We start from the raw sequence: 57671 nt of genomic DNA, 5'->3' as shown, positions 1-57671 counted from the left end.
AGTCGAACAGCGGCAGGACCTCGGCCCCCCGCTTGAGGACCTCGGCGGACTCCTCCGCGGTGCTCGGGGTGAGCGCCAGCGGCAGCAGCCGGTTCTCGATCGGGGTCTGCGTCATCATCGAGATGAACTCGGTGAAGACGATGTGGATCTCGTCCACCCCGCCGTGCGTCGTGTCCTTGGTGATCGCCTCGATGAGCGGGGCGGCCACCGCCTTCGCGTCGGCGTAGGTGGGGTTGTCCGTGAAGCCCGTCCACGAGTCCGCGACCGGACGCTCACGGAAGCCGTAGTACGCGACTCCCTTGCGACCCACGATGTAGGTCTCGACGTCCTTGCGCTCATTGATGAGCCGGCTCGTCAGACGCTCGGCCGCCTTGATCGCGTTCGAGGAGTAGCCGCCGGCCAGACCGCGGTCGCTCGTGATGAGCAGGACCGCGGCCCGGGTCGGACGCTCGACCTCGGTCGTCAGGGGGTGCTTGGTCGTGGAGCCGGTCGCCACCGCGGTCACCGCGCGGGTGAGCTCGGTCGCGTACGGCGTCGATGCCGCCACCTGGCGCTGCGCCTTGACGATGCGCGAGGCGGCGATCATCTCCATCGCCTTGGTGATCTTCTTGGTCGCGGTGACGGATTTGATGCGACGCTTGTAGACCCGGAGCTGGGCTCCCATGAGTCAGGTCCCTTCCGTCGTCACTTGGAGGCGTTGACGGCCGGCGCGTCGTCCCCGAGGAGCTGCCCGTCCGACGTCTCGAACTGCCGCTTGAAGGCGGCGATGGCGTCCCCGACGGACTGCAGCGTGTCGTCGGACATCTTGCCGCCCTCGGCGATGCTGGTCAGCAGCTCCTTGCGCTCACGGCGCAGGTGCTCCAGCAGCTCGCTCTCGAAGCGGCGGATGTCCTCGACCGGTACGTCGTCCATCCGACCGGTGGTGCCGGCCCAGACGGAGACGACCTGCTCCTCCATCGGGTACGGCGCGTACTGGGGCTGCTTCAGCAGCTCGACCATGCGCTTGCCGCGCTCCAGCGACGCCTTCGAGGCCGCGTCCAGGTCGGAACCGAAGGACGCGAACGCCTCCAGCTCGCGGTACTGGGCGAGGTCCACGCGGAGCCGGCCTGAGACCTGCTTCATGGCCTTGTGCTGGGCGGAGCCACCGACACGGGAGACCGAGATACCGACGTTCAGCGCGGGCCGCTGGCCGGCGTTGAAGAGGTCGGACTCCAGGAAGCACTGGCCGTCGGTGATGGAGATGACGTTGGTCGGGATGAACGCGGAGACGTCGTTGGCCTTCGTCTCGACGATCGGCAGACCCGTCATCGAACCGGCGCCCAGCTCGTCGGAGAGCTTGGCGCAGCGCTCCAGCAGACGCGAGTGCAGGTAGAAGACGTCGCCCGGGTACGCCTCACGGCCCGGCGGGCGGCGCAGCAGCAGGGAGACGGCGCGGTAGGCGTCGGCCTGCTTCGAGAGGTCGTCGAAGATGATGAGGACGTGCTTGCCCTCGTACATCCAGTGCTGGCCGATGGCCGAACCGGTGTACGGCGCCAGGTACTTGAAGCCGGCCGGGTCGGACGCGGGGGCGGCGACGATGGTCGTGTACTCCAGCGCGCCGGCCTCCTCCAGGGCACCGCGCACGGACGCGATGGTGGAGCCCTTCTGGCCGATGGCGACGTAGATGCAGCGGACCTGCTTCTTCGTGTCGCCGGAGCGCCAGTTGTCACGCTGGTTGATGATCGTGTCGACGGCCAGGGCGGTCTTGCCGGTCTGGCGGTCGCCGATGATGAGCTGGCGCTGGCCGCGGCCGATCGGCACCATGGCGTCGACGGCCTTGTAGCCGGTCTGCATCGGCTCGTGGACCGACTTGCGGACCATGACGCCGGGGGCCTGCAGTTCGAGGGCGCGGCGGCCCTCGGTCGCGATCTCGCCGAGGCCGTCGATCGGGTTGCCGAGGGGGTCGACGACGCGACCGAGGTATCCCTCGCCGACCGCCACGGAGAGGACCTCGCCGGTACGGGTGACCGGCTGCCCCTCCTCGATACCGCTGAACTCACCGAGGACGATCGCACCGATCTCGCGCTCCTCGAGGTTGAGGGCGAGACCGAGGGTGCCGTCCTCGAACTTCAGCAGCTCGTTCGCCATGGCCGAGGGAAGTCCCTCGACCTTGGCGATACCGTCGCCGGCCACGCTGACCGTACCGACCTCCTCGCGCGAGGCCGCGTCCGGCTTGTACGACTGGACAAAGTTCTCCAGCGCGTCCCGGATCTCCTCCGGCCGGATCGTGAGCTCCGCCATCTGGGTTCCCTGCTCTCCTTGTTGGGCCCGAAGTTTCTTGGGGGTCTGCGTTCTTGCCTCTGGGGGCGACCCCCAGGAATCTTCTGCAATTCTCTGCACGGCCCAACCGGGCCGCTGTCCTGCTCTGTCGCTCTGTAACTCTGAAAACCTGCCGGCGTCAGCCGGCCAGCCGCCGGGTCGCCTCGTCGAGACGCTCCGCGACCGTGCCGTTGACGACCTCGTCACCGACGCGGACCGACACCCCGCCGAGGACCTCGGGGTCCACGTCGAGGTTGAGGTGCATCGGGTGGCCGTACAGCTTGGCCAGTGCCGCGCCGAGGCGCCGCTTCTGCCCCTCGGTGAGCGGTACCGCCGAGGTCACGACGGCGACCATCCGGTCCCGGCGCGCCGCGGCGAGCCGGGAGAGGGTCTGGAGACCCGCTTCCAGGCTACGTCCCCGGGGCAGCGTCACAAGACGCACTACCAGGCGTTCCGTGGCCGGATTGGCCCGGCCGCCGAGCAGGCTGCGCAGCAGCCCGGTCTTGGCGGTGGCCGTCGCCGACTGGTCGGTGAGCGCGGCGCGCAGCGCGGGGCTGGACTCGACGATCCGGCCGAACCGGAACAGCTCGTCCTCGACGTCGTCCAGACCGCCGGCCCGCTGCGCGTCGGTCAGCTCGGCGATGGAGGCGAGCTCCTCGATCGAGTCGACCAGGTCGCGCGGCTGCGACCAGCGGCTGCGGACCATGCCGGTGACCAGGTCGGCGGTGGAACCGCCCACCTGGCCGCGCAGCAGCGACCCGGCCAGCTCGGCCTTGGACTCGCCGGTCCGTGCCGGGTCGGTCAGGACCCGGCGCAGCGACACCTCACGGTGGAGCAGCGCGGTGACGGCGGCCAGCTCGTCCGCGAGCTTCGCGGCGTCGACCGACGTGGAGTCGGTCAGCGCGTCGAGACGCTCACGTGCGGCGGACTGCGCCTCGCGGCTCGCCCCGCGCACCGTCATCGGGTGGCCTCGGCCTTCGAAGCGCCGTCCTCGAGCTCGTCGAGGAAGCGGTCGATGGTGCGGCTCTGCCGGGCGGAGTCCTCAAGGGACTCGCCGACGAGCTTGCCGGCCAGGTCGGTGGCGAGCTTGCCCACGTCCTGACGGAGCGCGCTGGCCGCGGCCTTGCGGTCCGCCTCGATCTGGGCGTGCCCGGCGGCGATGATCTCTTCCCGCTGCCGCTGCCCTTCCGCCTTCATCTCCTGGATGATGGCGGTGCCCTGCTCGGTCGCCTCCTGACGGAGCCGGGCGGCCTCGTGCCGGGCCTCGGCGAGCTGGGCCTTGTACTGCTCCAGGACGCTCTGGGCCTCGGTCTTGGCGGCCTCCGCCTGCTCGATCCCGCCCTCGATGGCCTCGCGCCGCTCGTCCAGAACCTTGTTGATGTTCGGGAGGAGCTTCTTGGCGAGGAAGCCGAGGACGATGACAAAGGCGATCAGGCCGATGACGAGCTCGGGGATCGGCGGGATCAGCGGGTTCTGCGCTTCCTCCGCCGCGAGCTGAACCATGGGGTTCACATCAGTGCCTTTCGTCTAAAAAGCTGGTGGTCGCGGTTCGTCTTACGGGTAGACGAAGGGCATGACCAGGCCGATGAGGGCCAGCGCCTCACAGAACGCGAAACCGAGGATCTGGTTGGCGCGGATGAGGCCGGCGGCCTCGGGCTGACGGGCCAGGGCCTGCGTACCGTTACCGAAGATGATGCCGACGCCGACGCCGGGGCCGATGGCGGCAAGACCGTAACCGACGGAGCTGAGGGAGCCGGTGACGGCGGCAAGGGTCTCAGTGGCAGCCATGCTGATTCTTCCTTCTCTTTCACGGACCGGTGGGGGTTGGCCACCGGACGTCTGCGGGATCTGAAGTAGTGGGCGTTCAGTGGCTCTCGGCGAGCGCGCCCTGGATGAAGCTGCACGTCAGGAGGACGAACACATAGGCCTGGACGGCCTGGATGAACAGCTCGAAGGCGGTCATCACGATGACCATCACGAACGAGACACCGGCGTAGGCGATGCCGATCCCGTTCAGCAGGTACCAACTGGCGATCGTGAAGAGCAGCAGCAGCGTGTGGCCCGCGAACATGTTGGCGAACAGTCGCACCGCGTGGGTGAACGGCCGGACGAGCAGGTTCGAGAAGAGCTCGATGGGCATGGACAGCGCCAGGACCGGGCCGAGCGACTTGTCGTAGCCGGTGAAGTTCTTGAAGGCACCGACGAAGCCGTGCCGCTTGAAGGTCAGCGAGACCCACGTGATGTAGACGATGGCGGCCAGGCCGACCGGGTACGCGATGATCGAGGTCACGGGGAACTGGGCGACCGGGATGACGGACCAGAGGTTCATCATCCAGACGAAGAAGAACAGCGAGACGACGAGCGGAACGTACTTCTCGCCTTCCTTCTTGCCGATCGTCTCGTAGACGACGCCGCGCCGGATGAAGTCGTAGCCGGCCTCACCGATCATCTGGAGCTTGCCGGGCACCACCTTGGGCTTACCGAAAGCAGCCCAGAAGAAGCCGACGATGATGATCGAGCCGAGCAGCGCCAGCAGCATCGTCTTGTTGAAGTACACGTTGCTGTCCGCGTTGCCGAAGATCGGCTCGAACAGGAACGAGTGCAGGCCGGGTGCCGGAAAGCCACAACCGTCGAAGATGTGGCAGTCGGTCTCGAAGGCGAGCACCTGCGTCGGGTCAGCACTCACCGCGGGCTCCTTCAGCATGGCGCATAGGTACGGCAACCTCGTTGTGTCGGCGCGGCGCGCGGCCGCGGTTCGGCACTGGACTGGTGTGACGGATGTGGGAACAGCGGTCGGGCGTTGAGCCTCGCGCAGGAACAGGCGTCAGCTCGGATGCCCGCGCCCGCAATGCCGCAGTTGGCACCGGACGATAGCAGTTTCCCGAACGGGCACTTATCCCGGCCCTACCCCTCACGCCGATGACCCTGACTTCTCGGCCTTTCCGGCCGTCGAGGACTCGGGTTCGACGTAGAGGATCTTGGCCTTCATGTGGGCACGCGCCTGTGCGGCGATCCAGACGAGGGTCGCCACGACGAGCGTGAAGGCGAACGCCTTCGGTTCGAACAGTGTCGTGTTCTTGAACAGGCCGACAAAGATGACCAGCAACAGGAGCTGAGCCGTGTAGAGCATCAGACCCATCGCCTGGAAAAGGTGCGGAAGTGACTTGGCCGTGCGTTCGAGCACCACGAGCCCGATACCCATGAAAACGATCACCACCAGTGTGCCGACCGCGGCTCCCAGCGCCCCCTTGCCGCCCGCGACCACACCACTGACGGCCGCGGCGATGACGCCGACGGCAGCGGTGGGCACGGCGGTGTGAAGGAGGTTCCGGACGTCGTTGGACGGCATGGCGGCAGCTCCGCTGAATGGGTGGGGCAGGTGGTGTCGTCACAGACGAGCGTATGCCCGGTCCGAGAGAGAGTTTCTCGGGCCAACGGACCGTCGCACTACGGTCCTTCGGCTCTGTCGCCGGGTCTCGTGAACAGTATCACAAACTATTTGATGAGGTCTTTACCATGGGGGTGTGCGGACCGTCACACATGAGAGTGAGCCCGCGCGTGTGTGCAGGACAAGGGTTCATCTTGTCTGGTATTGGGGCCCAGCGGGGGAAATGAGGGGCAGGTCACTGCCGTGAGCCGGCCTTCCTTCGGTCGGGTAGACGCGAACGAGCGCCGATGGCGGTCGCCCCGTTGACGCCGGCCGGAACGGGCGTACGAACTTCAGCGGCCGGCTCGTGCTCCTGTGCGTGGGCACAGGCGGCTCCGACCGCCGCACCGTCCGCTCCCCCCTCCGTGCCTTCCAGGGCCTCGGGCGCCTCCACGGCCGCGGCCGTACGCCTGCGACGCCGGTAGCGCGGCGGTACGTACGCCTGCGCCCACAGCGGCGCCCGCGGGGTGAAGCGCGGCAGCAGCAGCAGGACCAGGCCCACCGCGCTCAGCGCCACCACGACCAGCAGGATCCACATCGACGCCGAGTGCACCGAGTACGCGACCACACCGAACGCGATCAGCGCCGACCAGAAGTACATGATCAGCACCGACCTGCTGTGCGAGTGGCCGATCTCCAGCAGCCGGTGGTGCAGATGGCCGCGGTCGGCGGCGAACGGCGACTTGCCGTTCCAGGTGCGGCGTACGACCGCCAGCACGAGGTCGGCGAACGGGATCGCGATGATCGTCAGCGGCAGCAGCAGCGGGATGAAGACCGGCAGCGCCGCGTGGGTGGCCTGGCGGGTCGACCCCTCGAAGATCTTCAGCGCGTCCGGGTCGACCTGGCCGGTCACCGAGATCGCGCCCGCCGCGAGCACCAGGCCGATCAGCATCGACCCGGAGTCGCCCATGAAGATCCGCGCCGGATGCATGTTGTGCGGCAGGAAGCCCACGCACATGCCGATCAGGATCGCCGCGAAGAGCGTCGCGGGGGCCGCCGCCTCGATGCCGTACCCGTACCAGATCCGGTACGTGTACAGGAAGAACGCCGCGGCGGCGATGCAGACCATGCCGGCCGCGAGACCGTCGAGACCGTCCACGAAGTTGACCGCGTTGATGGTGATCACCACCAGCGCCACGGTCAGCAGGGTGCCCTGCCACGAGGTCAGCGCGACCGTGCCGATACCGGGCACCGGGATCCACAGGATCGTCAGCCCCTGCATGACCATCACACCGGCCGCGATCATCTGCGCGCCGAGCTTGATCAGGGCGTCGATCTCGAACTTGTCGTCCAGGACACCGATCAGCCAGATCAGCGCGGCGCCGGAGAGCAGCGCGCGCGGTTCGTTCGACAGCTCGAAGACCCCGTTGAGGTTCTGCAGGTTGTCCGCGACGAGCAGTCCGGCGCACAGGCCGAAGAACATGGCGATACCGCCGAGCCTCGGCGTCGGTTCGCGGTGCACGTCGCGGGCGCGGATCTCCGGCATCGCTCCGGTCGCGATGGCGAACTTCCGCACCGGACCGGTCAGCAAATAGGTCACCGCGGCCGTCACGCAGAGCGTCAGCAGGTAATCACGCACGGGCTGCCCCACAGGAATCGCTGGCCATCTCAGCCCCACACATTAGCCCGCGCCGGACCTCGGGACGGAAATCCGGTCGCCTATGAGCCAGGACACGGAGGGGAGCGGAACGGTTGCACGGGTTCCCCGTACGGAAAGTTCCATTCAGGAAACGGTCGGATACGGCGGGAAACGGCCCACCAATTCCCTGACCGTGTCACGGAGCGCACCGCGAGCCGTAGAGGCCCCAGCGGCCCCCTGAGCGTCCTCCCGCACCGCCGAGGCGATGAGGGCCCCCGCCCGCCCCATCTCGCCCTCACGCATGCCCTGAGTGGTCACGGCGGCCGTACCCAGCCGTACGCCACGCCCGTCGGCGGCCGGCAGCGCGCAGGTGTCCACCACCACGCCCGCCGCCGCGAGCCGGCCGCGGGCGGTTCTGCCGTCCACACCGAGCGGCGCGGGATCGACGGTGAGCAGATGGGTGTCCGTGCCGTCCGTGGTGATCCCGAACCCCTCCTCGGCCAGCGCCTCGGCCAGCGCCCGCGCGTTGGCGACGACCTGGTGCGCGTATGTGGCGTACGCCGGAGTGGCCGCCTCCCCGAAGGCCACCGCCTTCGCGGCGATGGTGTGCATCTGCGCGCCGCCCTGCGTGAACGGGAACACGGCGCGGTCGACGCGCTCCGCGTACTCCGCGCCGCACAGGATCATCCCGCCGCGCGGACCGCGCAGCACCTTGTGCGTCGTCGCGCACACGACGTCCGCGTACGGCACGGGGCTGGGCGCAGCGCCCCCGGCGACCAGCCCGATGGGGTGCGCCGCGTCGGCGATCAGATAGGCGCCCACGTCGTCGGCGATCTCCCTGAAGGCCGCGTAGTCGATATGGCGCGGATAGGAGATCGAGCCGCACACCAGCGCCTTGGGGCGGTGCGTCCGCGCCAGGTGACGCACCTGCGCGTAGTCGATGAGCCCGGTCCGCGCGTCGACCCCGTACCCCACGAAGTCGAACCAGCGCCCCGAGAAGTTGACGGGTGAGCCGTGCGTGAGGTGCCCGCCGTACGTCAGCCCCATGGCGAGGACGGTGTCCCCGGGCCGCAGCAGCGCGGCGTACGCCGCGAGCACGGCGGACGACCCGGAGTGCGGCTGTACGTTGGCGTGCTCGGCCCCGAACAGCGCCCGGGCCCGCGCGACGGCGACCCGCTCGGCGGCGTCCACCAGCTCGCAGCCGCCGTGGTGGCGGGCGCCGGGGTAGCCCTCGGCGTACTTGTTGGCGAGCGGGGAGCCGAGCGCCGCGAGCACGGCGGGCGAGGTGAAGTTCTCGGCGGCGATGAGCTGCAGGCTGTCGGCCTGGCGCCGCGCCTCGCCGAGCATGATCTCGGCCATCTCGGGGTCCTGGCGCCGCAGGACCTCCAGCGCCGCCTCCGGCGCGCTGCGGGCCGGGCGGGGGCCCGCGTGAGGCTCCGCGTGGGGTTCGATGACGACCGGCATGACGGGCTCCGGGCCTCGGCGGTGCGTGACGCCTTCCAATGTAGGCCGCGGGGACCCGGTGCGCCCGGCGGTGCGGGGAGGCAGACCCGGCCCGCCCGGCGGTGCGGGGACGGATCAGGTGTGGCTACGGCTTCGCGGGTACGCCGGTGAGCGCCGTGACCACCGGGTCCAGGGCCTGGTGGATCTCCTCGCCGATCGAGCGGAAGAACGTGATCGGCGCCCCGTACGGGTCGTACACCTCGTCCGCCTCCGCCGTCGGCGCCAGCAGCCAGCCGCGGAGCGCCGCCGCGGCGCGCACCAGGGCGCGGGCGCGCTCCACGACGCCCTCGTCCAGGGGGTCGGGCAGCGTCGCCGGGTCTATGGCCCGCACCAGGCGGGTGAACTCCTTCAGCGTGAACGTGCGCAGCCCCGCCGAGTGGCCCATCGAGATGACCTGGGCGCGGTGGTCGCGGGTCGCGGTGAGGACGAGGTCCGCGCGGATGACGTGCTCGTCGAGCAGTTCGCGGCCGACGAAGCCGGAGGCGTCCGCCCCGAAGTCGGCGAGGACGGCCTCCGCGTTGGCCTCCATGGCGGCGCCCTCGTGGCCCCAGGTGCCCGCGCTCTCCACGATCAGGCCACCGGTCAGCCGCTCCCCCAGGCGGGCGCTCAGGGCGTGCCGGTTGAGCCGCTCGGTGATGGGCGAGCGGCACACGTTGCCGGTACTGACGTGGAGGATGCGGAAGGTGGTGCCGGTGATCGAGGTCTCCGCTATGCCACGCCCCTCAGGGGCGGTCAATTGGCCACCTCGAGGTCGGGTACCACCTTGCGGAGTTCCTCCGCGTCGAGGGCGCCGGCCCGCAGCAGCACCGGGACCTTGCCGGTGACGTCCACGATCGAGGACGGCACGTTCCCCGGCGTCGGGCCGCCGTCGAGGTAGACGGAGACGGAGTCCCCGAGCATCTCCTGGGCCGCGTCGCAGTCCTCGGGGGCCGGGTGTCCCGTGAGGTTGGCGCTGGAGACGGCCATCGGGCCGACCTCGGTGAGCAGCTCGATCGCCACCGGGTGCAGCGGCATCCGGATCGCGACCGTGCCCCGGGTGTCCCCCAGGTCCCACTGGAGGGACGGCTGGTGCTTGGCGACCAGGGTCAGGGCGCCCGGCCAGAACGCGTCGACCAGTTCCCACGCCTGCTCGGAGAAGTCCGTGACGAGGCCGTGCAGGGTGTTCGGGGAGCCGATCAGGACGGGCGTGGGCATGTTGCGGCCCCGGCCCTTGGCCTCCAGCAGATCGGCGACGGCCTCGGAGCCGAAGGCGTCCGCGCCGATCCCGTACACGGTGTCGGTGGGCAGCACGACCAGCTCACCGCGGCGCACGGCGGACGCGGCCTCCCGCAGACCCGTGGTGCGGTCGGTCGCGTCGTTGCAGTCGTATCGCCGAGCCATTTTAGGAAGCCTCCTCGTGCGCGAACACGGTCTGGGTCATCGCGGTCTGGGTCATCGAAGCGGAAGGATCGTGAGGTACCGAGAGGGTCACGGCAGCGCCTTGCGTGCCGTGGCGAAGCGCGGGCGCTTGTTCAGGTCCGGGTGGTCCGCGGCGTCCGCCCAGCCGGACTCCTCGCTGAAGATCCACGGGACCTGGCCGCCCTGCGTGTCCGCGTGCTCGACGACGACGAGGCCGCCGGGCCGCAGCAGCCGGTGCGCGGTGCGTTCGATGCCGCGAATGGTGTCGAGGCCGTCCTCGCCGGAGAAGAGGGCCATCTCCGGGTCGTGGTCACGGGCCTCGGGGGCCACGTACTCCCACTCGGTGAGCGGGATGTACGGCGGGTTGGAGATGACCAGATCGACCTGGCCGTCCAGTTCGGGCAGGGCGCTCAAGGCGTCCCCCTGGTGGACGGTGACCCTGGATCCCTCGGCGTTCTTCCGCGTCCAGGTCAGGGCCTCCTCGGACAGCTCCACGGCGTGCACGCGCGAGCGGGGCACCTCCTGTGCCATGGCGAGCGCGATCGCGCCGGAGCCCGAGCACAGGTCGACCACGACGGGCTCGACGACGTCCATCGCCCGTACGGCGTCTATGGCCCAGCCGACGACCGACTCGGTCTCCGGGCGGGGCACGAAGACACCGGGGCCCACCTGGAGCTCCAGATAGCGGAAGAAGGCGCGTCCGGTGATGTGCTGGAGCGGTTCGCGGGCCTCACGGCGCGCCACGGCCTCCCAGTAGCGGGCGTCGAAGTCCGCGTCCTTGACGCGGTGCAGCTCTCCCCGCTTGACGGCGTGCACGTACGCGGCGAGCTCCTCCGCGTCGAAACGCGGCGAGGGCACGCCCGCGTCGGCCAGCCGCTGGGTGGCCTGGGCCACCTCCGCGAGCAGCAGGCTGCGCCGCTGGGAGTCGCTGGGCCCCCCAGAATGTGGCTGCACGCTGGTTCCTCCGGACTGCGAGTGCGGTCACCGGGGGCGGTGACCGCGGATCCTGTTACTGGGCGGCTGCTAGCTTCGCGGCGGAGTCGGCGTCGACACAGGCCTGGATGACCGCGTCCAGGTCCCCGTCGAGCACCTGGTCCAAGTTGTACGCCTTGAAACCGACGCGGTGGTCCGAGATCCGGTTCTCCGGGAAGTTGTACGTACGGATCTTCTCGGACCGGTCGACGGTACGGACCTGGCTGCGCCGGGCGTCCGCCGCGTTCTTCTCCGCCTCCTCCTGGGCCGCGGCGAGCAGCCGCGAGCGCAGGATACGCAGGGCCTGCTCCTTGTTCTGGAGCTGGCTCTTCTCGTTCTGGCAGGAGGCGACGACTCCGGTCGGCAGGTGGGTGATGCGTACGGCGGAGTCGGTGGTGTTGACGGACTGGCCGCCGGGTCCCGAGGAGCGGTAGACGTCGATACGGAGATCGTTGGCGTGGATCTCGACGTCGACCTCCTCGGCCTCGGGCGTGACCAGCACACCGGCGGCCGAGGTGTGGATACGGCCCTGCGACTCGGTGGAGGGCACGCGCTGCACACGGTGCACGCCGCCCTCGTACTTCAGCCGTGCCCAGACGCCCTGTCCGGGCTCGGTGGCGCCGTTGCCGCCCTTGGTCTTGACGGCGACCTGGACGTCCTTGTAGCCGCCCAGCTCGGACTCGGTGGCGTCGATGATCTCGGTCTTCCAGCCGACGCGCTCCGCGTACCTCAGGTACATGCGCAGCAGGTCGCCGGCGAAGAGGGCGGACTCGTCGCCGCCCGCGCCGGCCTTGACCTCAAGGATGACGTCCTTGTCGTCGCTGGGGTCGCGCGGGACGAGGAGCAGGCGCAGCTTCTCCGTCAGTTCCTCGCGCTGCTTCTCCAGGGCCTTGGCCTCGGTGGCGAAGTCCCCAGCGGAAGGATCACTCGTGTCGGCCGCGAACTCACGGGCCGTGGTGATGTCCTCGCCGGTCTGCTTCCAGGAGCGGTACGTGGCGACGATCGGGGTCAGCTCGGCGTAACGCTTGTTGAGCTTGCGCGCGTTGGCCTGATCGGCGTGGACCGACGGGTCGGCGAGCTGCTTCTCCAGACCGGCGTGCTCGCCGATCAGTTCCTCGACCGCCTCGAACATTCGGGGGCTCCTGTGTTTCTTGCGTGACTCGCGTGACTCGCGTAGCCCACGTGTCTCGCGTGGCTCGCGTTAAGAAGATGCTGCGGCAGGTGCTTCGGCAGTGCTGCGGGACGCCAAAGCGCCGGTCCCGGTGCCCCGCACATACGGGGCGCCGAGGACCGGCGCAGGTGGCTCGCTACTTCTTGGCGGAGCCGGCGGCCTTGCCGAAGCGGGCCTCGAAGCGGGCCACGCGGCCACCGGTGTCGAGGATCTTCTGCTTGCCCGTGTAGAACGGGTGGCACTCGGAGCACAGGTCGGCACGGATGGTGCCGGACTCGATCGTGCTGCGGGTGGTGAACGACGCACCGCAGGTGCAGCTGACCTGGGTCTCGACGTACGCGGGGTGGATGTCGCGCTTCAAGGGGTTCTCCTAGTTCCGGGAGGGCACCGGGTCGTACGCGCTGATTGCGCGGACGTGAACCGGGGCCGACGTACCAGTCTGCCAGGACCGGCCGCATCTCCCAAAACCGGGGGGCGCTCGCACGTATTCCCGGGCTTCCGGGGCTTTGCGCCGCGTCAGCCGGTGTTGACGACACTGTGGGCCGAGCCCTTGTCGCCCGCCGAGTCCCGGGTGGCGGAGGCGGGGACCGGCCTGTCCTGCTTCAGGGCCGTCCAGACCTGCTGAGCGGCGGCCGGGAGGGGCAGGACGCGGTTCGGGTCCGCCGGGTCGTAGCGGACCGGGAGGGTGACCATGTGGACGTCCTGGGCGCCGAGCTCCTTGAGCCCGCCGGCGAACCCGACCAGTTTGTCGACCGAGTCGAGCTGGGAGTCGGGAGTGATCGCACGGGTGGCGGTGTCGGCGAGGTCGTAGAGCTTCTTCGGGTCGCTGAACACGCCGACGCTCTTGACCTGCTCGATCAGCGCCTTGATGAAGGACTGCTGGAGCTGGATCCGGCCGAGGTCACTGCCGTCCCCGACGCTGTGGCGGGTCCGTACGAGACCGAGGGACTGCTCCCCGTTCAGGGTGTGGGTGCCGGGGGCGAGCTTGAGGTGGCTCTTGGGGTCGTCGATCGGCCGCGTGGTGGTGATCTTCACGCCGCCGAGTGTGTCGACGAGCTTCTTGAAGCCGGTGAAGTCGACCTCGATGTAGTGGTCCATGCGCAGTCCGGACATCTGCTCGACGGTCTTGACCGCGCAGGCCGGGCCGCCCACCTCGTACGCCGTGTTGAACATGGCGAGCCGCTGCCCGGCCACGGCGGCGCCGTCGGAGTCGGTGCAGGCGGGGCGGTCGATCAGGGTGTCGCGCGGTACGGAGACGACGCTGGCCCGCCGGTGGCCCTTGTAGACGTGGACGACCATCGCGGTGTCCGAGCGGGCGCCGCCGCCGTCCTGGCCGTACTTCGCGTTGGCGCCGGAGCGGGAGTCCGAGCCGAGGACGAGGATGTTCTCGGAGCCGTTGCCGGAGCCGGCGGGGCGGTCGCGGCCGAGCTGGGCGTTGATGTCGACACCGTTCAGGTTGCCGTTGAGCTTGAAGTAGACGTAGCCGAGCCCGGAGCCGCCGACGAGGACGAGGGCCGCCGCGGACCACGCGGCGATGACGGTGGCGCGGCGGCGCCTGCCCGGCTTCCCGCGGCGTCCGCCGCGGCCTCGTATTCGGCTGCTGATCCCGTCGCCCATGGTCTCCCTCTGTCCGTCGTGCGGGTCCCGCTACCTCCTGCCGTGTGATGAGGCGCACTATGTCGCCACTTGTACAGACAGTGAAGCATCAAGATGGGTTGCACAGCATGCGGTGGGGATGTCCGGAAAAGCAACGCGGCCGGACGGCGGCCCGGCGCCCGCCCCGCCGCCGGGACCCTGCCCCGCGTACCGCCGCCCACCTGGGCATTCGGGCCCTGGGACGGGCCCGGGGCCGCCCAGAGGGCGTCCAGGGGCCCGCGCGGGGCGTGTGGGATTACTCTCCGGCCGGGCTCTCCGGCCGCTACCTCTCCGGGCACCCGACGAGGGGCACGGGCGGGACCCCTGCGAAGGGGGCCGCACGAACGGGAACCGCCCCGTCACGGGGGTGACGGGGCGGTTCTCGCCGTACGGCGTACGGGACGCTGCGGGTCCGGTCAGTCGTTGCCGTTGGAGCCCGGGGTCGTCTTCTGGATCTGGAGCAGGAACTCCGCGTTGGACTTGGTCTTCTTCATCTTGTCCAGGAGGAGTTCGATGGCCTGCTGCTGGTCGAGCGCGTGCAGCACCCGGCGCAGCTTCCAGACGACGGCCAGCTCCTCGCCGCCGAGCAGGATCTCCTCCTTGCGGGTGGAGGACGCGTCCACGTCGACCGCCGGGAAGATGCGCTTGTCCGAGAGCTTCCGGTCGAGCTTGAGCTCCATGTTGCCGGTGCCCTTGAACTCCTCGAAGATCACCTCGTCCATGCGCGAGCCGGTCTCGACGAGCGCGGTGGCCAGGATGGTCAGCGAGCCGCCGTCCTCGATGTTGCGCGCGGCACCGAAGAAGCGCTTCGGCGGGTAGAGCGCGGTCGAGTCGACACCACCGGACAGGATGCGTCCGGAGGCGGGCGCCGCGAGGTTGTACGCGCGGCCCAGCCGGGTGATGGAGTCCAGCAGGACGACCACGTCGTGGCCCAGCTCCACGAGGCGCTTGGCGCGCTCGATGGCGAGTTCCGCGACGGTGGTGTGGTCCTCGGCCGGGCGGTCGAAGGTCGAGGAGATGACCTCGCCCTTGACCGACCGCTGCATGTCGGTGACCTCTTCGGGACGCTCGTCGACGAGGACGACCATCAGGTGGCACTCGGGGCTGTTGACCGTGATCGCGTTGGCGATGGCCTGGAGGATCATGGTCTTGCCGGTCTTCGGCGGGGCCACGATCAGACCGCGCTGACCCTTGCCGATCGGTGCGACGAGGTCGATGATCCGCGTGGTCAGCACGCCCGGGTCGGTCTCCAGACGGAGCCGGTCCTGCGGGTAGAGCGGGGTCAGCTTCTGGAACTCCGGGCGGCCGCGGCCGGATTCGGCCCCCATGCCGTTGGCGGAGTCGAGGCGGACGAGCGCGTTGAACTTCTCGCGGCGCTCGCCGTCCTTGGGCTGACGGACGGCCCCGGTGACGTGGTCGCCCTTGCGCAGGCCGTTCTTGCGGACCTGGGCGAGCGAGACGTACACGTCGTTGGGGCCCGGCAGGTAGCCGGAGGTCCTGATGAACGCGTAGTTGTCGAGGATGTCGAGGATGCCCGCGACGGGGATCAGCACATCGTCGTCGGCGACCTGGGGCTCACCGGGGCCGAACTCGTCTCGCCCGCGGCGGCCGCGGCGGTCGCGGTAGCGCCCGCGTCGGCCGCGCCGGCCGCCCGCCTCGTCGTCGAAGTCGTCCTGGGGGGCGTTGCCCTGGCCGCCGTGCTGTCCCTGGCCGCCACCGCGGTTGTCGCGGTCGCCCCGGCCGCCCTGCTGCCGGTTGCCACCACTCTGCTGCTGGCCGCCCTGCTGGTCGTCGCCCTTGCCCCGGCGGTCGCGCTGCCGGTCGCGGCGTCCCTCGCGGTCCCGGTCGCCGCGCTGGCCGCGGTCCTGGCGGTCGCCGCGGCGTCCGTCGGTCTCGCCCTGGGTGACGGTGCCGGCGGAGGCGGCCACGGCCGCCTCCGCCCGGGCGTCCGGGCGCTCCTCGACCTTGACGTCGGCCGGGGCGTCCACCGCGGCCTCCGCCGACGCGCCGGGGCTGCCGGCCTGCGCGGTGGCCCTGCGGCGGCGGCGCTCGCCCGCGGGCTGGTCGTCGCTGGCGGGCTGGCCGGGGATGTCGATCTGCTGCTGGGTCACGGCCTGCTCGGCCTTGGCGCCCTGCTTGACGTCCTCCCCGCCCGACGCGGCGGCTTCGCCCGTACGGGCCTTGGAAGTTGCCCGGCGCTTGGGCTTGGTCTCGGCGTCGGCGCCGCCGTTGGCACCGGCGGCGGTCTTCGCCGCCGCTCCGCCTCCGGCCTGTGCTTCCTTGATGACCTCGATCAACTGGCTCTTGCGCATCCGCGCGGTGCCCCTGATGCCGAGGCCCGACGCGACCTGCTGCAACTCGGCCAGGACCATGCCGTCAAGGCCGGTGCCGGAGCGGCGGCGCCGTGTGGTGGTGCCAGTGGCAGCACCTTCGGCGGGCGCGGTGGTGCCGACAGTGCTGTCGGCAGTCACGCCCATCAGATCGGTGGTGTCGCTCACGAAGGGTCCTTCCCTGGAGCGGACGTCGGCCTTCTGGCTCGGCGACCGGTTGTGCTGCCGGCTGCGGTCCCATGTGGTGGACCGTGCCGGGGCGGTGGTCCCGCCGGGTACGGCGGAGAAATCTGCAAACGTGCAAACAAGCGATGGGTCCGGCCCGAGGTCCCCCTGCTCGGCCCTCCGCTGGGAAAAACGGGGGGTGTCGTGCCGGTTCCGGTGCGTGCTCAAAACTGCTCAGGCAGGCTGCTCAGGCAGTTGGGGAGGCTCCCGGAAGAAGGGCGGTCCCGATGTGGGACACGATGCACCGCGCCTGAAAGACGTCGGCTGCAGACTTGAGGTTAACACTACCGGCTCCAACAAACATTCCCCCTCTCATTCACCGGCAATCTCTTCTGGCCGTTCTCGCCAAGAGCTCCACGGCCTCCGGAGCTCCACGAGCCCTACGAACCGAGCGGCAGCACGCTCGCGCCCGCCACGTCGAGAGTGAGCCGGTTGGCGGCCCAGCCCTCGCCCGCCAGCCGTGCGACCTTGTCGGCCGCACCGTCCTCGACCAGCGCGAGCACCGTGGGGCCCGCGCCGGAGACGACCGCGGGGACGTCGTCCGCGCGCAGTCGGTTGACCAGTGCGACGCTCTCCGGCATCGCGGGGGCCCGGTAGTCCTGGTGAAGACGGTCCTCCGTGGCGGGCAGCAGCAGCTCGGGGCGCCGGGTCATGGCCTCGACGAGGAGGGCCGCGCGACCGGCGTTGGCCGCCGCGTCCACATGGGGGACCGTACGTGGCAGCAGGCCGCGCGCCGTCTCCGTGAGGACAGCCTTGGCGGGGACGAAAACCACCGGAACGATGGAACGGACCGGATCCATCCTGATCGCGCGGGCGGCTCCCCCGTCCATCCAGGCGAGGGTGAAGCCGCCGAGCAGACAGGCGGCGACATTGTCCGGATGCCCCTCGATCTCGGTCGCCAGTTCCAGCAGCGCCGCGTCGTCGAGCCGGGCGTCCCCGCCTATGGTGACGGCGCGGGCCGCGACGATCCCGGCGCAGATCGCGGCCGAGGAGGAGCCCAGGCCGCGGCCGTGCGGGATGCGGTTGGCACAGACGACCTCCAGGCCGCGCGGCTGTCCGCCGAGCAGGTCGAAGGCGGTACGGAGGGACCGTACGAGCAGATGGTTCTCGTCGCGGGGAAGCGTCTCGGCGCCCTCACCCGCGATGTCGACGTGCAGCCCCGAGTCGGCGACACGGACCACCACGTCGTCGTAGAGCCCCAGCGACAGGCCCAGGGCGTCGAAGCCAGGGCCGAGGTTGGCGCTGGTGGCGGGGGTGCGCACCCGTACGGCGGCGGCGCGGAACGCGGGACCGGCCATCGCTCTGACGACTCTCCTTGTGACTGCGGTACTGGGCTACCGGCTTGCTGACGTGCTGAGGTGTCGCGGTGTCGGTGTCGGTGCCGCGGCGGGTGCGGCGGATTCGCGTGGCTGCGTGGGGGTTCCGGGGTGTGCGGGAGAAGGTTTCGAGAAGGACGTACGGAATGCCCGCGGCCACGACGGCGGCAGCACCGCGGCATATGCGGCGGGGCGGATTGGGTACAGCTTATCGAAGGATGGATCGGTGGCGACATAGGGCGCACAGGAGGCGCACGATGCGTGTCGCGTGCCTGCCTGTGCGCCTATGTCGGTCATGCGTACTTCCCGCCGCCCGTGCGGCGGGACGGGTCAGGCGAGGCCGAGGCGGGCCGCCGCGGCGACCGCGTCGACCGGCACGGTGACCGGCTGAGGCGCCCCCGCCACGGCCCAGTCGGGGTCCTTGAGCCCGTTGCCGGTGACGGTGCAGACGATGCGCTGGCCGGGGTCGACCTTGCCCTCGTCCGCGGCCTTGAGCAGTCCGGCGACGGAGGCGGCCGAGGCGGGCTCCACGAAGACGCCCTCCTGGGAGGCCAACAGCCGGTAGGCGGCGAGGATCTGGCGGTCCGTCACCTCGTCGATGAAGCCGCCGGACTCGTCGCGGGCGGCCAGCGCGTACTGCCAGGAGGCCGGGTTGCCGATCCGGATCGCGGTGGCGACGGTGTGCGGGTCCTTGACGATCTCACCGCGCACGATCGGCGCGGAGCCGGACGCCTGGAACCCCCACATGCGCGGCGTACGCCCCGCCACGCCGTCGGCGGCGTATTCGGTGTAGCCCTTCCAGTACGCCGTGATGTTGCCGGCGTTCCCGACGGGCAGCACATGGATGTCCGGGGCGTCGCCGAGCGCGTCCACGATCTCGAACGCGGCGGTCTTCTGGCCCTCGATACGGACCGGATTGACCGAGTTGACCAGCGCCACCGGGTAATGGTCGGAGAGCGAGCGGGCCAGCGTCAGACAGTCGTCGAAATTGCCCTCGACCTGGAGGATCTTGGCGCCGTGGACCAGCGCCTGGCCCATCTTGCCGATGGCGATCTTGCCCTGGGGCACCAGGACGGCACAGACCATCCCCGCCCGTACGGCGTAGGCGGCGGCCGAGGCGGAGGTGTTGCCGGTGGAGGCGCAGATGACCGCCTGGGCGCCCTCCTCCTTGGCCCGGGTGATGGCCATGGTCATGCCACGGTCCTTGAAGGACCCGGTGGGGTTGGCGCCCTCGACCTTGAGATGAACCTCACAGCCCGTACGCTCCGAGAGCACCTGCGCCGGGACGAGCGGCGTACCGCCCTCGCGGAGGGTGACGACCGGCGTCTTCTCCGTCACCGGGAGGCGGTGCCGGTACTCCTCGATGATGCCGCGCCACTGGTGGACGCCCTCGCGGCTGCCACTGCTGGTCAGGCCATTGCTGGTCATGGGTTCCTTACTCCCCTTCAACACGCATGATGCTGGCGACACCGCGCACGGTGTCGAGCTTGCGGAGTGCCGCGACGGTCCCGGAGAGGGCCGCGTCGGCCGCGCGGTGGGTGACGACGACGAGGGCGGCCTCGCCCGCACCGTCCTGCCGGCCCTTCTGACGGACCGTGTCGATGGACACGCCGTGCTCGGCGAAGACCGTCGCGACCTGGGCGAGCACACCCGGTTTGTCGGCCACGTCGAGACTGATGTGGTAGCGCGTCACCACGTCGCCCATGGGGCTGACGGGAAGCTGGGTGTACGCGGACTCCCCGGGCCCGGTGGCCCCGGCGAGCTTGTTGCGGCAGACGGCGACGAGGTCGCCGAGGACGGCGGAGGCAGTCGGGGAACCGCCCGCGCCGGGGCCGTAGAACATGAGCTGCCCGGCCGCCTCGGCCTCGATGAAGACCGCGTTGTACGCCTCGCGCACGGAGGCGAGCGGATGGCTGAGCGGGATCATCGCCGGGTGGACCCGCGCGGTGACGGAGCGGCCGTCGGCGGCCCGCTCGCAGATCGCGAGGAGCTTGACCGTGCAGCCCATGCGCTGCGCGGAGGCGAGGTCGGCGGAGGTGACCTCCGTGATGCCCTCGCGGTGCACATCGTCGAGGCGTACCCGGGTGTGGAAGGCGATCCCGGCGAGGATGGCGGCCTTGGCGGCGGCGTCGAAGCCCTCGACGTCGGCGGTCGGGTCGGCCTCCGCGTACCCGAGGGCGGTGGCCTCGTCGAGCGCCTCGGAGTAGCCGGCGCCGGCGGTGTCCATCCGGTCGAGGATGAAGTTGGTCGTGCCGTTGACGATGCCGAGGACGCGGTTGACCTTGTCCCCGGCCAGCGACTCGCGCAGCGGCCTGACCAGCGGGATGGCGCCCGCGACGGCCGCCTCGAAGTACAGGTCGCGGCCGTGCCGGTCGGCGGCGTCGTAGAGCGTCGTGCCGTCCTCGGCGAGCAGCGCCTTGTTGGCGGAGACGACGGAGGCGCCGTGCTCGAAGGCGGTGGTGATCAGTGTCCGGGCGGGCTCGATGCCGCCGATGACCTCGACCACCACGTCTATGTCGCCCCGTTTGACCAGGGCGGTGGCGTCGGTGGTGATCAGCGCGGGGTCGATGCCCGCGCGCACCTTTGCGGGGCGCCGGACGGCGACCCCGGCCAGCTCCACCGGGGCCCCGATCCGCGCGGCGAGGTCGTCGGCGTGCGTCGTCATGATGCGCGCCACCTCTGAGCCGACCACACCACAGCCCAGCAGCGCCACCTTCAGCGGACGCGTACGCATCATCCGACCTACGCCTTTCATCCGATTTCATCCGACGCGACCGGCACGGTCACGCGGAAGCGTGATTGCCCACCAGTCTCACTCACCGGACGAAGGTTTCCGCCCCTCGTCCAGATTGCGAGACATGTATTTCAGTGACCGACATCGAGACGCAGCAGATCTTCCTCCGTCTCGCGCCGGACGATCACCCGGGCCTCGCCGTCCCTGACGGCGACGACCGGCGGCCGGAGCGCGTGGTTGTAGTTGCTCGCCATCGAGCGGCAGTACGCGCCGGTGGCGGGCACGGCGAGCAGGTCGCCGGGGGCCAGGTCGGCGGGGAGGAACGCGTCCCGTACGACGATGTCGCCGCTCTCGCAGTGCTTGCCGACGACGCGGGTCAGCATCGCCTCGGCGTCGGAGGCGCGGGAGACCAGCGCCACGCTGTACTCGGCGTCGTACAGCGCCGTACGGATGTTGTCGGACATGCCGCCGTCCACGCTGACATACGTGCGGAGCCCTTCGAGCGGCTTGATCGTGCCCACCTCGTACAGCGTGAAGGCCGTCGGGCCCACGATGGCGCGGCCCGGCTCCACGGAGATGCGCGGCGTACGGAGCCCGGCGGCCTCGCACTCGCGGGTGACGATGTCGCTGAGCGCCTTGGCGATGTCGTGCGGCTCGCGCGGGTCGTCCTCGGAGGTGTACGCGATGCCGAGGCCGCCGCCGAGGTCGATCTCGGGCAGCTCCACACCGTGCTCGTCGCGCACCTCGGCGAGGAGCTGGACGACCCGGCGGGCGGAGACCTCGAAGCCGGCCATGTCGAAGATCTGCGAGCCGATGTGGGAGTGGATGCCGGTCAGTTCGATGCCGTCGAGCCTGAGGGCCCGGCGGACGGCCTCGGCGGCCTGTCCGTCGGCGAGGGCGATGCCGAACTTCTGGTCCTCGTGGGCGGTGGCGATGAACTCGTGCGTGTGCGCCTCCACGCCGACCGTGACCCGGATCTGCACGGGCTGCCGCCTGCCGTGCCGCTGCGCGATGTGCGCGACCCGGACGATCTCCTGGAAGGAGTCGAGGACGATCCGGCCGACCCCCGCGGTGACGGCGCGCTCGATCTCCTCGGTGGACTTGTTGTTCCCGTGGAAGGCGATGCGCTCGGCGGGCATCCCGGCGGAGAGCGCGGTGGCCAGCTCGCCGCCGGAGCACACGTCGAGGTTGAGCCCCTCCTCGTGCAGCCAGCGCACGACGGCGCGGGAGAGGAACGCCTTGCCCGCGTAGAAGACGTCCGCGTCCGCGCCGAAGGCGTCGGCCCAGGCGCGGCAGCGGGCCCGGAAGTCCGCTTCGTCGAGGAAGTACGCCGGGGTGCCGAACTCCTCGGCCAGCTTGGTCACTTCGATCCCGGCGACGGTCACCACACCGTCCTCCGCACGGCGCACCGTACGCGACCAGACCTTCTCGTCCAGGGCGTTGAGGTCGGCGGCGGGGGCCGTGTAGTGGCCCTCGGGGAGTACGTCGGCGTGGCGGGGGCCTGCGGGGTGTGCGGAACGGCTCATGTGCGTGGCTCTCTTGGCTTCTCTTCAGAGGGGTGCGGAACGGCGTTCACGGGTGCGTGGTGCACGGCTGCTCCGTTCACAGGTGTTCCGGGGCGTCGACGCCGAGCAGGGACAGGCCGCCGGCCAGCACCGTCCCGGTGGCTTCGGCGAGCGCGAGCCGGGACCGGTGGGCGGCCGAGGGTTTCTCGTCGCCGAGGGGCAGCGGGTGGCGGGCCCCCTGGAAGCGCAGGAACGCGTCAGCGGTGTGTTCGAGATGGCGGGCGAGCCGGTCGGGCGCGCGCAGCCGGGCGGCGGCTCCCAGCACGGCCGGGTGGTCGCCGAGGAGGGCGAGGAGCGGGACCGCGGGGTCCTCGACGGGTCCCGCGTGCTCGTCGTGCTCGTTGTGCCTGTCGTGCTCGTTGTGCTCGCTGCCGGGGTCCGCCGGGGTGAGGGCGAGCTGGGCGGCGGCGCGTGCGGTGGCGCGTGTGCGGGCGTACGCGTAGCGCACGAGGAAGAGGCCGTTGCTCTCGCGCTGCACGAGCAGCGCGCGGGCGGCCTCCGGGCCGGTGTACGGCCGGTCGTGCGCGGCGGGCCGCAGCAGCGCCCAGTGGGCGGCGTCGGGGCCGAGCCGGGCGTACAGCTCCTCGGCGGTGGTGCCCGCGGCGACGGGGACGGGGCGCAGCGCCTCGGCGGCGCCGGGGACGACGGCGGCGTCGGCGCCCTGGGTGCGGAGCAGCCGCACGACGGTACGGGTCCACAGGGCGGCCCGGGGCTCCTCCGTGGCCGCCAGGGCGACGGTGGTCCCGGCGAGCGCGTCGCCGTGTCCGTAACGGGCCCCGGCGCGCCGGATCGTACGGAGCAGGCCGGCGTGGGCGCCGGCGCGGCGGCCGGCGGCCAGGGTGAAGTTCAGGAAGCCGGGCCCGGTGATCTCGACATGGGCGATCCCGGCGCCGGGCGCGGTGCGCAGGAGGGTGGTGCGCAGGATCTCGGCGACCTCGCGGGGCGGGCGTCCCGCGGGGCCCGCGAGCCGGAGCGCGACATTGGTGGCGTAGTCGCCCCGGCCGCCGGGGCGGGGGCGCTCGACCGCGACCCGTTCGGGCACGGGGCCCGGCAGGGCGTCGTCCTCGACCGCGCGGCACACGGCGTGCAGCACGGTTCGGGAGAGCTCTGCGGGGGTCACGGGTCAAGGGTAGGTCCTGGGTGGGGGCTCCCCGCCAACCGGTTTCGCCATGCGGTACGGGTGGTCGGCGCGGGCCGTCGGTGCGAGGAGGCGGCCGTGGGCGGTCAGCCGCGGGCGGTCAGCCGCGGGTGGAGCCCGCGTGTCCGGCGCCGTGCCTGCCGTCCTGCCTGCCGTCCAGGGACGGCGGGCCCTCCTGGTGGCGCAGCCGGCGTACGAGCCGGACCAGGTCGGCCGGTTCGAAGGGCTTGGCGAGGAAACCGTCCACCCCGGCGGCGACGCCGGTGTCCACCTCGTACGGCGTACAGGCGCTGACGATGGCGATCGGGAGCCGGCTGGTGCGGGGGTCGGCGCGCAGCCGGGCGGCGGTGCGCAGGCCGTCGAGGCGTGGCATGACCACATCGAGGGTGATGACGTCGGGGGCGACCTCGTGGACGACGTCCAGGCATTCGGCACCGTCGGCCGCGGTCACGACCTCGAAGCCCTCAAGTTCGAGATTGACCCTGATCAGTTGCCTGATGACCCTGTTGTCGTCGACAACGAGCACCCGGCCGGACGCTCCAGACACAACTCGAGAGTAGGTCCGAAGCCGGTGCCGCGTCCGGGTTTTGCCGACTTCCGCCCGGCGTGGACGACGCGGGCGCGGCGCCCGAGCGGGCGCCGTGCCGGGAACGGCGGTCAGCCGTCGCGCGCCCCTGTGGAGCCGCCATAGAGTCAGGTTCCATGGAGCAGAACGAAGTCGTCCTCAGGGCCATCGGCATTCTCACGCAGTCCGCGGAGTGGATCCGCTCGGCCGACCGCGGCGCGGGGCCGGGGGCCGGTGCGGAGCCCGGGACGGAGCCGGGAGCGGAGCCGGGGGCGGGCAACGGCGCGGGGCAGATCGGCTCGCTGCTCGCCGAGGTCTTCCCCTCGTTCACGGTCTCGCCCGAGGCCACCCCGCTGGAGGCGGCGCACTCGGTGACGGAGGCGGCGCTGCCGCCCATCATGCAGCTCATCGGGGCGTTCACCTTCGTCTTCACCGAGCTGGCGCGGGTCCATGACGCGGGCCGTACGGACATCACGTCGGAGGAGCTGCTGCGGGAGCTTGCGCTGCGGATGTCCCGGCCGGACGACCCGGGGCAGTGATGCGGGGCCGTGACGCGGGGCCGTGACGCGGGGCCGGGACGCGGGGGCCGCCGACCTGACCGTCGCGGGTGCCCTACGGACTCCCCTCGCGGCGTGGGAGCAGGGCCGTCGCCGCCAGGGGGATCGCGGCGAGGACCAGCCAGGGCACCGCCACCGGCAGGTCCGCGTCGAGCAGGGAGCCGGTGGCCGCGCCGCCGGCCAGGACGACCAGGCCGGAGACGGACGACAGGGCGCCGACGTAGAGACCGAGCCGCCCGGGGTCGGCCAGGTCGGGGACCCAGGCGCGGGCGGCCGGGGCTATCAGCATCTGGCCGAGGGTGAGCAGGGCGGTGAACCCCGCCACCGGCGCCAGCCCCTCGGCGCCGGTCAGGGCGGCGGGCCGGGCCGCCGCCACGACGGCGAAGCCGGCCGACAGCAGGACCAGGCCCGCGGCCATGGAGCGGCGCAGGCCGAGCCGGTCGGCTGCCCAGCGGGTGACGGGGAGCTGCGCGGTGACGACCAGCAGCGACGACAGCGCGAAGAGCCAGGCCAGCGGCGCCTGGGAACCCGCCGCGCGCTCCACCTCGGCGGGGACGGCCAGGTAGAGCTGGTTGTACGCGAGGAGGTACGTGCCGTACGCCAGGCACAGCGCGAGGAAGCGGCGGTTGCGGAGCAGGGCCCGGGCGCCGCCGGGGCCCCGGGTGGGCGCCCGGCCCGGTATGTGCTGCGGCAGCAGCCACCAGTGGCCCGTCAGGACGAGCAGGAAGATCACGGAACCGGCGAGGCAGACCGTACGGAAGTCCACCGCGAGCAGCAGCGCGCCGAGCAGCGGTCCGACGAACGCGCCCGCCTGGCCGGCCACGGTGAACAGCGCGAGCACACCGGTACGGGGGCCGCCGCCCGTCTCCTCCCTGGCCACGGCCTGGCGGGCCACCTCGGACTCCACGGCGGGCGAGAAGAGGGCGGCCGCGAAGCCGACGAGCAGCACGGCGCCGATGACGGACCAGGACCGCTCGGCGAAACCCAGCCAGGTGAACCCGGCGATGCGCAGCACGCACCCCGCCAGCACCACGGGCCGGGCGCCGTACCGGTCGGCCAGGGCGCCGCCGACGACGAACAGCCCCTGCTGGCTGAAGGTGCGCAGCCCGAGCACCAGGCCGACCAGCCACCCCGCCATGCCGACAGCCCCGCCGAGGTGGTCGGCGAGGAACGGGAGGACGGCGAAGAAGCCGACGTTGAAGGCGAGCTGCGTCAGGATCAGCAGGCGGAGCAGCGGGGTGAGCCCGCGCCACACACCGAAGCGGAACCGGAGCCGGGCGCCGAAGCGGAACCAGAACCGGGAGTCGGGGCGGGAGCCGGAATGGGAGCCGGGTCGGGCTGCCCCCGGTGGCTCGGCGCCGGGGGCCGGCGGCGTGGCCCCGGTCGTCCGCGGGCCGGCCTGGGGCGCGGGTGGGTCGGCCTGGGTCATCGGGTTTCCTCCGGGGCAGCCCTCACGAATATGTCGGTCCCGGCGGGCTTGGCCGTCCCGGCGGTCCCGGTCGCCCCGGTCGCCCCGGCCGCCCCGACAGGCCCGTACGTCCCGGCCGTCCCGGAGCGGCGTCGGCGGCCCCGGATGCCGCCCGCCGCCGACACGGCGAGGGCGCCGAGCAGGGCCAGCACGGCGGCCGGCGCGAAGACCGCCCACGGGGCGCGCTCCGCGTACGGCAGGTTCTCGGCGAGCAGCAGGCCCCACTCCGGGGACGGCGGCTGCGCGCCGAGCCCGAGGAAGCCCAGGGAGGCCAGGGCGAGCGCGACGGCGGGGAGCCGGAGGAGCGCGTGCCGGGCCACCGGCGGTACGACGGCGGGCAGCAGCTCGCGGCGGAGCAGGTGGAGCGGGCCCGCGCCGAGCGCGCGGGTGGCGGCCAGGTGGGTCGTGGCGCGTTCCTGGAGCAGCAGCGCGGAGGCGTGCGCGGCGAGCGGCGCCCAGGCGACGGCGGCCACCGCGAGCGCCGGGGTGACCGGGCCGCTGCCCGCGGCCCCGGCGACGAGGAGCCCGGCGAGGACGGGCGGCACCGCGTTGACGGTGTCGACGGCGGCGCCGGACACCTTCGGTACGAGTCCGAGCAGGACACCGAGGAGCAGCGCGGCGGCGCTGACCGCCAGCGCCAGCGCGAGGGTGGTCAGCGCGCCGTGCCCGATCCGGGCCAGGATGTCGCGGCCGAGGGCGTCCGTGCCGAACGGATGCGCCCAGGACGGCGCCCGGAGCCGGGCCGCGGGGTCCAGCGTCAGCGGGTCGCGGGTGAGTCCGGCCCCGATGGCGCCGAGCAGGAGCGCCCCGTACACCAGCGGCAGGGTGCGGCCCGCGGGCGGCGCGGGCCGGTGGAGGGACTGGAGCGCGCCGTCCCGCAGCACGGGGCCGATCAGGAGGCGCGCCGTACCGCGCGCGAGGCCGCCCGCGACGGCGGCGAGCAGGAGCATGGCGAGGGTGCCCGCCTGGAGTACGGGCAGGTCCTGGGCGATCGCGGCTTCGAGGGTGAGCCGGCCGAGGCCGGGGATGTCGAAGATCTGCTCCACGGCGACCGAGCCGCCGGTGAGGCCGACGACGAACAGGCCGAGGTTGGGCAGGAGTCCGGGGAGACAGCGGCGCACCGCCTGCCGGGCGATCCGGTGGCCGGGGAGGCCGCGCGCGGCCGCCGCCGTCGCCCAGGGTTCGGCGAAGGCGCCGGGCAGCGCGTCGTCCAGCATCCGGCCGAGCAGCGCGCCGGCGGGCAGGCCGAGGGCGAGCGCGGGGAGCACCAGCCACCGCGGCCCGTACCAGCCGAGCGCGGGCAGCCAGCCGAGCTGTACGCCGACCACGGTGGCCAGGACGGAGGCCGTCAGGAACTCGGGGAGGGCGGCGAGCATCGCCGCCGCTCCCCCGGCCCGTGGCGCGCCGGGCGTGCGCCGCGCGCCGCGCCGGAGCGTACGGGCGCACACGGCCGCGGCGGTGACGCCGGCGACCGCCATCGCGACGGCCATCAGCAGCAGCGAGACGCCCATCGCCTGGACCACGCCGGGCAGTACGGCGGAGCCGGAGATCCAGGAGTCGCCCGCGTCGCCGCGCAGAAGGCCGCCGAGCCACCGCCCGAGGAGGTGGAGGGGGCCCGCGCCGAGGCCGAGTTGGTCCCGTACGGCGTCGAGCACCTCGGGGGTGGGGTCGCGCTCCGCCGAGCGCGCCTTGAGCACGGTCAGCGCGGGGTCGGTGCGCGAGAGCCAGGGCAGCAGGCCGATGGCGCAGAGCAGGCCGGCCGCGAGGGCCGCCCGCCACAGGAGGGTGAGGCCGGGGAGCGAGGTGACGCGGCGGAGAGGACGAGGGGCGGGGCCGGGGCGCGCCCGGTCGGGTGCGCCCCGGGTCGGGGAGCGGTGCATGGGGTCCGTCCCGGTCAGCGTCGGGTGCCGGGGGCGACGACGGCGCGCTCGTACGGGTCGAGCACCACGCCCCGTACGGAGGTGGCGACGCCGAGGACATTGCGCTGGTGGATGAGCGGAACGACCGCGTCCGTACCGAGGATCCGGGCCTCCGCGGCGAGCACGGCGTCCTGCCGCCGCGCCGGGTCCGCGACCGCGTCGGCGGCGGCGACCGCCCGGTCCACTTCCTTGTCGCAGAGCAGCGCCAGGTTGTACGTGCCGTCACAGGTGTAGTCACTGGCGAGAACGGAGACCGGGTCGCCCGTGTCGAGCATGGTGTTGCGCGCGCCGACGAACGCGTCGAACTTCCCGGCCAGCGCGTCGCTCTCGATCCGCGAGGACTCCCGTACGGTCAGCTCGACGGTGAAGCCGGCCTTCTCCAGCTGCTGCTGGAGGACCTGGGCGACCTCGGGCAGCTCGGGCCGGTTGTCGTAGGTGGCGAGGCGGACGGTGGTGCCCTTGACCTCCGCGGCGGTGGCGGCCTTCGCGCGTCCGGCGGGCTCTTCGCGTTTGCCCGCCGCCCAGTTGAGGGCGGGGCCGAAGATGCCCTGGCCGCGGTCGGCGTATCCCTCGTAGACATTCTTGGCGAGTACGGCGGTGTCGACGGCCCGGCGGGCGGCGGCCCGAACCTTCGGATCGGTGAAGGCGCCGGAGCGGGTGTTGAGGAAGAGGCTGGTGGTGCGGGCGGTGGGAACCTCGCGCGCGACGCCCTTCGGGAGGGAGGCGGCCTGCGAGACCGGCACCGCCTCGGCGATGTCCTCCTCGCCGGTGCGCAGCGCGTTGGCGCGGGCGGTGCCGTCGGCGATGAACTTGGCGTCGATGCCGGAGGCCTGGGACCGGCCGCCCCAGTAGTCGTCGAAGCGGTCGAGGGTGGCGGAGGCGGAGCCGTTGACCTTGGTGATCGTGAACGGTCCCGTGGCGTGGCCGACCGGGTCCGGGGCGCGCCCCTTCCCGTACGCCTTCGGGGAGAGCACGGCGAGGCTCGGTCCGGCCAGCCGCAGCGGCAGTACGGGGTCGGCGGTCGCGGTGGTGACGCGGACGGTACGGTCGCCGGTCGCCCGCGCGGTGAGCCGGACGCCCGAGAGGGCGGTGGGTATCGGGGTGGCGGCCGCGGCGCGGGTGAGGGCGTCGGCGACCGCGGCGGCGGTGACGGGCGCCCCGTCCTGGAAGCGGGCGTCGCGCAGGGTGAAGTGCCAACTGCGGCCGTTCTCCTGGCTCCAGGACTCGGCGAGGGCGGGCGCGGCCGCGCCGTTGCCGTCGAGCCTCGTCAGCCCCTCGGTGACGCCGAGCCGGCTGAGGAGGGTGGCGTCGGCGCCGTACGGGGAGAGATTCTCGGACGGCGGGAAGGCCAGCGCGATCCGCAGCCGCGCGCCGTCGGCCGGGCCCGAGCCGGAGCCCGGCGCGCCCGAGGAGCCGCCGTCGGCGAAGCAGCCGGTGAGCAGCGGGGCGAGCAGGGGAGCGAGCAGCAGACCGGCGACCGGACGGCGGCGGCGGTGGACAGGGCGCATGGTCCTCGTTCTCTACGCGATGGGCAGCCGGGGGCCGGCCGGGGAATCGGCCCGGCCGACCCCCGCCGGGGATCAGCCCGGCGGACAGCCGTCCGGACAGCGTGGTGCGTGTCCTCGGGCACGGGCGAACGAAAGATTACATGACAATCGTTTTCATCGAGGTGCCGGGATCCCGAGAGGGACGGGGATCTCGAAATGAACCGTGCCCGCCGGATCGCCCGCCGCAACCTCCGCGGCATCACGCTCGTCGCACACCACCTTCCCGAGCGACCGCCAGAACGGCTCGGCGCCGGTGACCGAGGGGTCGGTGTGCAGATAGACGGAGCGGTAGCCGCCGTCCGCCGCGGCGAAGTCCAGCAGCTCGCGCACGAGCGCACGGGCGAGCCCTTGGCGCCGGTGGCCGGGGCGCACGTACACCCGGCGCAGCTGCGCGGTCTCCCCGGAGGGGTAACGCTCCGCGAGCCAGCGAGGGTTGGGCGGGTGGGCCGGCCCCCGGGAGTCGAGGGCGGCGGTGGCGACGACGGTTCCACCGCCCCCCTCCTCCCCCGCAGGCCCTCCCCCTTCCCCGCCCCCTTCCTCCACGGCGACCAGCAGGGTGTGGCGCGGGGGGACGAGATAGGCGGCCTCTATGTCGATGATGTCGCCGTGCCAGCGCGGCACGTACCCCGAGCGGAAGTCGTGGTACACGGTGTCGAGCATCACCACGCGGGCGGCGTCGGCGTCCTCGGGGGTGGCTGTTCGAATGCGATAGCTGGGCACTTGCGAATGATATGCAGTAAGTCTCGGCGGACGGTCACCGGGATCTCTCTCACCAGCACGCGTCACCGGATGTCATGCGCCACCGGCCCGTGGCACCGTGCCGAGGAACCGCACATGAGGGCGGCCCGCCCCGCCGTCGTCCCGGGTGACCGACGCCCGTACCCCGTAGACGCCCGCGATCAGCTCCTCGGTGATCACGTCGCCCGGGGGCCCGGCGGCCACCGCCCGGCCCGCGCGCAGGACCACGACCTCGTCGCAGTACATCGCGGCGAGGTTCAGGTCGTGCAGGGCGATGACGGTGGTGACCGGGAGCGTGACGACCAGGTTCAGCAGATCGAGCTGGTGCTGGATGTCGAGGTGGTTGGTCGGCTCGTCCAGCAGGAGTTCCCGGGGGTCCTGGGCGAGGGCGCGGGCGATCTGGACGCGCTGGCGCTCGCCGCCGGAGAGGGTGTGCCAGGACTGGCCGGCACGGTCCGTCAGACCGGTGCGCTCCAGGGCCGTCCGTACGGCGTCCTCGTCCGCGGCCGACGGCGGCGACCAGGCGCGGCGGTGCGGGACGCGGCCGAGGCGTACGACCTCGCGGACGCTCAGCTCGACCTGGGTGTCGGTCTGCTGCTCGACCACCGCGACCCGGCGCGCGACCGCCCTGCGGCCCGCCTCGGCGAGGGTCCTGCCGTCCAGGGTGACGACGCCCGAGGTGGGGGCGAGGACTCCGGAGACCAGCCGCAGCAGGGTGGACTTGCCCGAGCCGTTGGGGCCGAGCAGCCCCACGGTGGAGCCCGGCGCGGGCGCGAGGGAGACCCCGTCGAGGATGAGGCGGCCCCCGGCGGCGCGGGAGACCCGGTCGGCGCTCAGCCCGGTGGGGACCGGCGACGCCCCGGCGGGCGCGGAGACGGCGGCGGGGTCGGGGGCGGGAGCGGGGGCGGCGGCGGGGTCGGGGGCGGCGGCGGGGTCGGGGATCGGGCGCTTCATCGGGCCCTCCTGCCTCGGTACAGGACCAGGACGAACGCCGGCACCCCGATGAGCGAGGTCACCACGCCCACCGGCACCTCCTGCGGGTCGAGCACCGTACGGGCCAGGGTGTCGACCCACACCAGGAAGACCGCCCCGGCCAGCGCGGTGACCGGGAGCAGCCGGCCGTGCCCCGGGCCGACCAGTGCGCGGGCGGCGTGCGGCAGGACGAGTCCGACGAAGCCGATCGCGCCCGCCGAGGAGACCAGCGCGGCCGTCAGCAGCGCGGTGACGGTGAGCAGGACGAGGCGCGTACGGGCCACGGAGACACCGAGGTGCCCCGCGGCGTCCTGCCCGAAGGCGAACGCGTCGAGCGTGCGCGCGTACCCGCCGCACACCGCCAGCGCCACCAGCAGGACGGCGCCGCAGACCTGGACATCGGTCCAGCCCGCGCCGCTCAGCGAGCCGAGCAGCCAGAACAGCACCCCGCGGGTGGTCTCCGCGTCGGCGGCGGTCAGGACGACGAAGGAGGTGAGGGCGGAGAAGAGCTGCATCGCGGCCACCCCGGAGAGCACCACCCGGTCCGTCGTCCCGCCGAGCGTGTGGCTGAGCAGCAGCACCATCCCGAACGAGCAGAGCGCGCCGAGGAACGCCCCGCCCGAGACCGACAGCGCCCCTCCCCCGACCCCGAGCACGACCACCAGGACCGCGCCGGTGGACGCCCCCGAGGAGACGCCGAGGACGAAGGGGTCGGCGAGCGGATTCCGGAGCAGGGACTGCATGATCGCGCCGCACACCGCGAGCCCCGCGCCGCAGACGGCCGCCAGCAGGGTGCGCGGCAGCCGCAGGTTCCAGACGATGCCGTCGCGGATCGGGTTGAGACGCGGTTCGCCCCGGCCCAGGTGGGCGCCGACGACCGACCAGACGTCTCCGACGCGGAGGTCGGCGGGCCCGATGGTGATCGCCACGGCGACGGAGAGGGCGAGCGCGGCGAGGCCACAGGCCCACCCCACCGGGCTGACCCAGGCCGCGGCGCTCCGGACCTCGCGGGAGCCGCCGGGGTCCGGCGGCGCCGGGCTCCCCGCGGCGGGCGTCCGCGACGCCCGCTCCGCGGTGCTCACTTGGCGGGTGCGTACGCGCGCAGCGCCGCCGCCACCCGCTCGACGCCCTCCACGGTGCGGATGCTCGGGTTCATCGCCTGGCCGCTGAGGCGTACGTACCGCTGGTGCTTCACCGCGTCCATGGCCCTGGTGACCGGGTTGGCCTCCAGGAACTCGATCTTCTTCGCCGCCGACTCGGCCGTCTGCGCATCGCGCGTGAGGTCGCCGATGACGAGGAAGGCGGGGTCGCGGTCGGCGACCGTCTCCCAGTTGATCTGGGGCCACTCGTCGTGGGTGTCGTCGAAGACGTTCTCCGCGCCGACGGCCCGCGTGATGATGCCGGGCGCGCCGCAGCAGCCGCCCATGTAGGGGGCCTCGGAGTTGGCGAACCAGTACAGGACAGTGGTGCCCTTCGCCTTCTCCGTGTCGACCCCGGCGACCGCCCTCGCCATCCGGTCCCGCAGCCCCGCGACGAGCCGGTCACCGCGCTCCTCGACGCCGAACACCGTGGCCAGGTCGCGGATCTCGCCGTAGACGTCCTCCATCGCCAGCGGCGTCGCGCGGGATCCGTCGGTGTCGCCGGAGTTGTCCTTGGCGCAGTCGGACGGCGAGACGTACGCCGGTACGCCCACCTTCTCGAACTGCGCGCGCGTGGCCACGCCGCCCTTGCCCAGGGTGGACTCGAAGGAGGCGGCGACGAAGTCGGGCTCGGCGTCCAGGACCTTCTCGAAGGAGGGGCTGTTGTCGGCCAGCCGCTCGACCCCGGCGTTCTCCTTCTCCAGGCTCTTCGGCAGCGGGTCGGTCCAGGTGGCGGTGCCGGCCATGCGGTCGCCGAGGCCGAGGGAGAGCATGATCTCCGTGGTGCCCTGGTTGAGCGAGACGGCCCGCTCGGGCGGCGCGTCGATCCGTACCTCATGACCGCAGTTGGTGACGGTACGGGGATAGCCGACGGCCCGGTCGGAACCGGAACCGGATGCGGCCCCGGCCCGGGAAGCGGAATCAGCTCCGGAGTCCGAGCCGGTACCGCAGCCGGTGAGCAGCAGGGCGCCGGCGGCGAGGAAAGGAGTGGCACGGCGGGCGAGGCGTGCGATCGGCACGGAGTCGTTCCTCTGCGTCGAGGGCTCATGCGCGGAGCCCGGTCGTACGGTGCTCCCCCGCCACGGGACGCGGACGGAGGCCGCCAGCAGGTCTTCGGACTCGGGGTCACCCGGACGGAGGCGCCTTCCCGGACTGCCGTCCAGTGGCCGATGCCCCGCCCGTCGCCCTCACCGCTGCGCGTCAGCTCCGGATTCCCACCGGATTCCCTGACCCACGTACATGGGTTCGACTGGCCTCGGCAAGCTATCACAGGCGGTTTTCCGCCCCACACCAGCACTTTCCGGCGCTTTCCGCCCGCCGGCGATCGGGGCGAACGGGGGCGGCGGACAATGAGGCATGCCGGAAACCTCGCCCGTGAGTGTCGCTCTGATCGACGACCATCCCGTGGTCCTCGCGGGCATCGAGTCCTGGTACGCGGCGTCGGAGCGGCCCATCGCGGTGACCGCCAAGGGGCCCGACCTGTCGGTGGCGACGGCGGGGCCGGGACGGGACGCGGATGTGGTGGTGCTCGACCTCCAGCTCGGCCCGGGCAGGCCGGCGGGGCTGCCCGCCTACTCCGAACTGCGCCAACTCGTCGCGGGCGAACGGCAGGTGATCGTCTACACGATGCAGGACAGCCAGGAGACCGCGCTGACCTGCCTGGACCTGGGGGCGTTCACGTACCTCACCAAGGCCGAGGGCGAACGGCACCTCATGGCGGCGACGCTGGCGGCGGCCGACTGCCGCCCGTACACACCGCCCGCGCTGGCCGGGGCGTTCGGCAGCGACGCCCGGAAGGGGCGGCCCGCGCTGACGCCGCGCGAGGTGGAGGTGCTGCTGGAGTGGTTCCAGTCGGAGTCCAAGGCGATGGTCGGGGCGAGCCTGGGGCTCTCGGTCCGTACGGTGAACACGTATCTGGAGCGGGTGCGCATCAAGTACGCCAACGCGGGGCGGCCCGCGACGACCAAGGCGAACCTGGTCGCGCGGGCCATTCAGGACGGGCTGACGTCACTGGACGAGCTGTGACCCCGGTCGGCGGGCGCGGACACAGGCACGGGCACAGGCACAGATCCCGACGCGGATGACGACGCGGTGAGCGCGTCCTCGGGGGCGTCGGCCGGGGCATCGGCCGGGCCGTCGAGGGTGCACGACGCCTCCACCAGCAGCCGCCCCTCGCTTCGCACCGTGCGCACCCGTACCCCCGGCTCGGTCGGTTCGGGGATCTCCGTCGGCGCCGTCGCCGGGCAGTCGGTCACGACGCTCACCCGCACCAGGCCGCCGCCGCGCACGACCGTGGCGCGGGCGTCGCGCTCGGCGGTCGCGAGCGCGGCCAGCACCGGCTCGGTGAGCGCGCGGCGCAGCCGCCGGTCGACCGGGGCGCAGGCCCCGCGTACCGCGAGCTGTACGTCGACGCCGTGGCGTTCGGCGACGTCCATACCGGCGCGCAGTTCGTGGAGCAGCGGATCGTGCGCGTGGTCGCGTTCCGCGAAGAGCCGTCTGAGCCGGGCGGCCTCGACGGCGGAGCGGCGCCGGGCGCCCTCGTCCCCCGGGTCGAGCGAGCCATCGGCGAGCCCGGTCAGCAACGGCATGACGGAACGGTCCAGTTCGGCGTAGCGGGCCCGCTGGTCGGCGTGGACCTGCGCGGCGACGGCGGCCTCCGTACGGACCCGCTCCTGCTCGCGCGCCGTGGCGCTCGCGGCGGCGGCGCAGTCACCGAGCGAGCGGGCGAGCATCGCGGCGGCGACCTGGAAGGTGCAGATGGCCAGGGCGCTGACGGCCATCCCGGAGGCGGCCTGCCGGGTCGGCACCCCCGCGAGCAGCAACTGCGCCAGCGTGAGGACGAGATGGCCGCCGATGAAGACGAGCGTCGGCCGCAGCCCGGCGTCGAAGAGCAGCAGCACCCCGAACCAGCCGATCTCCAGGAACGTCCAGTGCGGGGTCCCCAGGAAGTCCGCCACGGGCAGCCGGCTGGTGGAGACGGCCGACGCCACGAGGGCGCAGGTCAGGCCGAGCACCACCCACGGGCGCGGCCGGCCGCGCCCGTCGGCGCCGAGCAGCGCGTCCGCCATGATGAGGAGGGTCAGCAGGGTGAACGCGGAGAGCTGGACCCAGGGCTGGTCGTAATCGCGCAGACTGGCGAGGAGGGCGGGCAGCGCCAGCCCGAGGTGCACGGCGGTGAGGATGAACAGCCCGGCCACGCGCAGCCCGGCGCGCATGTCCCGGGCGATCCGGTCGGTCAGCGGATCGGCGGCCGGGATGTCCGCCCGGACGTCGGCCGGGACGTCGCCCGGGACGTCGGCCGCATCCACAGCGCCCGGGATATCCGCCTCCGTCTGGTCAGGCACGGGGCCACTCCAGCCGTACGGTCGTGCCCTCGCCGGGGCGGGAGACGATCACGGCCCGGCCGCCCGCCGACTCCATCCGCTCGACGATCGAGCGGGCCAGCCCCCGGCGGTGGGCCGGCACGCGCGCCGGGTCGAACCCTCCACCCTCGTCGCGGACCACGAGCGCGACGGCGCCGGTGCCGGTGCCGGTGCCGGTGGCCCGGGTCGCCGTCACCGTCGCGGCGCGGACGCCCGCGTGCCGCTCCACATTGCGCAGGGCCTCCCCCAGCGCGCCGCGCAGCGCGACGGCGACGGGCGGCGGGACGGCGCCCAGGGAGCCGGGCGTACGGTCGAACGCGGCGTGGACGTGGACGTGGACGGAGAGGAGATGGCCGTCGAGTTCCGCGACCAGTTCCCGCGTCAGGTCGACCGGACCCGCCTCGGGCGCCTCCGAGGTGGCCCCGGACCCCGTGGACCCCGTGGACCCCGTAGACGCCCCGGACGACGCGGACGCGCCGGGCACCCCGACCGCCACAGGTTCCCGCGCGGCCGCCAGCCTGCGCAGGTCCTTGCCCGCCTGGGTGCGGACCACGTCCGGGCTGAGCGACCGGCCGTGGGCCGAGACCATCAGCAGGGTGGCGCACGCCGTGTCGTGCAGCGTGGCGAGGTGCTCCCGCTCGGCCGACCGCTGCGCCTGGGCGACATCGTGCCGCCGCCGCGCCTCGGCGGCCCGCGCGCCCGCCGCGTCGGCGGCCCGGCTGCCGCGCAGGACCAGCCGGAACATCCCCTGGCAGAGCAGGGCCTGGACGAAGAGCCAGGCCACGTTGGGCAGTGCGTACGTCCAGCCGTCGGTGCGGTCGATCACCGCGCCGGCCAGGTCGACGGCGGCGAGCAGGGTGGCCGCCGTCAGCGCGAGCAGCGCCGGGTGCGTGAGCTGGTAGCCGACGGCGACGATGCTGACGACGACCAGCACCCACGTACTGCCGTACCGGGTCTGGGAATCCGGGATGGTCAGCGCCTGCGTGAGACAGACCGCGCCGAGCGCCCCGAGGTCGGCGACGAGGATCCGGCGCGGGTGGCGGCCGGCCAGCGCCAGCCGGTAGTGGAGCACGCTCCAGACGATGACACCGGCGGAGATGACCGCGGCGGCGGGCATACCGTCGACGGGCATGGCCGGCACGGCGAGCACGGCACCGGAGCAGACCACGACGACGCGGATCCGGTGGGCGTACCGGAACGCGAAGGCGACGAACTCGCGCTCGGCCGGCCCGGGCACACGCCCGGCCACCCCGGGAACTTGCTCGGCCGCCCCGGGCGCGCGCGCGTCCGGTGGGCGCTTCCGGTTCCGGCCCGTCACCGGAAGTCCCCCTAAGGGACCGGGGTTTACCTCATTCGCCTCATGCACCACTCAGCGTCTCACCTGTCACATTGTCCGTGCCGATTGTCGGTCGATTGACCGTCACACGTCGAGTGTGTCCGGCGATAGCGTTTCTCCGGTCAGGGTTCTGACGATTCGACCGTTCTCAGGGGGGAGCGGTCTCCGTGGCCGTACGTACCCCTGCCTCATGGGGGTGGGCAGGGGTACGTACGGATTCAGGGCCTGTCCGGACAGGCCCTAATCGAACGGCAACCCCGCGTAGTTCTCCGCCAGTTCCGCCGCGGCGTGCGGAGAGGACGCGATGCGGTCGAGCTGCGACAGCTGCAGGCGGGTCTCGAAGGCGGACTGCGCCGGGTCGGTGTGCAGGGTGGTCGTCATGAAGTACGAGAAGTGTTCGGCCCGCCACACCCGCCGCAGACAGGTGTCGGAGTACACGTCGAGCGCCGCGGATGAGCCGTTCCCGTACAGCTCGGCCAGGGCGCGCGCGAGGACGATGACATCGGCCGCCGCCAGGTTGAGCCCTTTGGCCCCGGTCGGCGGGACGATGTGCGCAGCGTCCCCGGCCAGCAGCACCCGGCCGTACCGCATGGGCTCCGTAACGGAACTACGCATCGGCAGTACGGACTTGGCGGTGACGGGGCCGCGCGCCAGCCGTCGGCCCGGCTCCGGGGCGAGGGCGAGGCGGGCGTCCAGCTCGTCCCATATCCGCGCGTCGGGCCAGTCGGCGGGGTCGGTGCCGTTCGCCACCTGGAGGTAGAGACGGCTGACGGACGGGGAGCGCATGCTGGCGAGGGCGAACCCGCGCGCCGAGTGCGCGTAGACCAACTCGTCGTGGACGGGCGGCGCGTCGGCCAGGATGCCCAGCCAGGAGTACGGGTACGTCCGCTCGTACGTCGTCCGCACCCCCTCCGGTACGGCCTCGCGCGTCACCCCGTGGAAGCCGTCGCAGCCGACCACGTAGTCGCAGGTCAGGGTCTGCTCGCGGCCCTCGTGCCGATAGCGGACGGCCGGCGCGCCGGTGTCGGCGCCGGTCACCGCGAGGACCTCGGCGCCGAACAGCAGCGGCCCGCCCTCGGCGAGCTGGAGGGCGATCAGGTCCTTGACCACCTCGGTCTGCGCGTACACCGTCACCGTGCGCCCGCCGGTGAGGGCCGGGAAGTCGATACGGTGCGCCCGCCCGCCGAAGCGCAGCTCCACACCGTCGTGGACCAGCCCCTCGCGGTCCAGCCGGGCCCCGGCCCCGGCGGCGCGCAGCGCGTCGACGGTGGACTGCTCCAGGATGCCGGCGCGCTGGCGCCGCTCGACATGGGCGCGGTCGCGGCTCTCCAGGACCACAGTGCCGATGCCCGTGTTGTGCAGCAGCCGTGCCAGCAGGAGACCGGCGGGGCCGCCTCCGACGATGCCGACCGTGGTGTGCATCAGCTCCTCCGCTCAGTCATCGCCTGTTGATGGAGTTCGCCTGGTGAAATATCTTTCACGTACACCCGGGCCATGAGTCTGCGTTCACCGGGGACACATGTCAACGCCCCGTTCCGCCGAAGTCCGGGCGACCTGAGACCGGAGAGCCGATGCCGTCCACACCCGTCCCCGCGCCTCCCGCCGAGGCACCCGCCGAGGCGGTGAAACCGCTGATGCGCGGCATCTCCGTGCTGCGCGCGCTCAGCGACGCCGACGGCCGGGCGGCCATCGGCGCCCTGGCCCGCACCACCGGTCTCGCCCGCGCCACACTCGACCGGATCCTCGCCACACTGGCCCGCATGGGGTACGTACGGCTGACCGGCCACGAGGTCGTGCTCGCCCCACGCCTCATGGAGCTGGGCAACGCCTATCTGTCCGCCACCCGGTTGCCGGAGCGGCTCGGCCCGCTCGCGGAACGGCTCGCGGACGAGCTGGACGAGTCGGTGTCGCTGGCGGTCCCCGACGGCGACGGCATCCGCTTCGTCCACCAAAGCACCCGGCGGCGCGCCATGTCGCTGACCTTCCGCATCGGCGACCTGCTGCCCGCCGAACGCACCGCGCCGGGACCGCTGTTCGCGGCGGACTGGTCGGAGGAGGAGTGGGAACGGTGGCGGGCGCGCCGGGCCGGGGATCCCGAGGACCGGGGCTTCCCGGCCGTACCGCCGCTGCTCCCGGAGCCGGAGTCGAGGTCCGGGGCCGGGCGCCGGACGGGCCACGCCCGGCGCTTCGAGGAACTGGCGGCGCGGGCCCGGAAGGACGGCTGGGCGCTGGACGACCAGCTCATCGAACCGGGGCTGATCGCCCTCTCCGTACCGGTACGCGCGCTCCACGCCCCGGCGGACGCGCGGCCGGTCTGCGTCGCGAGCGTGGTCAGCCACACCAGCCGGCACAGCGCGGCGTCGCTCCGGGAGGCGCTGCTGCCCCGGCTGCGCGCGGCGGTGGCGGAGATGGCACGGGAGCTGGCCCGCCCGCCGGAGGAACCCCTCCCCGGTCGCGCCGGTCGCACCGGCCGCCCGGAAGGCCCCGGGCTGGCGAGCTGGACCGGCGCGTCCAAGCAGGAGCTGGGCCGGGAGTTCATCGAGTCACTGGCCCGCGGGCTGACCGTACCGACGGCGTTCGGCGAGGGCCGGGACGCGCTGACCCTCAGCGCCGTCGCCGAGGCCACCGGGCTGGCCAGGGCCACCGCCCGGCGCGCCCTGATCACCCTGGAGCACCTGGGTCATGTCACCGCCGCTCCCGACCGGACCTTCCGGCTCACCTCGCGGGTGCTGTCGCTCGGCTTCCCCGCCCTGTCCCGTACGACGCTCCCCCGGATCGCCGCGCCTCATCTCGCCGAGCTCTCGGCGCGCGTGGACGACTCGGCGTCCCTGGCGGTGCTGGTGGGCGATGACGTCCAGTACACGGCGCGGGTGGCGACGCGGCGCATCATGAACGTCAACATCACCACGGGCACCCGCTTCCCGGCGTACGCGACCTCCATGGGCCGGGTCCTGCTGGCCGGGCTGCTGGCGGATCTCCCGTACGACGAGCTGACGGCCCGCCTCGCGCGCGCCGAGCCGCGGCCGCTGACCCGGCACACGGTCACGCGCCCCGCCGAACTGGCCGCCCTCCTGGACGGGGTACGCCGCGCGGGGTACGCCCTGGTGGACGAGGAACTGGAGGAGGGGCTGCGCTCGATCGCGGTGCCGGTCGTGGACCGTACGGGCGTGGTCGTGGCGGCGCTGAACGTGGCCATGCACACGAGCCGGCGCGATGTCGGGGCGTGCCTCACGGAGGTGCTGCCCGAACTGCGCGCGACGGCGGCACGGGTGGAGGCGGACCTGGACGTCGTGGGCCGCTTCACCCGGGTGTCCACTGTGTGAGACGGGGCGGGACGGCGGTGAGACGGGGCGGAACGGCGGAAGGACCCGCCGGTCGGCGAGGTGCCTGACCGGAGGGTCCTTCCGAGGGGGCGCGCCGGGTCAGTGCCCGTTGCGGTTGTTGCCGTTGCCGTTGTCCTGGTTGCCGTTGCCGACATCACCGGCACCGTCACCGATGTCACCGGCGCCCGCGTCGGCGGCCCCGTCACCGGCACCGTTCCCGGCGTCACCGGCGCCCGCGTCGGCGGCCCCGTCACCGGCACCGTTCCCGGCGTCACCGGCGCCCGCGTCGGCCGCGCCCTGGTCGCCGGCACCGGCGTTCGCCGCGTCACCGGCGCCCGCCACGGCACCCTCGTCACCGGCGCCCGCGTTGGCGGCGCCCGCGTCGGCACCGTCACCCGCGCCGCCGTCGACACCCTCGTCGCCCGCGCCCGCGTTGGCGGCACCGGCGTCGTCACCGGCGCCCGCGCCGCCGTCGGCCGCACCGGCGTCGTCACCGGCGCCCGCGTCGGCCGCGCCGTCGCCGCCGCCCGCGTCACCGGCGCCGATCTGGGCGCCGACCGCGGCCAGCGCGGTGGTCACCGGCTGGAAGAAGGTCTCACCGCCGACGGTGCAGTCACCGCTGCCGCCGGAGGTCAGGCCGATGGCGCCGCCGTCCGCGGTGAACAGCGGCCCGCCGCTGTCGCCCGGCTCGGCACACACATCGGTCTGGATGAGGCCGTTGACGATGTCACCGTTGCCGTAGTTGACGGTGGCGTCGAGACCGGTGACCGAACCGTCGGCCAGCCCGGTGGTGCTGCCCATCCGGATGACTTCCTGGCCCACGGCCGCCTCCGCGGCGGCGGCGATCTCCACGATCTGGCCGTCACCCGTGTCGACCGTGCTGGCGACCTCGGTCGCGGGGTCGTCGTACGCGGCGAGGGCGAAGTCGCCGCCGCCCGCGAAGGTCGCGTCCGCGATGGTGGCGATCGGCTGGCCGTCCTGGGCGTCCGCCCACTCCGCCGCCGCGACGCCGCAGTGTCCGGCCGTGAGGAAGCCGGGGGCGCCGTCCGCCGTGACGACGTTGAAGCCGAGGGAGCAGCGCGCGCCGCCACCGAAGATGGCGTCCCCGCCCGCGGCCAGCGGCTTGAACTCCCCGGCGGTCCGCTTGATCCGGGCCACGTCCGAGCCGAGCGACTTGACCGTCGACTCGATCTGGTTCCAGCCGGCGTCGGTCACGGTGCGGTCGGCGAGGACCTGGATCTGGTTCGTCCTGGGGTCGACGGACCAGGACGTACCCGGGATGGTCGCCTCCGCCTTCAGCGTCTGCGAGGCGGCCTTCAGCTGGGCCGTGCTGTTCTTGACGTTTCTGACGACGGCACCGGCCTGCTTGACCTGGAGCTCGACCTTGTTGTTGTCGCCGACGACATTGACGATGATCTGCTGCTTCTCGGAGTCGTAGTACGACCCACCGAACGCGTCGCCCAACTGGGCGGCGATCTGCGAGGCAAGATCCCCGGCGGCAGCCGCGTTCACCTTCTTCGGCGTCGGCTCCGGCTCGCCGCCCTGTGAGGCATTGGCGTTCGGCAGCAGAATCGCGGCCGCCGCAACGGCTACAGCGCCACCCCCGGCGAATACGATCTTCCGCTTGGGTATGCGTTTGTGGCTCAACTCAAGACCTCCTGTGGGGGACGGAGTCCGCTCGCCGGCAGCAGACGGAAACGCTCTGGCCCTGAATACGGAGAGGACCCGAGGGGCGTTCAACACAACTTCCCCGCAAACGAGTTCAGCCCCTCCGCTGCCCGCCCGAGGCCCCACCATCCACATCGCACAAACCACTACGAAAGACACATCCAACGACCCCGAGATCAGCCGATGCATCCACCGAAATGCAGCTATACCCCACCCACCGCCATCACCCGCCCCGGCCACGGAAAAAACTTCCGCACCACCCCCGACTTCCGCTTCCCACACCCCCGCACCCCACCCACCCCAGCCCCCGCAATTCCCACACGCATCCCCGCACAGAACCCGCACCGCGCCCGTGCAAACCCACTCCCATCCCCCTCCCTCCCGCCTTTCCTCCCCTCCTCCTCCCCGCCGATCGAACTCCCGGGCTTTTCCCCGAATGCCCGGCTATCGATCGTCAACTGGGGCGACTTCGGGATGTATCGCGCGATCAACAAGGCAGCGGCCCAATCGATCGAACGGAGAATCGCCAGTTCCTGCAGTGACCGACGAGGCGGCCCGCCACGAACACCGCCTGTGCGCTCCGCAACCCGGCCTCGGCGAATGGGCGGTGCGCCCCGGCCTCGATGACGAAGCATCCGTGCTTCGACGGCGGCCGGCGGATCCGGTACGCGGGACTACGAGGTTCTGGCCTGGCCACGAGCCCAAGGAATACTGGGTCAAGAGGCCATTACGGTGATCGACCGCAGAACGGTCCAGCACGCCGATCCCGGCGGGTCGGCCATGGTCGTCACATCCCGTGCCGCGTGAACCTCACATGCTCACGAATCGCTGCCGCGGCCCCTTCTAGGTCCGCCACTCGGGCGGCGAGCGTCGCCTCGGCCAGGCGCGCGGGAAGAGCCCTGCTGAACTTCAGCCCGTGGAGTGCGCGGGGATCCACCTGAGGAAGGCACAGGTGCTCCGCGGCCTGCTCTTTCGCCTGCTTCCATTCCCGGAGGGTGAGATCTTCGCGGAGCCGGATATACGTGTCCGTTGGGCGCTGCAGGGGGTCCGCGATGGAACTGAGCGTGGCTACCAGGGTGGCATTGGCCTTGTATCCGGCCCAGGTCCACCAGCGCACATTCGTGTCGCGACCACCCCGCAGCAGGAGTGTTGCATCGGCGTGAACCAGCTCGGCGGCCTTCTCACGCACCTGGCCGAGGGCGCTCTCGGCGCGCCGGGTGAGTGTGACGGGCGGTGTCTCTCCGAGCAGCACCTCCCGTGCGGCGCGGGTGAGCGCGCGGGACGCCGTACGGGACAGCCCGACACCACCCCATCGGGCCTTGCCCCCTCCGTCCACCGGCTCGACGAAACAGCGCCGCCGCGACCAGTCGATGTAGGTCACCTGCCAGCTGCGCCCCGCGAGCAGCAACCGCCGTGGTCCGGGCACCTCTTCCGTGAGCAGCGCCGGATCCGTCGTACCAATCTCGGTGCGGCCCGAGAGCACGGTGAACTCCGGCGCCGCGGTGAAGACCGCGGTGAGATCCATGAAGTGCCGGTGGCCGAAGCGGCGTTCGGCCTCGGGACCGATGAACATCATCCCGCCGTCCCGGTTCAGATACCCCTCGTCGACGAGGTGCCGCACGATCGGCTCGGCGGCGGGGCCGAACGGGCCGAGGCCACCCCACCAGTCCTGCCAGAGCCGGTCGCCGACCCGGTGCTCCTGGAGACAGAGCGCCAGGATCTGCTGAGCGACGATGTGCCGGGGCTCCGGGGGCGCGACGACCGGCTCCACCCAGCCTCGGGACCAGAGCAGGAGAAGGGCCGCCGCCGACAGCAGACCGGACTCGTCGACCGCGAGGAAGAGACAGTTCCGCAGCGCTCCCGGGCGTCGCCCCGTACGGCCGAGGCGTTGCAGGAACGAGGCCACACTGCCCGGCGCGCCGATCTGGACAACCCGGTCCAGGTCCCCGACGTCGATGCCGAGTTCGAGTGTGCTGGTCGAGACGATCACGCAGTCCCGGGCCTCCGCGAATGCCTCCTCCGCGCGGCGCCGCTCGTCCACGGAGAGCGACGCATGGGACAGGAAGGTCGTCACGCCTTTCGCCCTCAGCGCTTCGCCGAGCTGCTCGACCTCTCGCCGTGACTCACAGAACACCAGCCGCTTCTCGCCCCGGTGCAGGGCCGCGATCACCGTCGCCGCGTTGGCCAGTGATCCCACGTAGTCCAGCTGGACATCCCCTGGCGGCGGCGCGGCCGGTGCCTCCTCCCTCAGGTGCGGGGCGACGACCCGCGCCGGTCGCGTGCCCGCCCCCGCCCCCTGCAGCCAGGTCAGCAGCTCCGCCGGATTCCCCACCGTCGCGGAGAGCCCGACCCGCTGGACCGGCCGGCCGGCCACGCGCTCCAGCCGCTCCAGTACGGCCAGCAGATGCCAGCCCCGGTCGTCCCCGGCGAAGGCGTGCACCTCGTCGACGACGACGGTGCGTAGCCCGGAGAAGAAGGCCCGGTGATCGACGTTCACGCTGACCAGCATCGCTTCGAGGGATTCCGGGGTGGTCAGCAGTATGTCCGGCCGCTCACGCAGGATGCGTCCCCGCCGGGTCCCTGGGACATCTCCGTGCCAGAGCGCGGCGGTGCGTCCCAGCCAGGAGGTGTACGTCTCCAGCCGGGGCAGCAGGTTGTTCAGCAGCGCCTTGAGCGGGCAGACGTAGAGCACGGAGGTGCCGGTCCAGCTTTCCCGTGCCATGCGGGACAGCAGCGGGAAGGCGGCTGCCTCGGTCTTGCCTCCGGCGGTCGGAGCCAGCAGTACGGCGTCTGAGCCGTCTGTCAGAGAGGTGATGGCCTCTTCCTGGAGTGGCCGAAGCCCTGTCCAGCCGAGGGTGTTGACGATGTGGTGGACCAGCCCCGGGTGCAGCCTGTCCAGTGGGTCCGTGTCAGCTGATGACCCGGGAGCCTCGCTCACGGAAGCTCCAGTTCGACGTCGTCCGCGCTGTGGGCCGTGGCCGCGTTCCGTTCGACCTCGTTCAGCTCCGTCGTGTTCACGGTCAGGGCGTAATGCTGACGCGGCTCGAAGTCGTCGAACTGGTCGATACGGTCGAGGACATCGCTGACGAGCTTCTTGAGGAACAGCCGGGGAGCCACACCGACCCTGCCACCGAGTGCTCCGCCGACGGCCTTGGCCAGCTCGGCGACATAGGCGTCGTCCGCGACCTTCCTGACCCGCGCCGGATCCTGGGCTCCCGCCGCGTACAGGTCGCGGATGGTGAGCCCAAGACCTGTCAACGAGTCCAGGGTGAAACCGGGCAACCGCAGTTGCACGGCACGCGGGTTGTCGAAGCGCGGATCGGTGGTGAAGTCGGTGGCCAGGCGCTGGGCCAGCGGAGCCAGCCGCTGCACGCCCTGCGGGCCCTCGTAGAACGCCGGTGTCCCCGTGATCAGCAGATAGAGCCCGGGAAAGCGCCCGGAGTGGACCTCGTCGATGAGCTGACGCAGCGCGTTCAGCGCCTTGTCCCGCGCGTCGGAGCGCACGCGCTGCAGCGTCTCCACCTCGTCCAGTACGACGAGGAGTCCCGCATGACCGGAGTCACGCAGTACGGTGAGCAGCCCCTGTACGAAACCGAGGGCACCGAAGTGATCGAGGTCGCCCCGTACTCCGGCAGCTCTGCGTGCCGCGGCGGCGACATGGGGCTGTCCGCCCAGCCAGGCCATGACAGCGGCCGCGGCGGGCTCGTCGCCCGCGGTGAGTGCCGTACGGTACCCGCGCAGCGCGGTGGCGAACGACGGCGCGTGCCGGGACACCTCTGTGAGTCTGGCGGTCATCAGCCGCTCGACCTCACCCGGCAGCTCTTCCTCGGAGGCGCCCTCGGCAAGGGCGTCCTCCTCCAGGGCGTAGAACCAGGCGTCGGCAACGGGGCGCAGCGCGCTCGGCGGAAAGCCGGGGGTGGTCAGCCGCTCGGTGAGACGGCGGTAGACGGTCTCCAGTTTGTGCAGCGGCGTCTCGGTCTCGGAGATCTGGATCTCGGCGACGGCGAAGTTGCGCCGCTTGGCGCGTTCGCCCAGCCACCGGGTGAAGAACGTCTTGCCGGAGCCGTATTCACCGCGTACGGCCTTGAAGACCGAGGCGCCCGAGGAGACGGCGTCGAGTTCCGCGTCGAGCGCCGCCTCGAACCGGTCGAGTCCGGTCGCGAGGAGGTCGAGACCGCTCTCGGGGACGGCGCCCCGCCGGAGGGCGTCGATGACGTCACGGCGCCGGGCGGCGCTGACGGGGCCGGTGCGGCCGGGGCTGTCGGTACTCACCGCGTCAGTCTCGCATTACGTACCAGGGCCCGGTCACTCTGCTGGAAGGTTGACGTACGGAGGGTCACTTTGATGCAATCGTGGGTTACACCGTCCGGGTACTCAGCGGTTCGAAGCGGGGGAAGACACAGCGTGGCGCTCGACAGTCTCAAGCTCAGTGATGTCCTCAAGGATGTCGCGTCCGGGGTCCTTCAACTGCCGGACTTTCAGCGCAACTGGAAGTGGGACGACGAACGGATCAGGGCGCTCGTCGCCACGGTCACGCTGGACTATCCGCTCGGTGTGGTGATGGCGCTCCAGACCGGTGACACGTCCCAATTCAAGGCCCGGACACTCAAGGGTGCGGAATCCGCGGACGGCACCGCGCCCGAACTGCTGCTCCTGGACGGACAGCAGCGGCTGACCTCGCTGTTCCAGGCGCTCCACCGCGACTTCCCGGTCGAGACGGTCGATGCCAGGAACAAGCCCCTGCGCCGCTGGTACTACATCGACATCGCCAAGGCGATCGGGGATCCCGCCGACCGCGACGACGCCGTGGTGTCCGTGCCCGAGGACCGCATCCTCAAATCGGACTTCGCGCGGAAGGTCGTCCTCGATCTGAGCACGGTCGACGGGGAGTGCGCCGCCGGCTACTTCCCCCTGCACCTCGTGTTCGACACACAGCGGGTCAACGCCTGGCAGCAGAAGTTCGTCTCCGTCGACCCGGCGAACTGGGGGGTGTGGGGCCAGTTCGTCGAGCGCGTGCTCAACCACATGAACGCGTTCCAGGTCCCGATGATCAAGCTCGCGGCATCGACCACGCTCGACGCCGTGTGCGCCGTGTTCGAGCGGGTCAACACCGGAGGCGTGGCGCTCAACGTCTTCGAACTCCTCACGGCCACCTACGCGGGCAACCAGAGCCATTTCGCCGAGCACGGCGACTACTACCGGCTCCCCGTCCGGTGGGAGGAGATCAAGAAGGACCTGACGTCGACCCATCCCGTTTTCGGCCGGCCGGAAGCCGGCCTCGAGGACGGTCTGAGCAGCAGTGACTTCCTCCAGGCGGTCGCCCTGGTACACACCTGGGAGCGCAAGCAGGCCAACCCGCGCACCTCGGTCTCCTGCAAGCGCCGGGACCTGCTCAATCTGCCGCTCTCCGAATTCGTACGGCTGGCACCGCGGTTGGCGGAGGCGTTCCAGTGGGTGGGTGCCTTCCTGGAGCGCCAGTGCATCATCCGCTCCGCCGATCTGCCGTACCAGACTCAGTTGGTGCCGCTGGCCGCGGTACGGGCCGTCCTCGGCCAGGACACGGAGCATCCGGGCAGCGACGAGCGGATCACCCAGTGGTACTGGTGCGGTGTGCTGGGCGAGATGTACGGCGGCTCGACGGAGAGCCGGTTCACCCGTGATGTGGAGCAGTTGATCGGCTGGATCCGTGGTGCGGAGGGGGTCGTTCCCGACACGGTCAGCGAGGCGGCATTCCTGGAGGACCGGCTGAACAGCCTGACCACCCGCAACAGCGCCGCGTACAAGGGGATCTACGCGCTCCTCGTCAAGCAGGGCGCGGTGGACTGGTACTACTCCGACGCGCCGCTCAACGCGGGCCGGCTTGTCGAGCACAATGTGGACGTCCGGCAGATCTTCTCGAAGGCGTGGGTCGCCAAGAACTACTACGCCTATGCCACCCGCGCGAACTCGATCGTCAACAAGACCCCGCTGTCCTTCCGGGCGGGCCGGGGCATGATGGGATCCCCTGCCGTGTACCTCCAGTCCCTCGTGCTGGAGTCGGGCATGCGCGCCGAGTGGTTCGACGATGTCATCGCCACCCATCTCATCGATCCGGCCACACTCCACGAGGCCGACTTCGAGAAGTTCTACGAGAACCGCGCGAAACAACTCCTGGACCTGGTGATGTCCGCCATGGGTAAGCGCACCGTGTTCCGTGACACGGCGGGCTGGTGAGTACGGCCATGACGACGCTGCCCTCCGAGGAGGAGATCCTCGCGCTCAAGGGCCGGAAGATCCCGGTCGCCGAATTCCTGACGGTCTTCCGCACCCGCGTGCGCGACCACTCGTCGAATCAGGTCATCAACCAGAGGCTGGACGAAGTCGGTCTCGCGACGGTTCCGCACTTCGCCAACTGCGGCAGAAACGCCGATGTGCACATCGTGGCGCAGGAATCCGTCCCCGACCCGGATCCCGAGAACAGTAGTGGGGAGGAGGACGACGACGGACTGTCCACGGGGTCCCTCCCGCAACACGCCGTCAGAATCGGCGACATACCGGCGGCCACGCAAGGCATCGCGTCCGTCACCTCGCGTCATCTGCTGGCAGACGCCATCCACCTCATGCAGACCATGAACTACTCGCAGATTCCCGTACTCGACGACCCCTACACGCTGCCTGGGGTCGTCACCTGGCAGTCGGCCACACAGATGTACGGAACCTCCGTCGACAGGGTTCTGCTGAACGCGATGGTGAACGATCCGCCGGTCGCCGAGGCCCATCAGGATTTCTTCTCCCTTCTACCCATGATCAGCAAGCACGGTTATCTGGTCATCAGAGGCGGCAACGGACGCTTCACCGGAATCGTGACGACCGCGGACATCACCGAGCAGTTCGCCTCGACGGCGTGGCCCTTCTTCGTCGTGGGCGAGATCGAGTTCCGGCTCCGCAAGTGCCTCGGCGCGAAGATCGGTTCGGAGGCCGTCCTCGCGGTGCAGAAGACCCGTTCGGGAAAGAAGACCGGTCTGATCACGGACCTGACGTTCGGCGACTACGTCAAACTGCTCAACGGCGACCAGCAGGATGCGGCGCTCTGCGCCCTGGCCGACGAGAACTGGCGGTGCCTGGGCTGGTCGTGGGTGAGCCGGAGCCAGTTCGTGCGGCAGCTCGGCAGTGTGCAGCAGAGCCGCAACAAGATCGCGCACTTCGACCCCGAGCCGCTGTCCCCGAGTCTGAGCGACGATCTGCGGCAGTTCGTCGGGCTGCTCCGGCAGCTCAGCTGACGCACCCGGTGACGGCGGAGCCGCCAGGCCCCGCCGTCACCGCGCCCTCACCTCAGTTCGAACTGCTCCCGCAGCAGCCCCGTGTCCAGCCGCAGGGTCCGGCCGTCCGGCAGCGTCTGAAGGACCTGCACGCTGTCGTGGTTGAGCAACTGCCGGAGTACGGCAGCGAAGCCGTCGGCCCGGGTGACACCCAGGCCGATGCGCTGGGCCAGCGCGGTCACCGGCAGCGTGCCACCGGCGTCCAGCAGCGCGCGTACGGCCTTCTCCACCCTGGCCAGGTCCGGCTTGCGGGCGAGGAGCTGTACCTGGGCCCCGAAGACCTCGGACGACAGCACCCCGGCGACCAGGGTGTCGTCCGGCGAGACCAGCTCGGCCGAGAGCAGCGCGCCGTCCTTCTCCGAGGGGACGAGCGCCACGTCGAAGAGCGAGTCGTGGCTCCTGGCGAGCTCCGCCTCCTCCTTGACCCTCCTGGCCGGCCTCTTCGGTGCCGGGGTGCTCGTCGCGGGCCGCTGATGACGCTGCTCGGCGGCGCGCGCGGTGAGCGACCACCAGGACGGCTGCTGGCCGCCCAGTTCACGCCAGCCGCTCGGCGGTTTCTCGACCCCGAACGGAAGGAACGCCAGTACGGGGATGGTGACCTCGGCCAGGGCCGCGCCGCCGTGGTAGCCCGCCTTCTGGGAGGTGTAGCGCGTATCGGTGTCCCAGAGTGCGACGATCCGGCCGCCGGGCTCGGGGGCGAGGACGCGAGGACCCGACAGCTCGATCTCCGACCCGGCGAGCGGCGGCTCCGCAGGCCCCCCGGGCAGCCGGTGCCGCGCCGACAGCACCCCCTGCGCGTCGGCCTCGACCCGTACCCCGTAGCGGTCGACGACATGGCCGTGGTCACTGGTGAGAATCACGGCCCGGCCCTGTGTGGCGGCGTAGCGCAGCAGCTCCCGCAACTGCCCTATGTGGGAGAGCCGCCAGGTGCCGTCCCCGAGCTTCTGCTCCTTGGCGAGCCGGTCGTCGATGGTGTTGAGCACGACCGCGACATGTGTACGGTCCCCGACCAGCGCGTCGAGCAGAGCGGGGCCGAAGGGTGCGCCGGCGCTCTCGCCGCGCAGGTCGTCCTTGTGGAAGACGGCCACCTCCTGCCCGCCCCAGAACCGGTGGGCGGGGAACACCTTCTTCTCGTCGGCCTGCGTACCCGTCCGTAGCCGCGCGGCGAACAGCGAGGTGCGCGACACCCCGGTCACCGTCGGAAGCGCCGCGGCCATCGCCCGCCGCTGCGGTGCGTCCTTCGCCCTGGGCAGCGGGTCGTACTCGACCCAGTGCTCGCGCAGTTCCTCGCCCAGTTCCGCGGCGATCGCGGCGCTCATCCCGTCGAGGACGAGGAGCAGCACGCGCCGCTCTCCGGCCTTGACGACCGGGGCGACGATGTCGGGGAGGAAGCTCTCGACGGTCAGCATCGCCCCCGGGGCCCCGCCGTTCGCCGTCCAGGTGGCCAGCGACCGGGCGAAGTGCCGGTCGATCTCACGGCGGGAGGCGCGCACCGAGGCGCACACGGTGTCGTAGGCGGACCGCAGTGCGGGGTCGGGGTCACCGCCCGCCTCGATGTGCTCCAGGGCCAGGTCCACCCAGCCGGTGTCGGCCACATGCCGGCGGATGCCGGCCGCGACGTTCTCGCACGCGGCGGCGGGCCCGGTGGCCAGCCACTGGCTGAGCCGCTGCGCCATCCTGGCCCGTTCGATGCGGGGGCGCACATCGGATTCGGGGGCGAGCCGGTGCTTGCCGAGGGCCTTCACCGCCCGCGCGGTGGCCTCCGGCTCGCCGCCCAGCAGCGCGTGCCCGGCTGCCTCGAACCGGGCTTCCAGCCCCTCGGCCAGCACCGGGCTCTGCCGGACGGCGCGCTCCGCGCCGAACTGCCGCGCCAGGGAGGCGGCGCGGTCGAGGGCGGCACCGCTCAGCCTGCGCGCGGTCGTGGCGGATTCGTCCAGCTCGGCCCGGCCGGTGTTCAGCAGCCCGGAGACGAACTCCTCGCAGGCCCGTCCGAAGGCCGCGACAAGGTGGTCCAGTGCCTCGCCCCGTGCGGGCGGCTCGTCGCCGAACCAGCGCTCGGCCCGTCCTCTGGCCCGGTGGTCCTCCGCGTCGTTCGTCGTGTCGGTGTGCTGCCACAGCGCTGCGCAGACCAGCCCGAAGGCGACGGCGTCGGAGCCGTGCTCGGCGCCCACCAGGGCAAGCAGCGCCTTTCCGGCGGGACCGGCCTGTTCCGTCTCGCCGAGGAACCGGGCGAGCCCCTCGCGCTCCGGTTCGCGCAGCGCCAGATAGCGGGCGGGTCCGCCGGGCGCCATGGACCAGCGGAGGAGGGCGTGTACGTCGAGAGGCGCGTCCACGCCCACCGCCGTGACGGACGCCCCGGGGTCGCCGGATGTCTCCAGGTCACGGTCCGGGTCGTACCGGCCGATGCCGAGCCTGCGCAGCGTCAGCGCGGTCAGGGCATGGCTCCTGGTCAGGATGCCCCCGGCCAGCCGCGGCCAGCGGCCCGGTGCGGCGTCCAGCAGTGCCTCGGCGGCCCAGTTCTCGCCGCCCAGCCTGCGGTCGGTGCCGATCGCCCCGAACGCCTCCCGGACGACGTCCCAGGTGCTGACCGCGTTGACCCGCTGCTTGTGCACCTTGGTCAGCAGGTCGGGGCCCAGCTCGGCCTCCTCGCGGTCGGTGAGCACCACGAGGATCTCGGGCCTCTCGGCCGCCGGGAGCGCGGCGGCCGGACGCCCCGGACCGGTACCGGCCTGGTGGGCCAGCGCCAGCTCGTACACGGCCAGCGGCGACGGTGCCACGGCGACCGTCGCCCGACGCTGCTCGCCCCAGCTCAGTTCCGCCGGACCGTCCCAGGTGGGCGCGGCCCGCAGCAGTACGACCCGGCGTCTGCCCGGAGTGAGGCCGGCCTGCGAGGCCAGGTACTGGGTGACGGTAACGGCCTTGAGCGGCACCGCGCTCGTGGCGGTCGCCGGTCCATCTCTTCCCGTCATGCCCTCCGTGGTCGCCGTACTCACCGCACCCGCCTCGTTCCGCTCATTCCACGACCCGCCAGTTGATCTCGACCGTCGCGTCGGGCTCGGCCGCCGTCAGGGCTTCCAGCTCCGCGCGGAGCTGTGCGACCGCCTGGGACGCCTTGGCCCGTCCGCCACCGGAGCGGCGTACGGTACGGCCGGGCACCGGGTGGGTGGTGGGTACGGGCGGCCGGGCGCTGTCGTCGTTCAGGCTGACCTCGCCGGGTGTGGTGAGGGGCGCGGGCTCCGGTGCGGGAGCCTGCCGCGGCGGCCTGGTGGCGGCCTGGCTCCGCTCGATGACGGCGACGATCGACCGCCGTGCCTGCTTCAGCGCGTCCTCAAGACGCGCGGTGCGCTGGTCGGCTCGCGCGGCGCCCTGCAGCGCCTCCAGCACCGCCTCGCCCTGGGGGCCGTAGTTGGGCGCGAGCTTCAGCATGTCCCAGGTCGCGGTGGCCAGCGCGCCGGCCACCGATTCGGCCTGCTTGATCGAGACCCCGTAACGGCCCGGGGACGCGTCACCGAGGTCGAAGGCGGCGAAGGCGGTGATGACCTGCTTGGCCGCCGCGGAGCCGCCCGCCGGGCCCCGGTCGAGGGCCACGACTTCGGCGAGCAGGTCGCGGGAGCGCCGGGCGAGCGCCAGTCTGCCCGTTTCGTCGGTCCCGTCGAGACCGAGGAGGCCGGAGTGCTTCTCCAGTTCCTGGACGAGATTCTCGGCATGCGGCGTGAATGCCTTGGCCCTGCCCGTGATCAGCCGGGCGAACTGGCCGACCATTCTGCCCCGGCGGAGCCTCGGTGGCTGCTCGCCGAAGATCTCCCAGCACCGCTTCCCGGCTTCCTCCCAGGCGGACTCCTCCGGAAGTGGCTGTGAGCGCAGCGCGTCCTGCGGCTTGATCGCCGCCGGCTCGGGCGCCGGGTCGAGCAGCGAGCCCGCCCGTACCCACACCCGGTCGTCCATCTCCGCGTAGGAGGCGATCACCAGGTGGGCGAGGAAGGGCTCCAGGCCCATCGGCTCCGGCCGGTCGATCCACTGGGTGAGCTGGACGACGCTCAGGTCCCCGGGCCCCGCCCCGGTACGGGCCTGGAGGTTGAAGTGGTCCACCCAGCGGTTGGAGAGACGGAAGTACGCCTCCGTCTGGCGGCCGAGCCCGAGCGGCACCGCGATGCGCCGCATCGCCGTCCGCTCCTTGGCGGGGATCTCGGCCTGCCGGTCGCCGGATTCCGCGGCGGCCCGGATGTGGGCGAACACGGTCCGCACATCAGCGGCCCGGACGGCCGTGTTCGTACCGTCGGGGTCGAGGTCCGGGTGGGCGGGGAACTGGTGGGCGAGCAGCTTCTTCGCGATGTGCCGGGCCCCGTCGTGCAGGCTCTGTCCGATGGACACGCGCAGCTCGGAGACGGCGGGCAGCGGGTCGACATGGTCGTTGAAGGACACGTCGACCTCGCCGGGGGTCTTGTCCGCGCAGCCGTACGCCTGCCGGAACGCCACCTTCACCGTCTTGAGCAGCGACTCCCGCTGTCCTTCGAGCAGCACCCGGGCACGGGCCCGGTTGTCGGCGTTGAGGTGCTGCGCGTACACGCTGTCGAAGCGCCGCTGGTCGGACAGCGCGTAGTCGATGACGACCAGCCGGCGGAAGTCCGCGTACCGGGCGGCCGAGAGCCGGGTGGGGATCCAGGCCACGGTCCTGGGCTCCACGCCGGGCAGTTCCCGCAGGGCCCGCATCCGGTTGGCGGCCTCGACGGCGCCCCGCTCGCCCTCTTGGTACGGGAAGTCGACGATGAGCCGCCAGAGCCCTTCCTGGCTCGGCGAGAAGTCGTGGTCGGGCAGGGCGTCCGGGTCGCCGACATTGCCGAAGACGATCTCCACCGTACGGTTCGAGCCGCGCCAGACGAGGTTCAGCTCGTCGGCGACCAGCCGGTCCTGGAGGTCCAGGCCGAGTTCGTCGGCGAGCAGCCGCTTGGCGAGGGACCGGCGGTTGAGGTGGTTGTCGTTGACGTTGGCGTTGGCGAGGACGGAGTCCACGTCCACCCCGGCCAGTTCGAGCCGTACCCCCGGATGGGCGTCCGTACCGGTCACCTTGATCTCGGCGAAGCGCGAGGCCCAGTCGTCGACCTTCGCCTTGATGACCCCGACCTCGGCGCCCGGGATCGGCGAGACCACCGACCCGTGGTTGAGCGCGCCGAGCCGCCGGATGGTCAGGTCCCGCAGCGCGGGCACGCTCGGTGCGAGCGCGGAGAGCAGCAGGGTGCACAGGAGCCGGTTGTCGCCGGTGAAGCCCTTGCAGCGGCCGAGGAGCTTCGGGTCGGTGAGGGTGTCGCGCCGGTGCCGGTAGCGCTCGATGTCCTCCTCGGTGACCTCGTACGTCGCGAGGAGGTGCGGCCGCAGCTTCTGCCGGTACAGCTTGTCCGCGACGAGGAACTCCACCTTGAGTGCGTCCACGAACGGCTTGTCGCCACCGTCCGCGATCACCGGGTACAGATCGCCGAGCGGGATCAGATCCGCCAGCGTCGCGTCGTCCCGGTGGTCGGCGAGCAGTTGTCCCATCAGCTTCAGACCGGTACGGGAGCGCTGGAGCGCGGAGGAGATATGGACCAGGGTGTCCATGAAGGAGGGCGAGAACGGATACGTGAGCCGGAACGACGCCTCGTCCGCCCCGGTCGTCGTCTCGTCCGACCCCAGCAGTACGTCCCAGACCTGCGGCCCGACCCGCTTGACCCGGGCGAAGGCCGCGTCCAGCTTGGCCGCCGCCTCCGTGTCCTTCGGCCTGAGGAGGCGCGCGTGGGCGATCTGCGGCAGGTTGCGGTCCTCCAGCGTGATGGTGTCGAAGCGCCCCGAGGCGAGCCGCAGGCTGTCCTGGATCGCCGCCTCGGCCGCCCCGGACGTCTCCTCGCCGACGAGTTCGCGCAGGTCCCGCTGGCGTGCGATGAACGACACGACCGGGATCGCCCGGCGGGAGTCCGCGCCCTCCACAAAGTTGGTGATCTTGTCGGCCTCACGGGAGACGAACTTCTGGTCGTGCACCCGGTTGGCGAGCCACAGGATCAGCTCGTCCATGAAGAGGATCAGCCCGTCGTAACCGAGCGACTTCGCGTGCTCGGCGATCACCCGCAGCCCGGCGTCCAGGGAGATGAAGCCGTGCTCGTCCTCGGCCGCGTTCTTCGCGAACCCGGGGAACCACGTCACGCTCGCGTCGTGCACCAGCCTGGCCCGCAGCTCGGCCGGGGTCTCCGGGTCGACGGTGTTCAGCCTGACCTCGCCGCCGTCCAGCTCCTCGGCGTCCAGCGCGGTGTCCAGCAGCGCGGAGGTCCAGGCGAACGGCTCGCCCCAGTCGAGATCGTCGTCACCGGCCGGAGCGTCCACACCGAACGGAGCGTCCACCGTGTCCGTACTGTCCCCGGCATCCGGAGCGGCCACGGGCGCCGCCTCGGCGAGCCCCGCGATGAACGCCTCGTCGCCCATCCGCCGCCGGTGCGAGTGGATGTCCTCGAACAGCGCATCGGTCCGGTACACCTGGGGAGTGGTCGCGTTCTCGTGCAGCGCCTTGACATGGCTGACGTACCCGCCGAGGACCCGCTGCTCCAGCGACTTCGCGCCGAGCATGTGGTACGGCACCAGCAGGAACTTCTTCCGCTCCTCCGCCAGCCACTCGTGCTTGCCCAGCACCGGGTCGAAGTCGCCCCGGGACCGGGCTGTCGGGTCGCCGCGCAGCAGCGCGTGCAGCACGGCCATGAAGTGCGACTTACCGGAACCGAACGATCCGTGCAGATACGCGGCCTTCGACGTATGCCCGTCCAGCGCGGCCTTGATCAGGCCGAGCGCCTCGTCGAAGTTCTCCAGCAGCCGGTCGGTGACCACATAGTCCCGCAGCGCGCGGGCCGCGCCCTCCTCGGTGACCGCCTCCGCGAGCTTGAGAACGAAGTCGGAGGTCGAGATGGAAGTCTTGATGTCGATGACGTCGCGGAGGAGGGGGGCCGTCTGCGCGTTCGGAGCCATGGCCATGGTCTGCTGCGTCTTCCGTTCCGTCGTCGTCTTCTTCTTCGTTCATACGGGCAGCACGTCGTCACCGGGCGCGGGCGCCGGATCCGGCGGGGGTGTCGGCGCCGTTCATCGGCTCATCGGTCGTGGAGGACTTGCGGACGCGTCACCGCCACTACCGTAAGGACTCCGTCCAGCCCTTTGAAATCGTCCGGATTCGTGGTGAACAGCGGCAGATCCTCCGCGACCGCGATCGCCGCGATCATCAGGTCCGCGATGCGACGCCGGGGCTTGCGGCCCGAGGCGATCACGGCGGCACAGACCCTGCCGTAGACACGGGCCGCCTCGGCGCCGAACGGAATGGGATCGAACTCGCTCTCCGCGCGCTGGAGTACGTCGAGCCGCCTGGCCCGCTCGGCGTGCTCGTCGTAATCGGTCTGCTCCTCGTTCCTGCGGACCTCGTGGGGACCCGCGGACAACTCGGCCAGAGTGACGGCGCTGATCGCCATCTCCTCGGGCAGCTCCGCCGGCTCCACCCACCTGCGCAGGATCATGATGTTGGTGTCGAGGAGACCCTGCCGGTATGCGGTGGCCGGACGACGATCGGCGGGCGGATCAGCGGGCATAGGGGTCGTCCGTCTCCTGCTCGGCGGTGTCCCGCTGATCCGCGCGGAACGCGTCGACGGAGAAACCGGAGGCGGTCCGGGACAGCGCCGCGAACTCTCCCCTGGGGACGAATCGCCTGCGCCGCCGCAGCGGAATCAGCTCGCCGATCTCACGCCCGTCACGGGTGACCGTGAACGACTGCCCGCCCTGGACCGCGTCCATGATCTCCCGGGATCTGTTGCGGAGATCACGCTGGGTGATCTCTGGCTGTGCGGTCATGTCACGCATCGTACGACAGCGGTGCCATGCTGTGCCACCGAGTGGCACAGCATGGACCTGCCAAGCGACCACCCGCCCCCTTGCCCCCTCGGGCCGCGCGGGCCCGTCGGCCACACCGCGCAGGAGGAGATCACCAGCCCGTACGGGCTCGGCCCGGACGTGGACCATGTTCGCCGGTAGACGGTCGAGATCGCCGACGGCCCGATCACGAGTGCCGTGAGCCAGACCGCCACCTGGAGCGAACGCATCCCGGGGAAGAGCCAGTGAGCACCGCACGACCGGCGGGCCGGAGACGGCCGGCGACCGCCGCCCTCGCACTGAGCGCGATCGCGGCGATGTCACTGACCGCCGGATGCTCGCAGGACCAGGGCCAGGGCCGGGGCGGGCCCGCCCCGGTCGAGGATGCCTTCGGGAAGGACCTGTACGGGACCTACGCGGGCCCCCACGAGGCCCGCCTCACCCTGCGTGACAACGGTGACAACACCCTGGGCTTCACGGTGACCGGCTGGCCCGAGAGCAGCGACCCGGAGATCCTGGGCAAGAAGGCCCCGGCCTTCGACGGCCAGGGCACCTGGCGGATCGAGGACGATCCGGACCAGGGCGACCGCGTCCGCCTCCAGTTCGAGGACGAGGGCCGGGA

General features: G+C 71.9%; 45 protein-coding genes and 1 riboswitch (1 of these 46 running past the window's edge). Of the genes, 6 read left to right on the top strand and 39 right to left on the bottom strand.

The genetic code is table 11. The annotated features are described in order from the left end of the window. The 22 genes from AB0P17_RS16160 to AB0P17_RS16055 form a co-directional block, all read right to left on the bottom strand. A protein-coding gene (locus AB0P17_RS16160; protein WP_365811391.1) for a F0F1 ATP synthase subunit gamma crosses the window boundary here: on the bottom strand, nt 1-664 show its 5' portion. It extends 269 nt beyond the left edge of the window; the window shows 664 of its 933 coding nt (coding positions 1-664); the start codon lies at nt 662-664; its stop codon lies beyond the left edge, outside the window. Nucleotides 665-684: 20 nt separating this feature from the next. Continuing rightward, the gene (gene atpA / locus AB0P17_RS16155; RefSeq protein ID WP_365811389.1) at nt 685-2280 is read right to left on the bottom strand and encodes a F0F1 ATP synthase subunit alpha; all 1596 of its coding nucleotides are present in this window, start codon (nt 2278-2280) and stop codon (nt 685-687) included. Between the two features lie 157 nt (nt 2281-2437). Further along, nucleotides 2438-3253 carry a F0F1 ATP synthase subunit delta gene (locus tag AB0P17_RS16150; protein ID WP_365811534.1) on the bottom strand — a complete coding sequence of 272 codons (816 nt, stop codon included), beginning with the start codon at nt 3251-3253 and terminating at the stop codon, nt 2438-2440. A 2-nt stretch (nt 3254-3255) separates the two neighbouring features. Further along, entirely contained in the window at nt 3256-3810 is a 555-nt protein-coding gene (locus tag AB0P17_RS16145) for a F0F1 ATP synthase subunit B (protein WP_365811387.1), read from the bottom strand. Nucleotides 3811-3852: 42 nt separating this feature from the next. Beyond that, nucleotides 3853-4086: an ATP synthase F0 subunit C gene (atpE, locus tag AB0P17_RS16140; protein ID WP_329829493.1), complete on the bottom strand. Its 234-nt coding sequence runs from the start codon at nt 4084-4086 to the stop codon at nt 3853-3855. 76 nt (nt 4087-4162) lie between these two features. Continuing rightward, the gene (atpB, locus tag AB0P17_RS16135) at nt 4163-4984 is read right to left on the bottom strand and encodes a F0F1 ATP synthase subunit A (protein WP_365811386.1); all 822 of its coding nucleotides are present in this window, start codon (nt 4982-4984) and stop codon (nt 4163-4165) included. A 225-nt stretch (nt 4985-5209) separates the two neighbouring features. Further along, on the bottom strand, nt 5210-5647 hold the full coding sequence (locus AB0P17_RS16130; RefSeq protein ID WP_365811384.1) for a hypothetical protein: 438 nt from the start codon (nt 5645-5647) through the stop codon (nt 5210-5212). 274 nt (nt 5648-5921) lie between these two features. Beyond that, nucleotides 5922-7304 carry an MraY family glycosyltransferase gene (locus AB0P17_RS16125; protein ID WP_365811382.1) on the bottom strand — a complete coding sequence of 461 codons (1383 nt, stop codon included), beginning with the start codon at nt 7302-7304 and terminating at the stop codon, nt 5922-5924. 144 nt (nt 7305-7448) lie between these two features. Beyond that, entirely contained in the window at nt 7449-8768 is a 1320-nt protein-coding gene (locus tag AB0P17_RS16120) for a serine hydroxymethyltransferase (RefSeq protein ID WP_365811381.1), read from the bottom strand. A 124-nt stretch (nt 8769-8892) separates the two neighbouring features. Further along, complete coding sequence (locus AB0P17_RS16115) at nt 8893-9543, bottom strand: protein-tyrosine-phosphatase (protein ID WP_365811379.1); 651 nt, start codon at nt 9541-9543, stop codon at nt 8893-8895. Next, complete coding sequence (locus AB0P17_RS16110; protein WP_365811377.1) at nt 9540-10187, bottom strand: L-threonylcarbamoyladenylate synthase; 648 nt, start codon at nt 10185-10187, stop codon at nt 9540-9542. The genes AB0P17_RS16115 and AB0P17_RS16110 overlap by 4 nt, the downstream gene beginning before the upstream one ends. A gap of 87 nt (nt 10188-10274) precedes the next feature. Beyond that, nucleotides 10275-11159, bottom strand: coding sequence for a peptide chain release factor N(5)-glutamine methyltransferase (gene prmC, locus AB0P17_RS16105; protein ID WP_365811375.1), 885 nt, complete (start codon nt 11157-11159; stop codon nt 10275-10277). 55 nt (nt 11160-11214) lie between these two features. Next, complete coding sequence (gene prfA, locus AB0P17_RS16100) at nt 11215-12309, bottom strand: peptide chain release factor 1 (protein WP_365811374.1); 1095 nt, start codon at nt 12307-12309, stop codon at nt 11215-11217. 175 nt (nt 12310-12484) lie between these two features. Continuing rightward, nucleotides 12485-12709, bottom strand: a complete 225-nt coding sequence (gene rpmE, locus AB0P17_RS16095; protein WP_365811372.1) for a 50S ribosomal protein L31 — start codon at nt 12707-12709, stop codon at nt 12485-12487. 155 nt (nt 12710-12864) lie between these two features. Beyond that, nucleotides 12865-13965, bottom strand: coding sequence for an LCP family protein (locus AB0P17_RS16090; protein WP_365811370.1), 1101 nt, complete (start codon nt 13963-13965; stop codon nt 12865-12867). Nucleotides 13966-14399: 434 nt separating this feature from the next. Continuing rightward, nucleotides 14400-16481 carry a transcription termination factor Rho gene (gene rho / locus AB0P17_RS16085; RefSeq protein WP_365811369.1) on the bottom strand — a complete coding sequence of 694 codons (2082 nt, stop codon included), beginning with the start codon at nt 16479-16481 and terminating at the stop codon, nt 14400-14402. 437 nt (nt 16482-16918) lie between these two features. Then, entirely contained in the window at nt 16919-17836 is a 918-nt protein-coding gene (thrB, locus tag AB0P17_RS16080; RefSeq protein WP_365811367.1) for a homoserine kinase, read from the bottom strand. A 348-nt stretch (nt 17837-18184) separates the two neighbouring features. Next, nucleotides 18185-19282, bottom strand: a complete 1098-nt coding sequence (gene thrC / locus AB0P17_RS16075; protein ID WP_365811365.1) for a threonine synthase — start codon at nt 19280-19282, stop codon at nt 18185-18187. Nucleotides 19283-19289: 7 nt separating this feature from the next. Further along, complete coding sequence (locus AB0P17_RS16070) at nt 19290-20591, bottom strand: homoserine dehydrogenase (protein WP_365811363.1); 1302 nt, start codon at nt 20589-20591, stop codon at nt 19290-19292. A gap of 128 nt (nt 20592-20719) precedes the next feature. Then, a complete protein-coding gene (lysA, locus tag AB0P17_RS16065; RefSeq protein WP_365811361.1) occupies nt 20720-22114 on the bottom strand; it encodes a diaminopimelate decarboxylase in 1395 nt (464 codons plus the stop codon). Nucleotides 22115-22190: 76 nt separating this feature from the next. Further along, entirely contained in the window at nt 22191-23273 is a 1083-nt protein-coding gene (gene nrtL / locus AB0P17_RS16060) for an ArgS-related anticodon-binding protein NrtL (RefSeq protein WP_365811359.1), read from the bottom strand. 118 nt (nt 23274-23391) lie between these two features. Beyond that, nucleotides 23392-23838 carry a response regulator gene (locus tag AB0P17_RS16055; RefSeq protein WP_365811358.1) on the bottom strand — a complete coding sequence of 149 codons (447 nt, stop codon included), beginning with the start codon at nt 23836-23838 and terminating at the stop codon, nt 23392-23394. Nucleotides 23839-23993: 155 nt separating this feature from the next. Between AB0P17_RS16055 and AB0P17_RS16050 the strand changes: the two genes are divergently transcribed. Beyond that, nucleotides 23994-24395 carry a hypothetical protein gene (locus AB0P17_RS16050; RefSeq protein WP_365811356.1) on the top strand — a complete coding sequence of 134 codons (402 nt, stop codon included), beginning with the start codon at nt 23994-23996 and terminating at the stop codon, nt 24393-24395. Between the two features lie 73 nt (nt 24396-24468). Here AB0P17_RS16050 and AB0P17_RS16045 read toward each other — a convergent pair whose 3' ends face one another. From AB0P17_RS16045 to AB0P17_RS16015, 7 genes are all read right to left on the bottom strand, one after another. Further along, nucleotides 24469-25842, bottom strand: coding sequence for an MFS transporter (locus AB0P17_RS16045; RefSeq protein WP_365811355.1), 1374 nt, complete (start codon nt 25840-25842; stop codon nt 24469-24471). Next, nucleotides 25839-27761 (bottom strand): ABC transporter permease subunit, encoded by a 1923-nt coding sequence (locus tag AB0P17_RS16040; RefSeq protein ID WP_365811353.1) that lies wholly within the window; start codon nt 27759-27761, stop codon nt 25839-25841. The genes AB0P17_RS16045 and AB0P17_RS16040 overlap by 4 nt, the downstream gene beginning before the upstream one ends. Nucleotides 27762-27775: 14 nt before the next feature. Then, nucleotides 27776-29308 (bottom strand): ABC transporter substrate-binding protein, encoded by a 1533-nt coding sequence (locus AB0P17_RS16035; protein WP_365811351.1) that lies wholly within the window; start codon nt 29306-29308, stop codon nt 27776-27778. A gap of 153 nt (nt 29309-29461) precedes the next feature. Further along, nucleotides 29462-30067: a GNAT family N-acetyltransferase gene (locus tag AB0P17_RS16030; protein WP_365811349.1), complete on the bottom strand. Its 606-nt coding sequence runs from the start codon at nt 30065-30067 to the stop codon at nt 29462-29464. A gap of 72 nt (nt 30068-30139) precedes the next feature. Further along, the gene (locus AB0P17_RS16025; RefSeq protein WP_365811347.1) at nt 30140-31039 is read right to left on the bottom strand and encodes an ABC transporter ATP-binding protein; all 900 of its coding nucleotides are present in this window, start codon (nt 31037-31039) and stop codon (nt 30140-30142) included. Continuing rightward, nucleotides 31036-32031 (bottom strand): iron chelate uptake ABC transporter family permease subunit, encoded by a 996-nt coding sequence (locus tag AB0P17_RS16020; protein ID WP_365811532.1) that lies wholly within the window; start codon nt 32029-32031, stop codon nt 31036-31038. Before AB0P17_RS16020 ends, AB0P17_RS16025 begins: the two co-directional genes overlap by 4 nt. A 104-nt stretch (nt 32032-32135) precedes the next feature. Then, a complete protein-coding gene (locus tag AB0P17_RS16015; RefSeq protein ID WP_365811345.1) occupies nt 32136-33215 on the bottom strand; it encodes an ABC transporter substrate-binding protein in 1080 nt (359 codons plus the stop codon). Nucleotides 33216-33282: 67 nt separating this feature from the next. Then, nucleotides 33283-33465, bottom strand: a riboswitch (cobalamin riboswitch). 87 nt (nt 33466-33552) lie between these two features. On the opposite strand from AB0P17_RS16015, the gene AB0P17_RS16010 reads away from it, so the two are divergent. Beyond that, nucleotides 33553-34221 (top strand): response regulator transcription factor, encoded by a 669-nt coding sequence (locus tag AB0P17_RS16010; RefSeq protein ID WP_365811343.1) that lies wholly within the window; start codon nt 33553-33555, stop codon nt 34219-34221. On the opposite strand, the gene AB0P17_RS16005 is transcribed toward AB0P17_RS16010, so the two are convergent. The 3 genes from AB0P17_RS16005 to AB0P17_RS15995 form a co-directional block, all read right to left on the bottom strand. Then, nucleotides 34188-35540: a hypothetical protein gene (locus AB0P17_RS16005; RefSeq protein ID WP_365811341.1), complete on the bottom strand. Its 1353-nt coding sequence runs from the start codon at nt 35538-35540 to the stop codon at nt 34188-34190. The two genes, AB0P17_RS16010 and AB0P17_RS16005, sit on opposite strands and share 34 nt — an antisense overlap. Next, entirely contained in the window at nt 35533-36807 is a 1275-nt protein-coding gene (locus AB0P17_RS16000; protein WP_365811339.1) for an ATP-binding protein, read from the bottom strand. The genes AB0P17_RS16005 and AB0P17_RS16000 overlap by 8 nt, the downstream gene beginning before the upstream one ends. Nucleotides 36808-37134: 327 nt before the next feature. Then, on the bottom strand, nt 37135-38316 hold the full coding sequence (locus AB0P17_RS15995; protein WP_365811338.1) for a 4-hydroxybenzoate 3-monooxygenase: 1182 nt from the start codon (nt 38314-38316) through the stop codon (nt 37135-37137). Between the two features lie 149 nt (nt 38317-38465). On the opposite strand from AB0P17_RS15995, the gene AB0P17_RS15990 reads away from it, so the two are divergent. Further along, entirely contained in the window at nt 38466-40217 is a 1752-nt protein-coding gene (locus tag AB0P17_RS15990) for an IclR family transcriptional regulator C-terminal domain-containing protein (RefSeq protein WP_365811336.1), read from the top strand. Between the two features lie 99 nt (nt 40218-40316). Here the strand turns inward: AB0P17_RS15990 and AB0P17_RS15985 are convergent, their stop codons facing one another. The 3 genes from AB0P17_RS15985 to brxD form a co-directional block, all read right to left on the bottom strand. Continuing rightward, a complete protein-coding gene (locus AB0P17_RS15985; protein WP_365811334.1) occupies nt 40317-41864 on the bottom strand; it encodes a S1 family peptidase in 1548 nt (515 codons plus the stop codon). 808 nt (nt 41865-42672) lie between these two features. Continuing rightward, nucleotides 42673-44823, bottom strand: a complete 2151-nt coding sequence (locus AB0P17_RS15980) for a DEAD/DEAH box helicase (protein ID WP_365811332.1) — start codon at nt 44821-44823, stop codon at nt 42673-42675. After that, nucleotides 44820-46157 (bottom strand): BREX system ATP-binding protein BrxD, encoded by a 1338-nt coding sequence (gene brxD / locus AB0P17_RS15975; protein WP_365811331.1) that lies wholly within the window; start codon nt 46155-46157, stop codon nt 44820-44822. The genes AB0P17_RS15980 and brxD overlap by 4 nt, the downstream gene beginning before the upstream one ends. A 132-nt stretch (nt 46158-46289) precedes the next feature. Between brxD and AB0P17_RS15970 the strand changes: the two genes are divergently transcribed. Together AB0P17_RS15970 and AB0P17_RS15965 are read left to right on the top strand one after the other, a co-directional pair. After that, nucleotides 46290-48098, top strand: a complete 1809-nt coding sequence (locus tag AB0P17_RS15970; protein WP_329829458.1) for a DUF262 domain-containing protein — start codon at nt 46290-46292, stop codon at nt 48096-48098. Nucleotides 48099-48106: 8 nt separating this feature from the next. Continuing rightward, nucleotides 48107-49144 carry a CBS domain-containing protein gene (locus tag AB0P17_RS15965; protein WP_329829457.1) on the top strand — a complete coding sequence of 346 codons (1038 nt, stop codon included), beginning with the start codon at nt 48107-48109 and terminating at the stop codon, nt 49142-49144. Nucleotides 49145-49191: 47 nt separating this feature from the next. On the opposite strand, the gene pglZ is transcribed toward AB0P17_RS15965, so the two are convergent. The 4 genes from pglZ to AB0P17_RS15945 all read right to left on the bottom strand — a co-directional run bounded on the left by pglZ (nt 49192) and on the right by AB0P17_RS15945 (nt 57031). Further along, nucleotides 49192-52152: a BREX-2 system phosphatase PglZ gene (gene pglZ / locus AB0P17_RS15960; RefSeq protein WP_365811329.1), complete on the bottom strand. Its 2961-nt coding sequence runs from the start codon at nt 52150-52152 to the stop codon at nt 49192-49194. Between the two features lie 43 nt (nt 52153-52195). Continuing rightward, nucleotides 52196-56164 (bottom strand): phage resistance protein, encoded by a 3969-nt coding sequence (locus AB0P17_RS15955; protein WP_365811327.1) that lies wholly within the window; start codon nt 56162-56164, stop codon nt 52196-52198. Nucleotides 56165-56283: 119 nt separating this feature from the next. Then, a complete protein-coding gene (locus tag AB0P17_RS15950; RefSeq protein ID WP_365811326.1) occupies nt 56284-56772 on the bottom strand; it encodes a type II toxin-antitoxin system VapC family toxin in 489 nt (162 codons plus the stop codon). Further along, complete coding sequence (locus AB0P17_RS15945; protein ID WP_365811324.1) at nt 56762-57031, bottom strand: type II toxin-antitoxin system prevent-host-death family antitoxin; 270 nt, start codon at nt 57029-57031, stop codon at nt 56762-56764. Before AB0P17_RS15945 ends, AB0P17_RS15950 begins: the two co-directional genes overlap by 11 nt. A 263-nt stretch (nt 57032-57294) precedes the next feature. On the opposite strand from AB0P17_RS15945, the gene AB0P17_RS15940 reads away from it, so the two are divergent. Continuing rightward, on the top strand, nt 57295-57671 hold a 377-nt coding region (locus tag AB0P17_RS15940), incomplete at its 3' end, for a hypothetical protein (RefSeq protein WP_365811323.1).

It is taken from the genome of Streptomyces sp. NPDC088124, from assembly GCF_040685895.1.
GTDB lineage: Bacteria > Actinomycetota > Actinomycetes > Streptomycetales > Streptomycetaceae > Streptomyces.
The sequence above is the reverse complement of the archived record's forward strand: the minus strand, read 5'-3'. Positions and strand labels throughout refer to the sequence as shown.

What these genes read in the sequence shown, in the direction of transcription:
- atpA (WP_365811389.1), bottom strand. Translation starts at nt 2,280, where the DNA reads ATGGCGGAGCTCACGATCCGGCCGGAGGAGATCCGGGACGCGCTGGAG.
- atpE (WP_329829493.1), bottom strand. Translation starts at nt 4,086, where the DNA reads ATGGCTGCCACTGAGACCCTTGCCGCCGTCACCGGCTCCCTCAGCTCC.
- AB0P17_RS16130 (WP_365811384.1), bottom strand. Translation starts at nt 5,647, where the DNA reads ATGCCGTCCAACGACGTCCGGAACCTCCTTCACACCGCCGTGCCCACC.
- AB0P17_RS16120 (WP_365811381.1), bottom strand. Translation starts at nt 8,768, where the DNA reads ATGCCGGTCGTCATCGAACCCCACGCGGAGCCTCACGCGGGCCCCCGC.
- AB0P17_RS16110 (WP_365811377.1), bottom strand. Translation starts at nt 10,187, where the DNA reads ATGGCTCGGCGATACGACTGCAACGACGCGACCGACCGCACCACGGGT.
- prfA (WP_365811374.1), bottom strand. Translation starts at nt 12,309, where the DNA reads ATGTTCGAGGCGGTCGAGGAACTGATCGGCGAGCACGCCGGTCTGGAG.
- AB0P17_RS16090 (WP_365811370.1), bottom strand. Translation starts at nt 13,965, where the DNA reads ATGGGCGACGGGATCAGCAGCCGAATACGAGGCCGCGGCGGACGCCGC.
- thrB (WP_365811367.1), bottom strand. Translation starts at nt 17,836, where the DNA reads ATGGCCGGTCCCGCGTTCCGCGCCGCCGCCGTACGGGTGCGCACCCCC.
- thrC (WP_365811365.1), bottom strand. Translation starts at nt 19,282, where the DNA reads ATGACCAGCAATGGCCTGACCAGCAGTGGCAGCCGCGAGGGCGTCCAC.
- AB0P17_RS16070 (WP_365811363.1), bottom strand. Translation starts at nt 20,591, where the DNA reads ATGATGCGTACGCGTCCGCTGAAGGTGGCGCTGCTGGGCTGTGGTGTG.
- lysA (WP_365811361.1), bottom strand. Translation starts at nt 22,114, where the DNA reads ATGAGCCGTTCCGCACACCCCGCAGGCCCCCGCCACGCCGACGTACTC.
- AB0P17_RS16050 (WP_365811356.1), top strand. Translation starts at nt 23,994, where the DNA reads ATGGAGCAGAACGAAGTCGTCCTCAGGGCCATCGGCATTCTCACGCAG.
- AB0P17_RS16045 (WP_365811355.1), bottom strand. Translation starts at nt 25,842, where the DNA reads ATGACCCAGGCCGACCCACCCGCGCCCCAGGCCGGCCCGCGGACGACC.
- AB0P17_RS16040 (WP_365811353.1), bottom strand. Translation starts at nt 27,761, where the DNA reads ATGCACCGCTCCCCGACCCGGGGCGCACCCGACCGGGCGCGCCCCGGC.
- AB0P17_RS16035 (WP_365811351.1), bottom strand. Translation starts at nt 29,308, where the DNA reads ATGCGCCCTGTCCACCGCCGCCGCCGTCCGGTCGCCGGTCTGCTGCTC.
- AB0P17_RS16025 (WP_365811347.1), bottom strand. Translation starts at nt 31,039, where the DNA reads ATGAAGCGCCCGATCCCCGACCCCGCCGCCGCCCCCGACCCCGCCGCC.
- AB0P17_RS16010 (WP_365811343.1), top strand. Translation starts at nt 33,553, where the DNA reads ATGCCGGAAACCTCGCCCGTGAGTGTCGCTCTGATCGACGACCATCCC.
- AB0P17_RS15995 (WP_365811338.1), bottom strand. Translation starts at nt 38,316, where the DNA reads ATGCACACCACGGTCGGCATCGTCGGAGGCGGCCCCGCCGGTCTCCTG.
- AB0P17_RS15990 (WP_365811336.1), top strand. Translation starts at nt 38,466, where the DNA reads ATGCCGTCCACACCCGTCCCCGCGCCTCCCGCCGAGGCACCCGCCGAG.
- AB0P17_RS15965 (WP_329829457.1), top strand. Translation starts at nt 48,107, where the DNA reads ATGACGACGCTGCCCTCCGAGGAGGAGATCCTCGCGCTCAAGGGCCGG.
- pglZ (WP_365811329.1), bottom strand. Translation starts at nt 52,152, where the DNA reads ATGACGGGAAGAGATGGACCGGCGACCGCCACGAGCGCGGTGCCGCTC.
- AB0P17_RS15955 (WP_365811327.1), bottom strand. Translation starts at nt 56,164, where the DNA reads ATGGCTCCGAACGCGCAGACGGCCCCCCTCCTCCGCGACGTCATCGAC.
- AB0P17_RS15950 (WP_365811326.1), bottom strand. Translation starts at nt 56,772, where the DNA reads ATGCCCGCTGATCCGCCCGCCGATCGTCGTCCGGCCACCGCATACCGG.
- AB0P17_RS15945 (WP_365811324.1), bottom strand. Translation starts at nt 57,031, where the DNA reads ATGACCGCACAGCCAGAGATCACCCAGCGTGATCTCCGCAACAGATCC.